At 53.5% G+C, this 55,723-nt stretch carries 55 protein-coding genes, 1 pseudogene and 1 other annotated feature (1 of these 57 cut by a window edge); of the genes and pseudogenes, 19 read left to right on the forward strand and 37 right to left on the reverse strand.

Annotation, left to right across the window (positions count from 1 at the left end):
- Window positions 1–267: the final stretch of an HlyC/CorC family transporter gene (locus DV520_RS01330; protein WP_021919617.1), read on the forward strand. Its footprint begins 993 nt before the window's first position; 267 of the gene's 1,260 nt are visible here — the last part of the coding sequence; the start codon falls outside the window, past its left edge; the stop codon is at window positions 265–267.
- Window positions 268–777: 510 nt separating this feature from the next.
- Here the strand turns inward: DV520_RS01330 and radA are convergent.
- Window positions 778–2,142 (reverse strand): DNA repair protein RadA, encoded by a 1,365-nt coding sequence (radA, locus tag DV520_RS01335; RefSeq protein WP_117141525.1) that lies wholly within the window; start codon window positions 2,140–2,142, stop codon window positions 778–780.
- On the reverse strand, window positions 2,139–2,864 hold the full coding sequence (locus tag DV520_RS01340) for an N-acetylmuramoyl-L-alanine amidase (RefSeq protein WP_021919620.1): 726 nt from the start codon (window positions 2,862–2,864) through the stop codon (window positions 2,139–2,141). The genes radA and DV520_RS01340 overlap by 4 nt, the downstream gene beginning before the upstream one ends.
- Window positions 2,865–3,072: 208 nt before the next feature.
- Between DV520_RS01340 and DV520_RS01345 the strand changes: the two genes are divergently transcribed.
- The 5 genes and pseudogenes from DV520_RS01345 (at window position 3,073) to DV520_RS01365 (ending at window position 6,719) form a co-directional block, all read left to right on the forward strand.
- Complete coding sequence (locus DV520_RS01345; RefSeq protein ID WP_021919621.1) at window positions 3,073–3,546, forward strand: spore coat protein CotJB; 474 nt, start codon at window positions 3,073–3,075, stop codon at window positions 3,544–3,546.
- A 3-nt stretch (window positions 3,547–3,549) separates the two neighbouring features.
- Window positions 3,550–3,648, forward strand: a pseudogene (locus DV520_RS01350) (manganese catalase family protein); the annotation flags it as partial.
- Between the two features lie 287 nt (window positions 3,649–3,935).
- The gene (locus DV520_RS01355; protein WP_165850007.1) at window positions 3,936–5,003 is read left to right on the forward strand and encodes an MGDG synthase family glycosyltransferase; all 1,068 of its coding nucleotides are present in this window, start codon (window positions 3,936–3,938) and stop codon (window positions 5,001–5,003) included.
- The gene (locus DV520_RS01360; RefSeq protein ID WP_117141527.1) at window positions 4,997–5,683 is read left to right on the forward strand and encodes a polysaccharide deacetylase family protein; all 687 of its coding nucleotides are present in this window, start codon (window positions 4,997–4,999) and stop codon (window positions 5,681–5,683) included. Before DV520_RS01355 ends, DV520_RS01360 begins: the two co-directional genes overlap by 7 nt.
- A gap of 34 nt (window positions 5,684–5,717) precedes the next feature.
- Window positions 5,718–6,719 (forward strand): lysylphosphatidylglycerol synthase transmembrane domain-containing protein, encoded by a 1,002-nt coding sequence (locus tag DV520_RS01365; RefSeq protein ID WP_165850008.1) that lies wholly within the window; start codon window positions 5,718–5,720, stop codon window positions 6,717–6,719.
- Window positions 6,720–6,772: 53 nt separating this feature from the next.
- Here DV520_RS01365 and DV520_RS01370 read toward each other — a convergent pair whose 3' ends face one another.
- The 6 genes from DV520_RS01370 to DV520_RS01395 all read right to left on the reverse strand — a co-directional run bounded on the left by DV520_RS01370 (window position 6,773) and on the right by DV520_RS01395 (window position 13,299).
- On the reverse strand, window positions 6,773–7,771 hold the full coding sequence (locus tag DV520_RS01370; protein WP_117141529.1) for a sensor histidine kinase: 999 nt from the start codon (window positions 7,769–7,771) through the stop codon (window positions 6,773–6,775).
- Between the two features lies 1 nt (window position 7,772).
- Complete coding sequence (locus tag DV520_RS01375) at window positions 7,773–8,444, reverse strand: response regulator transcription factor (protein ID WP_021919627.1); 672 nt, start codon at window positions 8,442–8,444, stop codon at window positions 7,773–7,775.
- Between the two features lie 85 nt (window positions 8,445–8,529).
- Window positions 8,530–9,297, reverse strand: a complete 768-nt coding sequence (locus tag DV520_RS01380) for a TraX family protein (RefSeq protein ID WP_117141530.1) — start codon at window positions 9,295–9,297, stop codon at window positions 8,530–8,532.
- A 36-nt stretch (window positions 9,298–9,333) separates the two neighbouring features.
- Window positions 9,334–11,316, reverse strand: a complete 1,983-nt coding sequence (locus DV520_RS01385; RefSeq protein WP_242984615.1) for an FtsX-like permease family protein — start codon at window positions 11,314–11,316, stop codon at window positions 9,334–9,336.
- Complete coding sequence (locus DV520_RS01390; protein WP_117141531.1) at window positions 11,309–12,076, reverse strand: ABC transporter ATP-binding protein; 768 nt, start codon at window positions 12,074–12,076, stop codon at window positions 11,309–11,311. Before DV520_RS01390 ends, DV520_RS01385 begins: the two co-directional genes overlap by 8 nt.
- Before the next feature lie 308 nt (window positions 12,077–12,384).
- Window positions 12,385–13,299, reverse strand: a complete 915-nt coding sequence (locus tag DV520_RS01395; protein WP_165850009.1) for an FAD:protein FMN transferase — start codon at window positions 13,297–13,299, stop codon at window positions 12,385–12,387.
- A gap of 217 nt (window positions 13,300–13,516) precedes the next feature.
- Here DV520_RS01395 and DV520_RS01400 point away from each other — a divergent pair, with 217 nt between their 5' ends.
- Window positions 13,517–14,665: a nucleoside recognition domain-containing protein gene (locus DV520_RS01400; protein ID WP_117141576.1), complete on the forward strand. Its 1,149-nt coding sequence runs from the start codon at window positions 13,517–13,519 to the stop codon at window positions 14,663–14,665.
- A gap of 22 nt (window positions 14,666–14,687) precedes the next feature.
- Window positions 14,688–14,897 (forward strand): hypothetical protein, encoded by a 210-nt coding sequence (locus tag DV520_RS01405; RefSeq protein WP_021919633.1) that lies wholly within the window; start codon window positions 14,688–14,690, stop codon window positions 14,895–14,897.
- A 121-nt stretch (window positions 14,898–15,018) separates the two neighbouring features.
- Here the strand turns inward: DV520_RS01405 and DV520_RS01410 are convergent, their stop codons facing one another.
- The 5 genes from DV520_RS01410 to DV520_RS01430 form a co-directional block, all read right to left on the reverse strand.
- Window positions 15,019–15,510 carry a hypothetical protein gene (locus tag DV520_RS01410; RefSeq protein WP_117141533.1) on the reverse strand — a complete coding sequence of 164 codons (492 nt, stop codon included), beginning with the start codon at window positions 15,508–15,510 and terminating at the stop codon, window positions 15,019–15,021.
- Window positions 15,511–15,783: 273 nt separating this feature from the next.
- Window positions 15,784–16,149: a type II toxin-antitoxin system PemK/MazF family toxin gene (locus tag DV520_RS01415; protein ID WP_117141534.1), complete on the reverse strand. Its 366-nt coding sequence runs from the start codon at window positions 16,147–16,149 to the stop codon at window positions 15,784–15,786.
- A gap of 214 nt (window positions 16,150–16,363) precedes the next feature.
- Entirely contained in the window at window positions 16,364–17,500 is a 1,137-nt protein-coding gene (gene alr / locus DV520_RS01420; protein ID WP_117141535.1) for an alanine racemase, read from the reverse strand.
- A 9-nt stretch (window positions 17,501–17,509) separates the two neighbouring features.
- A complete protein-coding gene (locus DV520_RS01425) occupies window positions 17,510–18,127 on the reverse strand; it encodes a hypothetical protein (protein ID WP_021919637.1) in 618 nt (205 codons plus the stop codon).
- A gap of 21 nt (window positions 18,128–18,148) precedes the next feature.
- Window positions 18,149–19,000 (reverse strand): NAD(P)H-hydrate dehydratase, encoded by an 852-nt coding sequence (locus tag DV520_RS01430; protein ID WP_117141537.1) that lies wholly within the window; start codon window positions 18,998–19,000, stop codon window positions 18,149–18,151.
- A gap of 367 nt (window positions 19,001–19,367) precedes the next feature.
- On the opposite strand from DV520_RS01430, the gene pheS reads away from it, so the two are divergent.
- The 5 genes from pheS to DV520_RS01455 all read left to right on the forward strand — a co-directional run bounded on the left by pheS (window position 19,368) and on the right by DV520_RS01455 (window position 25,066).
- Complete coding sequence (gene pheS / locus DV520_RS01435; protein WP_117141538.1) at window positions 19,368–20,393, forward strand: phenylalanine--tRNA ligase subunit alpha; 1,026 nt, start codon at window positions 19,368–19,370, stop codon at window positions 20,391–20,393.
- Window positions 20,394–20,410: 17 nt separating this feature from the next.
- On the forward strand, window positions 20,411–22,810 hold the full coding sequence (pheT, locus tag DV520_RS01440; RefSeq protein WP_117141539.1) for a phenylalanine--tRNA ligase subunit beta: 2,400 nt from the start codon (window positions 20,411–20,413) through the stop codon (window positions 22,808–22,810).
- A 100-nt stretch (window positions 22,811–22,910) separates the two neighbouring features.
- On the forward strand, window positions 22,911–23,159 hold the full coding sequence (locus DV520_RS01445) for an IreB family regulatory phosphoprotein (protein ID WP_021919641.1): 249 nt from the start codon (window positions 22,911–22,913) through the stop codon (window positions 23,157–23,159).
- A 153-nt stretch (window positions 23,160–23,312) separates the two neighbouring features.
- A complete protein-coding gene (locus tag DV520_RS01450) occupies window positions 23,313–24,152 on the forward strand; it encodes an AraC family ligand binding domain-containing protein (protein ID WP_117141540.1) in 840 nt (279 codons plus the stop codon).
- Complete coding sequence (locus DV520_RS01455; RefSeq protein WP_242984616.1) at window positions 24,149–25,066, forward strand: DMT family transporter; 918 nt, start codon at window positions 24,149–24,151, stop codon at window positions 25,064–25,066. Before DV520_RS01450 ends, DV520_RS01455 begins: the two co-directional genes overlap by 4 nt.
- A gap of 52 nt (window positions 25,067–25,118) precedes the next feature.
- Here DV520_RS01455 and tyrS read toward each other — a convergent pair whose 3' ends face one another.
- The 16 genes from tyrS to yfmF form a co-directional block, all read right to left on the reverse strand.
- Complete coding sequence (gene tyrS, locus DV520_RS01460) at window positions 25,119–26,348, reverse strand: tyrosine--tRNA ligase (RefSeq protein WP_021919644.1); 1,230 nt, start codon at window positions 26,346–26,348, stop codon at window positions 25,119–25,121.
- Window positions 26,349–26,409: 61 nt separating this feature from the next.
- Window positions 26,410–26,670 (reverse strand) — a binding site (T-box leader).
- Window positions 26,671–26,715: 45 nt separating this feature from the next.
- Complete coding sequence (gene recN / locus DV520_RS01465) at window positions 26,716–28,407, reverse strand: DNA repair protein RecN (RefSeq protein WP_117141541.1); 1,692 nt, start codon at window positions 28,405–28,407, stop codon at window positions 26,716–26,718.
- Window positions 28,408–28,430: 23 nt separating this feature from the next.
- Entirely contained in the window at window positions 28,431–28,892 is a 462-nt protein-coding gene (locus DV520_RS01470; protein ID WP_021919646.1) for an arginine repressor, read from the reverse strand.
- The gene (locus DV520_RS01475) at window positions 28,889–29,764 is read right to left on the reverse strand and encodes an NAD(+)/NADH kinase (RefSeq protein ID WP_021919647.1); all 876 of its coding nucleotides are present in this window, start codon (window positions 29,762–29,764) and stop codon (window positions 28,889–28,891) included. The genes DV520_RS01470 and DV520_RS01475 overlap by 4 nt, the downstream gene beginning before the upstream one ends.
- A complete protein-coding gene (locus DV520_RS01480) occupies window positions 29,761–30,576 on the reverse strand; it encodes a TlyA family RNA methyltransferase (protein ID WP_117141542.1) in 816 nt (271 codons plus the stop codon). The genes DV520_RS01475 and DV520_RS01480 overlap by 4 nt, the downstream gene beginning before the upstream one ends.
- Window positions 30,566–32,419, reverse strand: coding sequence for a 1-deoxy-D-xylulose-5-phosphate synthase (gene dxs, locus DV520_RS01485; RefSeq protein WP_117141543.1), 1,854 nt, complete (start codon window positions 32,417–32,419; stop codon window positions 30,566–30,568). The genes DV520_RS01480 and dxs overlap by 11 nt, the downstream gene beginning before the upstream one ends.
- A gap of 35 nt (window positions 32,420–32,454) precedes the next feature.
- On the reverse strand, window positions 32,455–33,327 hold the full coding sequence (locus DV520_RS01490; protein WP_117141544.1) for a polyprenyl synthetase family protein: 873 nt from the start codon (window positions 33,325–33,327) through the stop codon (window positions 32,455–32,457).
- A 5-nt stretch (window positions 33,328–33,332) separates the two neighbouring features.
- A complete protein-coding gene (locus DV520_RS01495; protein WP_021919651.1) occupies window positions 33,333–33,566 on the reverse strand; it encodes an exodeoxyribonuclease VII small subunit in 234 nt (77 codons plus the stop codon).
- Complete coding sequence (gene xseA, locus DV520_RS01500; RefSeq protein WP_242984617.1) at window positions 33,548–34,768, reverse strand: exodeoxyribonuclease VII large subunit; 1,221 nt, start codon at window positions 34,766–34,768, stop codon at window positions 33,548–33,550. The genes DV520_RS01495 and xseA overlap by 19 nt, the downstream gene beginning before the upstream one ends.
- Entirely contained in the window at window positions 34,765–35,703 is a 939-nt protein-coding gene (locus DV520_RS01505) for a tRNA (adenosine(37)-N6)-threonylcarbamoyltransferase complex transferase subunit TsaD (RefSeq protein WP_117141546.1), read from the reverse strand. The genes xseA and DV520_RS01505 overlap by 4 nt, the downstream gene beginning before the upstream one ends.
- Before the next feature lie 2 nt (window positions 35,704–35,705).
- Entirely contained in the window at window positions 35,706–36,194 is a 489-nt protein-coding gene (nusB, locus tag DV520_RS01510; RefSeq protein WP_117141547.1) for a transcription antitermination factor NusB, read from the reverse strand.
- A gap of 184 nt (window positions 36,195–36,378) precedes the next feature.
- Window positions 36,379–36,750: an Asp23/Gls24 family envelope stress response protein gene (locus tag DV520_RS01515; RefSeq protein WP_021919655.1), complete on the reverse strand. Its 372-nt coding sequence runs from the start codon at window positions 36,748–36,750 to the stop codon at window positions 36,379–36,381.
- A 146-nt stretch (window positions 36,751–36,896) separates the two neighbouring features.
- Window positions 36,897–37,736, reverse strand: a complete 840-nt coding sequence (gene folD, locus DV520_RS01520) for a bifunctional methylenetetrahydrofolate dehydrogenase/methenyltetrahydrofolate cyclohydrolase FolD (RefSeq protein WP_117141548.1) — start codon at window positions 37,734–37,736, stop codon at window positions 36,897–36,899.
- A 3-nt stretch (window positions 37,737–37,739) separates the two neighbouring features.
- The gene (gene lgt, locus DV520_RS01525) at window positions 37,740–38,609 is read right to left on the reverse strand and encodes a prolipoprotein diacylglyceryl transferase (RefSeq protein WP_021919657.1); all 870 of its coding nucleotides are present in this window, start codon (window positions 38,607–38,609) and stop codon (window positions 37,740–37,742) included.
- The gene (yfmH, locus tag DV520_RS01530; RefSeq protein ID WP_117141578.1) at window positions 38,606–39,889 is read right to left on the reverse strand and encodes an EF-P 5-aminopentanol modification-associated protein YfmH; all 1,284 of its coding nucleotides are present in this window, start codon (window positions 39,887–39,889) and stop codon (window positions 38,606–38,608) included. The genes lgt and yfmH overlap by 4 nt, the downstream gene beginning before the upstream one ends.
- A 5-nt stretch (window positions 39,890–39,894) precedes the next feature.
- The gene (gene yfmF, locus DV520_RS01535) at window positions 39,895–41,178 is read right to left on the reverse strand and encodes an EF-P 5-aminopentanol modification-associated protein YfmF (RefSeq protein ID WP_117141549.1); all 1,284 of its coding nucleotides are present in this window, start codon (window positions 41,176–41,178) and stop codon (window positions 39,895–39,897) included.
- A 205-nt stretch (window positions 41,179–41,383) separates the two neighbouring features.
- Here yfmF and ylxM point away from each other — a divergent pair, with 205 nt between their 5' ends.
- The 6 genes from ylxM to trmD all read left to right on the forward strand — a co-directional run bounded on the left by ylxM (window position 41,384) and on the right by trmD (window position 44,984).
- Window positions 41,384–41,752: a YlxM family DNA-binding protein gene (gene ylxM, locus DV520_RS01540; RefSeq protein ID WP_117141550.1), complete on the forward strand. Its 369-nt coding sequence runs from the start codon at window positions 41,384–41,386 to the stop codon at window positions 41,750–41,752.
- Between the two features lie 6 nt (window positions 41,753–41,758).
- Window positions 41,759–43,117: a signal recognition particle protein gene (ffh, locus tag DV520_RS01545; RefSeq protein ID WP_117141551.1), complete on the forward strand. Its 1,359-nt coding sequence runs from the start codon at window positions 41,759–41,761 to the stop codon at window positions 43,115–43,117.
- A gap of 69 nt (window positions 43,118–43,186) precedes the next feature.
- The gene (rpsP, locus tag DV520_RS01550) at window positions 43,187–43,426 is read left to right on the forward strand and encodes a 30S ribosomal protein S16 (RefSeq protein WP_021919662.1); all 240 of its coding nucleotides are present in this window, start codon (window positions 43,187–43,189) and stop codon (window positions 43,424–43,426) included.
- Between the two features lie 12 nt (window positions 43,427–43,438).
- A complete protein-coding gene (locus DV520_RS01555) occupies window positions 43,439–43,669 on the forward strand; it encodes a KH domain-containing protein (RefSeq protein WP_021919663.1) in 231 nt (76 codons plus the stop codon).
- A gap of 56 nt (window positions 43,670–43,725) precedes the next feature.
- Window positions 43,726–44,217: a ribosome maturation factor RimM gene (gene rimM / locus DV520_RS01560; protein WP_021919664.1), complete on the forward strand. Its 492-nt coding sequence runs from the start codon at window positions 43,726–43,728 to the stop codon at window positions 44,215–44,217.
- Window positions 44,218–44,222: 5 nt separating this feature from the next.
- Complete coding sequence (trmD, locus tag DV520_RS01565) at window positions 44,223–44,984, forward strand: tRNA (guanosine(37)-N1)-methyltransferase TrmD (protein WP_242984618.1); 762 nt, start codon at window positions 44,223–44,225, stop codon at window positions 44,982–44,984.
- Between the two features lie 59 nt (window positions 44,985–45,043).
- Here the strand turns inward: trmD and DV520_RS01570 are convergent, their stop codons facing one another.
- The 8 genes from DV520_RS01570 to DV520_RS01605 form a co-directional block, all read right to left on the reverse strand.
- A complete protein-coding gene (locus tag DV520_RS01570; RefSeq protein ID WP_117141552.1) occupies window positions 45,044–46,861 on the reverse strand; it encodes an NADH-dependent [FeFe] hydrogenase, group A6 in 1,818 nt (605 codons plus the stop codon).
- 5 nt (window positions 46,862–46,866) lie between these two features.
- The gene (locus DV520_RS01575) at window positions 46,867–49,950 is read right to left on the reverse strand and encodes an FAD-dependent oxidoreductase (protein ID WP_021919667.1); all 3,084 of its coding nucleotides are present in this window, start codon (window positions 49,948–49,950) and stop codon (window positions 46,867–46,869) included.
- A complete protein-coding gene (locus DV520_RS01580) occupies window positions 49,947–50,489 on the reverse strand; it encodes an NADH-quinone oxidoreductase subunit NuoE family protein (RefSeq protein ID WP_021919668.1) in 543 nt (180 codons plus the stop codon). The genes DV520_RS01575 and DV520_RS01580 overlap by 4 nt, the downstream gene beginning before the upstream one ends.
- Before the next feature lie 528 nt (window positions 50,490–51,017).
- Window positions 51,018–51,491: a MarR family winged helix-turn-helix transcriptional regulator gene (locus DV520_RS01585; RefSeq protein WP_117141553.1), complete on the reverse strand. Its 474-nt coding sequence runs from the start codon at window positions 51,489–51,491 to the stop codon at window positions 51,018–51,020.
- Between the two features lie 347 nt (window positions 51,492–51,838).
- Complete coding sequence (locus DV520_RS01590) at window positions 51,839–52,537, reverse strand: ABC transporter ATP-binding protein (protein ID WP_117141580.1); 699 nt, start codon at window positions 52,535–52,537, stop codon at window positions 51,839–51,841.
- Window positions 52,538–52,541: 4 nt separating this feature from the next.
- Complete coding sequence (locus DV520_RS01595) at window positions 52,542–53,462, reverse strand: ABC transporter ATP-binding protein (protein WP_117141554.1); 921 nt, start codon at window positions 53,460–53,462, stop codon at window positions 52,542–52,544.
- Window positions 53,455–54,684, reverse strand: coding sequence for a branched-chain amino acid ABC transporter permease (locus DV520_RS01600; protein WP_242984619.1), 1,230 nt, complete (start codon window positions 54,682–54,684; stop codon window positions 53,455–53,457). Before DV520_RS01600 ends, DV520_RS01595 begins: the two co-directional genes overlap by 8 nt.
- A 10-nt stretch (window positions 54,685–54,694) precedes the next feature.
- Window positions 54,695–55,582: a branched-chain amino acid ABC transporter permease gene (locus tag DV520_RS01605; RefSeq protein WP_021919673.1), complete on the reverse strand. Its 888-nt coding sequence runs from the start codon at window positions 55,580–55,582 to the stop codon at window positions 54,695–54,697.
- Between the last annotated feature and the right edge of the window lie 141 nt (window positions 55,583–55,723).

Raw genomic sequence — 55,723 nt, forward strand, 5'->3', positions numbered from 1 at the left:
GAGGAGTTTAAGCCCCAAGGGGACGGCAGCTATCTCATCTCCTGCTCTGCCAATCTGGATGATCTCTTCGACCGCTTTTCCCTGCGGGCTGTAGACATTGATTCTGCCACAATCAGCGGATGGGTGATGGAACAGTTGGGACGTGTTCCAGTGGAGGGGGACCATTTTGTCTATGAGACGCTGGATGTCACGGTGACGCGAGTAGAGCACCAACGGATTTTAGAGATCCGGGTGTTTGTCCTGCCGAAGTCAGAATCGGAAACGTAATGTGAAATAGACTCAAGAGGAATCATTTCCCCTTGGGTCTGTTTTTTTGTGCAGATGCGTCGATGGTTCCAATTTGTGGGTAGATAAACAGAGAGAGCTTGACCATGGTGAGCAGTATTCTCTGTTTTGGTTTGACGAGAGAATTTCTCTTTATATGGGTGCTGGTTGGAGCTGCGATCCCCTATGGCATTTTGATAATTTCCCTGGTTCTCTTTTCCTTCCGGTATGATAGGCAACATACACAGGACAAATACAGCAACGGCAGGCAGCGTATCACAGCTGCCTGCCGTTGCTGTATTTTTTGTGAAAGATAAAATAACGTCATAATTTCCCATCTGTTGGCGAATACTACAACCACCAAATCAGAAGAAGGTGATGCCCATGAATTTCATCCCCTGTACCGATCCCTGCATCTATCAAAAGGATGGATACTGCACGCTCTCCCGGGCGGGTTCTGGAGGAAACCCTTCCGCGCACAAGGGGTGCGTTCACTTCCTGCCCCATGCTGCCTCACAGGAGAACCGCCAGCGCCTCTCGGATGTTTTTCACCGGGATCAGCTGTAACCCTGTCGGGGGCACAATGGTCTGCCGTCCATGCCGCTGGGGAACCAAACACTTGGTAAAGCCCAGGCGCCGTACTTCTGACAGGCGCTGACTGAGGGCAGAGACAGAACGAAGCTCTCCTGTGAGTCCCACCTCTCCTACGGCGACTAGGTCCGGTGGCACAGGCTTGTCCCGAAAGCTGGAGGCCAGCGCCAGCACGGCTGCCAGATCGGCCCCCGGCTCATCCAGATACAGTCCCCCGATGACATTGAGATAGGCGTCGCAGGTATTGACTCCCAGCCCTCCCCGCTTTTCCAGAACGGCCATGAGCAGCATGGCCCGGTTATAATCAAAACCATTGGTGCTTCGGCGGGGCGTGCCAAAGGACGTGGGGGTCAACAGGGCCTGTACCTCTGCCAATACAGGGCGGGCACCCTCCATAACGCAGGTGACACAGGTGCCGGGCTCTTCGGTTAGCCGTCCTTCCAGTAACATCTGGGAGGGGTTCGGCACCTCCCGCAGCCCTGTGTCATCCATCTCAAATACACCAATCTCATTGGTGGCGCCATAACGGTTTTTGGCGGCCCGGAGAATGCGGTAAGACATATGGCGGTCCCCTTCAAAATAGAGGACACAGTCCACCATGTGTTCCAGAACCTTGGGACCTGCCAGGTTTCCCTCTTTATTGACATGGCCAATGACAAAAACGGTGATTCCACGCCCCTTAGCCAACTGCATCAGGGCCATGGTGCATTCCTTCACCTGGGAAATGCTGCCCGGAGAGGTTGACTGATCTCCGGTATACATCGTCTGAATCGAGTCCACAATCAGAATATCCGGGGCTGTCTCTTCCACGGCGGCGGAGACCTGTTCCAGATCATTCTCGGCAAAGAGATATAACCCCATCTCCCCCACGCCCAGCCGCTCTGCCCGGAGCTTCAGCTGGCGCTCTGATTCCTCTCCGGAGACATAGAGAACTTTGGCAAACTGACAGAGCTGATGGCAGATCTGGAGCATCAGCGTGGATTTTCCAATCCCCGGCGCCCCGCCGATCAGGACAAGAGAACCCTGGACCGCGCCGCCGCCCAAGACGCGGTCCAATTCCGCCAAGCCAGTGGGGAAGCGAATTTCCTGGTCAATGACCATTTCAGAGACCCGTTTTGGCTTTCGTATGGGCCCTGTAGAGAGGGCCGGTTTCCCGCCGCTCTTTCCCTTGGCCGGGGCGGGCTGCTCTACAATCGTGTTCCAGGCACCACAGGCGGAGCACTGCCCCTGCCATTTCGGAGTCTCATTTCCGCACTGGGTGCAGTAAAAAATGGTTTTGGCCTTCATACAAAGGATTCTCCTTCTTGCGAACTTCCGCTGCTGAGGTAACAGGCGGCCATGGTGATGGCCAGTTTCATTTGGTAGGCCGGCTCCTGGAGCAGACGGTCTTCTTCTGCGTTGGACAAAAAGCCACATTCCACCAAAACGGCCCGGCAGGAGATATGGTTCATCAGGTAGACCGAGGAGGCAATATGCTGGGGAGCCCGCTTTTTCTCGGGAGAAAGGACCTCCAGCATCGTCTGCTGTATCGCCTGTGCCAGCGGCAAGGAGAGCGCCTCGTCCCCATAAAACACTTGAATGCCCCGGTGGCTGGGGCTGGGGGAGGAATTCTGGTGGATACTGATGAGGGTGGCGTTCTCCACCTGATTAATCAGAGCCACCCGATTATGAAGGTCGGAGACTTTTTTCTCCCGTAACGTACTGGCTTCCGGATCGTGGATGGAGACATCGGTGCTTCGGGTCATCACAGTAGGGACACCGTAAAAGCCCATCAGCTGGTCCAGCTCCAAGGCGATGGCCAGATTGATTTGGCTCTCGGACTTTCCGGACACAGAGACCGCACCGCCGTCTTCTCCTCCGTGCCCGGGGTCGATGATTAACGTCTGTTGGGTCATTCGGGCAAAAGTAGGGTCAGCTTTCTCCAGCCAGGTCCCCTGGGCCAGCACCACGACGGCCAGAGCCGTGAGCAAGAGGCCACACCATGTGATGCGCTGTTTCAATCGGTTCAAAAGACATCCCTCCCCAGGCACCTTATGCCGGGAAGCTGCGGGACATACTTTCCCTCTTCGGAAGAGATTCCCTAAAATTATAGCAAAGAATCCTCTGTTCCGCAATCCTCTGCCGCATTCGGTTCCCATTTCCCACTTTGGGGCATAGACTGGACTGAACGCGAATCCCTTTGATTTTGCGTCGTTTTTGTAAAAGGAGGTACTTCCATTGTCCTTTCTCAATTCCAACGGAATGCAATCGGGCGGAAACCGCCCATCCTGTCCTTCCGGGCAGGGCTCTCTGCCTGCCTGCGGTCCCTTCGCGGTCCCCTTTGTTGTCAGCCAGGGAACTGCCCCGCAGCGGTACTCCAAGACGAAGGCCTTGGAAAACGGCACGCTCTTTCCTGATTTGGATCTCCCCTTCCACTTGAAGGTCAACGCCCCCCAACTGGCGGATACCAAGCTGAACCAGCTGCGGGCCCTGGACTTTGTGATCCAAGAACTGGGCCTTTATCTGGACACCCATCCCAACGACAGCGAAGCCTTCGCGCTCTTCCAAAACTATGTGGAGCTGGAAAAAGCTGCCCGTGAAAGCTATGTAGAGCAGCACGGTCCTTTGACCCAGAATGACGCTGCACTGAACAGCACCTACACCTGGGGCAATGGCCCCTGGCCCTGGCAGTATAGCGAGGAGGAGGCGTAAGACATGTTTGTATATCAGAAAAAGCTGCAGTATCCTGTCCGGATCAAGAACACCAACCCTAAACTGGCCGCACAAATCATCTCCCAGTACGGCGGGCCTGAGTGCAATAGGCTACGATAACCTATGCTCCGTTTTTGACAAAAAATTTGTCAAAAATAACATGGTGTTTTTTTCTGTGGACAAGTTTGACCGGAACTGTTGTAAAAAGGACAGGTCTGGTTGCGGGTGCCGCAATTTAGGGCTATGGTAAAACCAGACGGAGAAATAATAATTTCTACCCATTCTCTTAAGGAAACCTTCATTTTCTCTTAATTCTGCCAAAAGATTCCCCTGCTATACTAAAGATGCCGGGAAAACCGGGATACAAAACCCCAGAAGGAGGGAAACGCATGCATGTTTTAATCTTCACCGGACAGTTTGGCATGGGGCACATTGCCGCAGCCCAGGCAGTGCAGGAGGAGATCCTCCGCCAGGAGCCCACCGCATCTGTGACTGTGCTGGATATTGTGGAGGACTGCTTTCCCCAGCTGCACAGACTGGTCTACGGCTGTTTTGATTTTACCGTCAACTACTGCTCTGGCGTCTATAATATGCTCAATCGAATGGCGGGCCGTTACCGCTGTACCCCGATGAAGCGAACGATGGTTCAAAAATTGGACCAACTGCTGTATGAAAGCCAGGCGGATCTGGTGATCTCAACCCTGCCGCTCAGCTCCCAATATATCTCCGCCTACAAGCGGACCACCGGGAGCACCCTGCCCCTTTATACTTACATTACGGATCTGGACGCCCACAGTGAGTGGATTGCCCCTGGAACAGACTGCTATTTCGTAGGGGATGAGTCCACCCGGCTTCAACTTCTTCGCAGGGGAATCCCGGCCGAGCGTGTAGTTGTCAGTGGAATTCCTGTGCGGCAGGCATTTCAGTTTCAGTTCCATGCATCCTCCTCTCCCAAGGAAGTGCTGGTGATGGGCGGTGGATTGGGACTGATCCCCCGGGCGGAAGAACTGCTCTCCGCACTGGACGCGGCCTCTGATCTCCACGTCACGGTGATTACAGGGCAGAATGAGAGTCTCCGCCGGGAACTGACGAAGTCTTATCCCTCCTTTGAGGTCATCGGATTTACCCAGAAGGTGGCCCAGTATATGGCGCGGGCCGATCTTCTTCTGACAAAAGCGGGAGGAATCACCACGTTTGAGGCAATCCATACGGGAACCCCTATGTGCTTGCTCCGCCCCTTCCTCATGCAGGAGGAGGCCAATGCCGCTTATATTGAACAGCAGGGATTTGGGAAAGTCCTTTGGGACAAAGGGAAAGAGGCCTCAGAGGTGCTCTCTCTTCTGCGGGACCCGGAGGCATTGGAGGATATGAAGCAGCGAATGGCGGTGGCGCTGCGAAGTCTGGACCAGACGACCCCTTTGGACCGTTTTGCAGAGACAAGGCGGGCTGTATGTTGATTCCGCTTTTTTTGGTGGGGGGACTGACCGTCGGGAGTTATGCCTTTCTCCCCTCCACCTGGCAAAAGACGCGGCACCGGATGGGGCGGAGAAACCGCTGGCGGGAAGGGACACTGTATCTTACGTTTGATGACGGACCACATCCGGAATATACCCCTATTCTGCTGGACCTGCTGGCAAGCTACCATATCCCAGCCACATTTTTCGTGGTGACAGAGTTTGCCCGGAAAAATCCCGCGCTGATCCAGAGAATGCAGGCGGAGGGACATCTCATTGGGTTTCACTCTGCATCTCACCGCAGTGCCTATCTCATGACACCCAAACAGACCCGGTCTGATTTTTCAGACGGATTGGAGGCCCTTGCCCAGTTGGGTATCTCGCCGCAATATTTCCGTCCACCTTGGGGTGTGGTGAACTGGGCCTCCCTCCGTCAAATCCGAGCGCGCCATCTGCGGCTGGTCCTCTGGGATGTGATGGCCCAAGATTGGAAGCGGAGCATGACGCCGGACGAGATTGCCCGGCGTCTGCGGCTTCGCGCCTATCCAGGCGCGGTCATTTGTCTGCATGATGGACGGGGAAATGCCGGCGCGCCGGGTCGGACCATTCAAGCATTGCAAACCCTGTTGCCCCAGTGGCTGGAACAGGGGTTTCGCTTTCAGACATTAGACCTGTATGAATAAATTACATTGGAAAAAAGGCATTGCCTGTGGAGGGATGTTTCTGGCCCTCTTGGGACTTACATTTTATATCCTTCTGTCCGACCAGGACCCGGGCAAGCTATGGACCGCGCTGGGTCAGGCGGAATGGTCCTGGCTGGCTGTGGGCGCGGCCTGCATGATGCTCTTTTTCTGCTGTGAAGCCAAAAACATTCAAACTGGTTTGGGACTGTTTGGCTCTCCGGCGCCGTACGCCTCCTGCCTTCTCTACGCCATTACGGGGTTTTTCTTCAGTTCCGTGACCCCTTCTGCTTCTGGTGGTCAGCCGATGCAGCTCTATGCCATGTATCGGGACGGACACGCACCAGCACCTGGCGCCCTGGCGCTGCTGACCGACTTTTTCTCCTTTCAGTTGGCTGCGGTTTTTTGGGCCAGTGTTGGTTTTTTCCTGCACCATGCGCAGCTGATCCGCCTGGGGAACGGCGTGTGGCTCTGCTTTGCATTTGGCGCAGTGCTCAATCTGCTGGTGGTGGTGGCTCTGTGCGGTGCGGTGTTCTCTCCACGGGCCCTTCCCACTCTTTGGGGATGGCTGATGCGGCCAGCGCGCCGCCTTTTTCCCCAGCGCGCAGAAGGCTGGAGACGCTGGGGAGAAAAGCAGTGGAAGGATTTGCGGCAATGTACCAGGTGTTACCGTACCCATAAACGGCAGCTGGGTAAGATGTTTCTCACCTCTCTTGTACAGTTGGCAGCTTACCACAGTGTTCCGTTCTGGGTTTACTTGGCTTTTGGGCTGCAGGGACAGTCTTTTTGGGCGATGGTTGGGCTGCAGGGCGTTCTGTTTCTCTCGGTGTCCTCCCTGCCCCTGCCTGGCGCGGTTGGTCTCACAGAGGGAGGGTTTCTCTTGCTATATCAAACAATCTTCCCGGGAGCCCTTCTCCCCAGCGCCATGCTGCTGAGCCGGACAGTCAGTTTTTACTTCTTTCTGCTCCTGAGCGGATTGTTTCTCGCGTTTCGTTTTCTGCGGCTCGCCTGGCGGCATCCAGCGGCAAAAACAACCTGATCATAAATCAATGACCCGCTGTCTTTTTCCAGAGAAGACAGCGGGTCATTGGTTTATTCGATATCGAATTGCGGCCGGCCCAGTCCGAGGAGAACCTGGGTCCCTACGCCTGGTTCTGATGCAATGGAAATGGTATGGCCCAGCAGATTGGTGACCCGCCGGCAAAGGTAGAGCCCAATGCCAGTGGCTTTTTTGTCCATACGGCCGTTGTTTCCAGTAAACCCTTTTTCAAACACCCGTGGCAAATCCTCCGGTGCAATTCCTATGCCGGTATCTGCAATCACCAGGTTTGTTTCTCCTTCCAGAAAAATGGATATTTTCCCGCCTTCCGGCGTGTATTTTAAGGCGTTGGACAGCAGCTGTTCCAGCAGGAAGCAGAGCCATTTTTCATCACTTAAAACTTCCCATTTTGTCTCCTGAAACACCAGCTGGATCTTTTTCAAAATGAAGAGCTTGGCATATTTTCTCACTGTCTGCCGCACCACCGCATCCAGCTGACATCGCTGCAGAACCAAATCCTTGTCCGTGCTGTCCAGGCGGAGGTACTGAAGTACCATATCCACATATTGTGCAATTTTCTGTAGTTCAATTTCCATTTCCGTGGCTCTGTCAGGCCCTGCCTGTAACAGCAGGTCCATTGCCGCGATGGGTGTTTTGATCTGGTGGACCCAGAGAGTATAGTAGGAGGTCAAATCTTCCAGCATGCTGTCTGCCGCAGCTTGTCGCTGACGGTTTTCCCGCACCAGCCGTTGGATCAAATGTTGGTAGTCCTCCTCAATCAATGTGGTGGTCTCCGGCAGGTCTTCCGCTGTCACAAAAATTGCTTCCTCCATTTTTCGAAGGATCTTGTGCTTCCTCCAAAACCGCACAAAGCTCAGTACGGCCCAGAAGGAAGTTCCGATACAGCACAGGCAGAGCAGGTAAGCAATGGCCTCTCCCGGCAGTCCATAGAGCCAAAAGATCAGCACCCCCGACAGAGCGCAAAATAGTCCCGCCGCCGCAACCAGCTTTCGAGATGCCAGCCAAGCGCCAAAAAGCGGTGTGTCATTCATGCTACTTCACCATGTATCCAATGCCTTTTTTGGTTTGGATGAATTCCCGCAGCCCAATACGTTCCAGTTTTTTCCGTAATCTTGTGATGTTTACGTACAATGCGTTTTCATCCACATAGGAATCACAAGCCCAGAGGGCTGCCATCAGTGTATCCCGGGACACTACGTTGGGCTTATTTTCCAAGAGCACCTGCATCATACGGGTTTCATTTTTGGTGAGCTCAACCTTCTTTCCCTCATAGGTCACGGAACATTCCAGACTGCTGAACAGCGCACCGTTGTGTTCCAGCAAATGACTCTGCCCTTGATAGTCATATGCCCGGCGAAGGGCCGCCTGGACTTTTGCCAGCAGCACCGAGAGGTCAAAAGGCTTTGCAATAAAGTCGTCTGCCCCCATGTTGATGGCCATAACGATGTTAATGTTTTCCGCCGCCGAGGACAGGAAAAGGATCGGAACTTGGGAAACCCTGCGAATTTCCTGACACCAGTGGTACCCATTGAAAAACGGCAGCGTGATATCCATGAGGACAAGGTGGGGCTGGAATTCCACAAATTCTCCCAGAATGGAGGAGAAGTCCTGGGTGCATTTTACGGTGAAGTTCCAGGCGGTTAATTTATCGGCAATGGTCTTGGCAATCACCCGATCATCCTCTACCAGGTAGATCCGGTACATGGCCTGATGCCCCCTTTCTTTTCTTTATCATACCGCACAGCCGTGGAAAGCGCAATGCTTTCCACGGCTGTGCCAATTTTTAAGTTCAAGTCAACCACAAGGCGAGAATCCCAATCACCCAAAGGTGCAGAGGGTAAAACACATAAAAAAAGTACTTGCTTCCCTTGGTATTAGGCCCTCGTGTGCCATCATAATGAGAAAGGACGGGCAGGACCGTAATAAACAGAAAGTCCGAGTTAAATGCCAACATTTGCAGGGTCTCCTGCGCTGTGGGGTAAGGGACAAAAACCAGAAGAAACAGCACAGCGGACAGCGCAAAATAGAGTACATTGCGCAGGACCATCCGTTCCCGGCACAAATAAGTGATGAGAAGAAAGGGAAGAATCAGGATACCGCCTTCGGAGAAAAGACTGGCTGCCAAGACAAGGATTACGCCGAAAAGACGGAGTGTCCACTCCCCTGCGGACCGGGGACGCACCCCCCACTGGGTCGCCGGATTGCTGCCTACCAAAATGTTAAGCATCAGGACGCCCAGTGCCAACGTGAGAAAGATATTGTTGGACAGGTGAAGCCCCCGGGACGCGCCGATCGTATTATAGAGAGCGTTGCCCAGCGCCATGATCCCGGCCCAAACAAACAAGCGCGCCATATACCGGACCCGGCTTTTGGTATGCAGGAACCCCTCCACTGCCAAGTAGGCAAACCACACGCCCACACAGCGGGTGAGTACATGAAATATGCCTGTTACTGTGGGAGGCACCAACCCAGGAATATAGGGCAGATGGTCCAAAACCATGAGAAACGCCATGAAGCATTTCCATTGAAAGGCGGTGTATTGCTTTTTCGCTGCCATGAAGATCTCTCATTTCTGTGTGATTGGATAGAATGTTTATCGGACGATTTTATAGTATGTCCGGGCTGTCAGGTGATAAATGATGAAATATCCCATGCCGAATACGACAACGGTTCCCAGGCAGCACAGCGCGAACAGAGAGACATTGGTAAGGTTCAGTGCAGACATGAGTTTGGTGATCATTTTGAACGCAGCCAGCAAATGGATCACCGCACCGAGAAGCGGGAGGAAAAAGACAGCACGGACTTGGCTTCGAATGGCGCTTCTGATTTGCTGCTGGCTCATGCCCACCTTCTCCATGATGGCAAAACGCGCTTTGTCCTCGTACCCTTCCGAAATCTGCTTATAGTAAATAATCAAAACTGTGGCCATCAGGAACAGAGCGCCCAGGAACGAACCGAGGAAGAGGAGACCACCATACATGGAATAAAATTCACTTTCCTGCGCCGGCCGGCAGCTTACCATGTAGTTCCCTTCCGTCTCAAAGGTCATCTGACGGATGGCTTTGTACAGCGCTTCCACGGACTCCTTTTCCGCGCCATCAAAGTCCAGCGAGAACTCCCAATAGACATTGCTGGATAAGCTCTCATCCTGCAGTTGCAGCTGGAACACTTCTTCCAACGTGCTGGCATCTGGCACCACAAGAATCATTTCCCGGTCTGAGTAGGCACTGTGTTTCCCAGTGGGCGATTCTGGCAGCCATGCTGCAATGGAAAAGGACTTTCCGAAGAGAGTCACCTCATGCCATGTGCCGTCGTTTTCTGTGGTGTAAATCGCTGCTTCATTCTCCCCTAAGGAGAGAGGCGTTCCTGTGATTTGGGTGTAGCTGTCTGCGGTCATAACTTCGGTATACACCAGGTCCCCCAGGTGGTCATCCCGGGTTGTCGTTGAAAGGTTGGACCCCTCCGCAGTGGTATTCATCATACGCAGGATATCTACTTCCTGCGTTTTTGTCGGCCGCAGACCATGCTGCTGGGCTAAGGTAAGGACGGTTTCTCTGCATTCTTCTTTTGATGGTCCTTCGGACTCCACCCAGGACTGAGAGAGGGTAATATCATGGGGATACATTGCGTTGAGAACGTCTCCTACCCCAAGATACATACACACGCAGGTAGAGAGCATCACCAAGACCATGGTGGAAAGAATACAAATATTGGACAGACCCACGGCATTTTGCTTCATTCGATAGAGCATCCCCGAGACCCCAATAAAATGCTTGGCCTGATAGTAGTAGTTTTTCCGCTTTTTCATGGCCTTTAAGAACGCGATGGAACCTGCGGTAAACAGACAGTAGGTCCCGACGATGACCAGGATAACGGCTAAGAAGAACAGCATCAGCGCATCCAGCGGGGACTCTGTGGTGATGGCGATGTAGTAGCCGGCCCCCAGGGTGATAAGGCCTACTATTGTCAGGAGAACTTTCGTTTTCGGTTCCTTTTCCCCCACGTTCCCTCCCCGCAGGAGCTCTACCGGCTTGGAAAGGCTGACGTGCAGAAGGTTGCGCATTAGGGCCACCAGATAGATCCCCGCAAACAGGGCGGCGGTAACAGCCACAGAGGTAAAGTTCACCGAAAAACCAAACTGCACGGTAAAGAACAAAATTTTGTAAAGCAGCAGGAGCAGCAGCTTGGACAGAAGAATCCCCAGCAGAATGCCGCCAACGATGGTGACCAGGCAGGTATACAGCGTCTCCCATAAGAGAACCACTGCAATATGCCGCTTCGACATGCCCAAAATGTTGTAAAGGCCGATTTCTTTATGCCGCCGTTTGATCAAAAAACTGTTGGTATACAGCAAAAATATGATGGAAAAAATCCCGACCACAATAGTTCCCAAATACATAATGGCAGGGATTGTGTCTCCTCCAGGCATATTCCGAATTTCTTGGTGCCAAGCCAGAAAGGTAATATTATAGAACATAGCCACAGTAATGATCCCTGTCAGCAAGTAGGGAAACACAAAGCGGCGGTTACGGACCAAATTTCCGGCGGCCATCTTGGGGAAAAAGAGTTTACCCACGGTCAGCACCCCCCGTGGCCAGGGCGGTTAAGGTGTCCGCGATCTGTGTGAACATCGCCTCATTGGTGCGTCCACCCCGGTAGAGCTGATGGAACACCTCTCCATCCTTAATGAAAAGGACCCGGCTGGCGCGGCTGGCCGCTTTGGCGGAGTGGGTCACCATGAGGATGGTCTGCCCTTCCCGATTGATCTGCTCAAAAAGGTCCAAGAGCTGATCTGCGGACCGGGAGTCCAGCGCACCTGTGGGTTCATCTGCCAGAAGAAGCCGGGGATCTGTGATGCAGGCACGGGCCACAGCAACCCGCTGCTTTTGCCCGCCGGAGACCTCATAGGGATATTTCTCCAAAATGTCCTCGATGGAAAGCTTTTTTGCCAGAGGGGCCAGCCGGCGGGCCATTTCCTCATGGTGCATGCCAGACAGGACCAAGGGGAGGTAAATGTTGTCCCGCAGAGAAAAGGTGTCCAATAAGTTAAAATCCTGGAAAACGAACCCCAGATTTTTCCGGCGAAACTCTGCCAAGTCACGCTCCCGGATTTTTCCAATATCCTTTCCCTCCAGAAGAACCTGACCTCCAGTGGGCTGATCCAAAGAAGCCACAATGTTCAGCAGTGTGGTCTTTCCAGAGCCCGATTCTCCCATGATGGCTAAGTATTCCCCCTTCTCCACAGAAAAGGTCACATTGGTCAGGGCGGGGACCAGATGGCCGCCCAGTCGGGTAGTATAGGTTTTTTTCAATGCTTTTACTTCAAGTAGTGTCATTGCGATCCCTCCGGATTTATATCAATTCGCCTATATTATACCCTTAATACAATGAGACAGCCATAGTTTCTCCTTACATTTTAGGCTGAAACCTTACAATTTTGAAAGGTACACGCCGCATTCTGTTGGGAAGGGAAAAACTCGGCATCGCCATAATAAATAAGTCTTTTTTCCTTGTCAATTGATTTATAGAAACCTTAATTATCTTTTTATTTTTTGTTCAGAAAGAATATTTTTTCATAAGAATGAGGCAAGGGAGGAAAAGGACCACGGAAGAACTTTTTCTTCCGTGGTCCTTTTCAAGTCTTTTATTGCTGTACCTGATAATTTGAATAGCCGGAAGACGGAATGAGTTCTCCTTCCGTCGTAATGAAAAGTGCTTCCACATCGTCCAACTGCTCTACCAACGCCATTCCTTTCTCTATGCCCAATAGGAAGCACGTTGTGGACAAAGCATCGCCCTGGGCTGAGGTATCTGACAGAATGGTGACAGAGGCCAGGCCGGTATCTGCCGGGAATCCGGTGTAAGGGTCCAAGATATGGTGATATTTTTTCCCTTGGTAGGTGAAATATCGTTCATCGATCCCTGAGGTAACGATGCTCTTTCCTGTCGCAGACACCACATCCGCCAAAACACCTTCCTCCTCATTGGGGTCCTGAATTCCTATTGTGAATGCTGTCCCTTCCTGCTTGTCTCCAATGAGCAGAATGTTTCGTCCCAAGTTCAAAACCGCATGTTCTACCCCCTGTGCAACCAAGAGCTCCTTCACTTGGTCTGCAATATAACCCTTGGCGATGGCCCCTAAGTTGGCCACCATCCCCTTCCGGGCCAAAAAGGCATGTCCCTCCTTCACCAGCAGATCATCGCTGTCAATCAGCGGCAGGACCTGTTCCAACTCCGCCTGGGAGGGATAGTGCCCCTGTTCGTTGTGAATGTTCCAAAGGGAAACCAGTGGCCCTGTGGTCACATCAAAGTATCCCTCTGAAAGGGCTGCGTATTCTTTTGACAGGCGGAGGACCTCTTCTGTTTCGGGGGAAATCTCCACCCATTCTTCCCCAGCTGCCTTGGCCAGGCGGTCCAGATCACTGCCGGTCTGTTCCACACTGAGCAGAGACTCCAGGCGGCGAATTTCATCAAAAGCCAAATCAATGGTGCTGGCATCGGTCCAGTCATAGAGTGTGATCTCAATGTAGGTATCCAGCATAAAATTGCTTTTTGACACATGCGGGGGTTCCTCCGGCTGGCCTGCTGTACAACCTGCCATGGACAAAATCATCAAAAAAGCCAAGAAAAAAGAAAGCTTTTTCTTCATTGGGAATCTCCATTTCCAGTTTATTGGGTCTATTATAGCGGATCTTGTTCCATGACGCAAGGGGGGGGACAGGCAAGAATTGGCGTCCAAATGCATACCCTTTAGAACCACGCGCAGGAGGTGTCCTATGAGAAAGCATGGACGAGCAATGATAGAAGGCGCGGGCCTGCTCCTTGTGGGCCTGCTCCTCTTTCTCTTTCCAGAGGAGAGCGTCGCAGCGGCGCGGGAGGGGATTTCCCTCTGTGTGGATGTGCTGATCCCGTCTCTGTTTCCTTTTTTTGTGCTCTCCTCTCTTTTGATCTCCACCGGCCTGGCTGGGCTCTGTGCTCGTCCGCTGGAATCCTTCATGCGGCCTTTGTTTGGTGTCGGGGGTGCCGGTGCAGCCGCACTCAGCCTTGGCTTGATTGGTGGCTATCCCGTGGGAGCCAGAACCGTTGCACAGCTGGTACAGCGGCGGGAGTGTTCCCAGACGGAGGCCCGGCGGCTCTCCCTTTTTTGCAATAACTGCGGCCCTGCTTTTTTTATTGGTGCCGCTGGAGTGGGCGTTTTTGGGGCGAAGGAGGCGGGATTTCTCCTGTTGGGCGCAAATTTGACAGCGGCCGTATTGCTGGGTATCCTGTTCCATGTTTTCGGCAAGGAGACTGCCCAAGAGGAAACGAGGAAAAGGGAGCGGCCCGCCCACTCTCCTCTGACAACAGAATTTCCCCAGTGTGTCCGCAATGCTTTTTCCTCTACCCTGGGGGTCTGTGCCTATGTGATTCTCTTTTCGGTTCTGACCAGATTGGCAGATTGTTCCGGCCTGTTGCCCTTTCTGGTCAACGTACTTTCCAGTTTGCTTCCTGGAGAAAACGCCCCTGTTTTGTGCCGGAGTTTTTGTGTTGGCCTTATGGAGCTTTCCACAGGTACCGCGGCCATAAGGGATGGGGTATCTTCCCCTTTGTCGCTGCCTCTGGCGGCGTTTATCTTGGGATGGGGTGGTCTGTCAGTACACTGCCAGTCTCTGCCCTTTTGGCGGGAGGCCGGGGTACCATCCGGGCCCTATCTCCGCGCTAAATTTCTGCATGGCCTCCTTTCCGCTGGTATAACGGCTCTGGCGACGCTGCTTTTTCCCCTCTCGCTGCCTGCCATGGCCCCCGTCACGCCTTTGGCGGCCCCCAGCCTGCTTGGACAGGAAGTTCTGGCCCTTTGGGGAATGGCTGGTATCTATTTTTTCTTCTTCGACCAGAAAAGAGTGGAAAAGTCAAAAAGCACCCGCTATAATAAACGCATACCGTAAAAAACAGGGAGGGAAATCCCCGATGTTGTTTGTAAAAAAAATCGAGCCCAGTTGTTCCTACTGCCAACGGGGAAAAGCCGTTACACCTGATACCGTCCTCTGCAAGAAAAAGGGCGTGATCCCTCTGGCAGGAGCCTGTTCTGCGTTTCGATATGACCCGCTGAAACGGGTGCCGCCCCGGCCGGTCACACCGGATTTTTGCCATCTGGATGGGAAGGACTTTACCTTATAAGAGGGCGACGACCTTTTGCTATGAAACAAACCATGACAGCTTGCTGCCAGTACTGTAATGCATAAAAATAAGGCATGGCCTATTGGCATGCCTTATTTTTATGCGAAAAACAGGAAGCACTTTATGCCGGTGGGTTGCAAACGGAACAAGCCGTATAGCCTTGCCCCTTGGCCTGCGAAAGCGTCCGCGCGTGGCAGCTCTCCCGGAGATACCGGCAGCCATATCGATGGTATTTGGACCCAGTATCTGTCACATATACTGTGGCGGTCTGCGTCCCCTGACTGGTGGTTGTGCTGTTCCCGCTGGAAGATGCTGCTGTGCTGGTTTTGGATTGGGGCTTGCTTTCCTCCTTTGCTTTGTCCGCTTTGGCTTTTTGTGCGGCCTCCTTTAGCCCGTCCTCCCGACCTTTTTGATAGCCTGCTTGGTAGCCTTCTTCGTGCCCAGCGTCATATTGTGCGGAAAGTGCCGAGGCAGAATCCCTTTCCGCGCTTTCTTTCCCCTGCTGGTACCCTTCCTCCCGAATGGTCGCCAGTTCCTCTTCGTTTACAATTTGGCAGGCGGACAGGCTGAAGATCAGAACAAGAGTGGCGAGAAAGATTGAGACAATACGCATAGAATCACCTCCTTTTTAGTTATGTTAGCATATATTTGTCGAAAGATAAATATAAAAACAAAAAGAGGTTTTAATATGCGACATATTATATTAACTAATAAGTTGAAAGGGCCCTTGGGAAGACTCCCAAGGGCCCTTTCCTATCATCCCCTAAATATCCTGACACGAAGACATTCAAGGGATGATACAGTAAGTACAAGTTTTTTGTACAAACGGTCTTGCGTGACGGGCGTTCCCGGCAAACATTGTGCCGGGATGCCCGTAACCACTTGTTTAGACGAGAGTATCTGGATGCAGTCCAAAGCTCACAGCGATGGCAGCGTCTACCCGGTGCATCATGGGGCCGTCTACCCGGCCCATGTGTTCCCGCAGGCGTTTTTTGTCCAGGGTCCGAATCTGTTCCAACAGGATCACGGAGTCCTTCGGCAAACCGAACTGCCGGGCCGCCAATTCAATGTGCGTGGGCAGCTTTGCCTTCCCGGTTTGGGAGGTGATGGCTGCCGCGATGACAGTCGGGCTGTGGCGGTTGCCGGTGTCATTCTGCACGATGAGCACCGGACGAACGCCCCCTTGTTCACTGCCCACCACTGGGCTCAGGTCAGCATAAAAGATATCTCCACGCTTTACGCTATTATCCACAAAAGCTCACACTCCGCCGGAAGTAGAATCCTGCGTTACATGGATATCTTATCCTATGTAACGCGGTTACTATGATTCTCCCACGGACAGGCGGCCTTTATACCCCAAGGGGGAAAAAAGTCACCGCCTCTGGCCAGAACGGAGTAGATCCATGCTCCGTCTCCTTCCCTTGCTCTATCCTATGCAGACGGTTCTTTTTCGGGAACCGTGTCGGTTACAGATAGATGCGGGGAATTCGTTTGGTAAGAACGCAAAGCAGCTCATAAGAAATGGTGTTCATGATTTCGGCGCCGGCCTCCACAGGTTGGCTTCCTGTCTGATCACTGCCGTAGAGGATGGCCACGTCTCCTTCTTTGACATCGGGCAGGTCCGTAACATCCACCATACACATATCCATGCAGATTCTGCCCGTCACAGGGACGTTTTTTCCATGGAGAAGTACAGTAATCCGGTTGGAAAAGCCCCGGCAATATCCATCCCCATAGCCGATGGGAATCACTGCCAAGCGGGAGTCCCGCTGGAGTGTGTGGGTGCGCCCATAGCTCACCGGGGTTCCGGCAGGGACTGTCCGAACGGTGGCGACACGGCTTTTCAGTTCCAGTACGGGGACCAGGTCGCAAAGACCGGGGTCCATTGTACGGTCTGGAAAATGGCCATAGAGGACAATGCCCGGGCGGACCATATCCAGATATGTGGCCGGATACAGGAGCGTAGCCGCGCTGTTGGCACAGTGACGGATGGCAAATTCATAGCCCAGTTCCTTCACCTTTTGTATGATATCCAGGAACCGGTTAAACTGCATCATGGTGTATTCCTCACTGCCGTCGGAATCGGAGAAATGGGTAAAGATTCCCTCGGCATGAAGACCAGGAAGTCTGACCGCTTCCGTAATCTCCTGGGCAGACTGTGTCATGTGGGCCTCGTCACACAAAAAGCCCAACCGGGTCATGCCGGTGTCACATTGGATATGGACTGTAATGGTTCCTCCCGCGCTCTGGGCTTCGGCAGAAAGGGCTTTGGCATAGGACAGGTCGTAGCAGGCCTGGGTGATGTTATACTGCATGAGTTCTTTCCCATAGAAGGAAGGGGTACATCCCAGGATCAGGATCGGCGCTTGGATTCCCGCCTCCCGAAGTTCAATCGCCTCGTCCAAGCAGGCGACCCCCAAATAGTCCGCCCCCAACTCTTCCAGCTTCTTTGCCACAGGGACAGCGCCATGGCCATAGGCATCTGCCTTAACCAGCCCCATAAACTTGGTTCCATAAGGAGTCAACTGACGCAGCGCGTGGTAGTTGTGGGCCAATTTTTCCATGGATACCTCAGCCCAAGTCCGTTTCTTTTGTGATTCCATTGTACCACACTATCCTTTCTCTGTTGTGGATTTTGTTACTATAAAGGCAGAAAACTCACATCGAACCACTGTGGTTCCATCGCTGCGGAGTTCTCCCCGTAGAAGGGTTTTCTGTGCTTTATCAAACCATAACACGGTCTCCAGCCCCTCTCCTGCGGGCTTTTCTGGCTCTCGGCAGCAGAGGCGGAGGGTCTCGGTCTCTCCCAACATCTCGCTTCCTGTCTCCGCGATATAACCAGATTGCATGGCGGCGATGAACGCTGGCAAAGCGTCCAAGGGAGATAGTCCATCTGCGTTGAGGGGACCGGTTTCCAGCTGCACGCCGTCAAACTTCAGGAAGGTCTGGCCATTTTCCACCGTTGCTGTGATGCCGGCAACCTCCTCCGGTGCGGTGATGACCAAGGTCATGCCGTCTTTCTGGGTGCTGGAAAACGAGACGGTATATTCATATACTCGCTGGCCATAGTCCGCCGTCACATCCATGGTACCGGAACAGCCGTCCATCGCCAAGAAATCGGACCGCAGCTGAAGGGCCAGATCATTTTCTGACTCAGTTTTGCTGCATCCTCCCAAGAGTGCGGCCAAAAGCAGACAAACAATGGGTGCGCAAAACAATTTCATGCGCAAAGGAAGTTCCTCCTTGTGGTTTTAGTCCACCGGGAACGACATGGCCCCCTGGATAGCGGCCGGGATGTTCTGGAGAAGGTCACTTGGGGTCATTCCATACTCTCCAAAGGAGGCTGCTGCCAGATCCCCTGCCGCGCCATGGAGCCAAACCGCTGACGGGACTGCCTTTTTGGGCGGGATTCCCTGCCCCAGCAGGGAGAGAATCATTCCCGCCAACACATCTCCGCTGCCGCCTTTGGCCATACCGGGGTTTCCTGTGGTATTTTCAAAGGTCTCCCCATCGGGAAAGGCGGTGATGGTTCGGTGCCCCTTCAGCACCAACACGCAGCCGTGCTGACGGGCAAACGCCAAAGCAGCGGCCTCACGATCAGGGCCAATGGCCTTCCCCTGCCTCAGCCGGAGAAATTCCCCATCGTGAGGGGTCAGGACCGTCAGACGGCCACGCCTGGTGTCCAGAACATCTATATGTTCTGCCACCGCGTTTATACCATCGGCATCCAAAACCAGCGGGGTCTGAAGCCGCTCCACCAAATGACAGGTGCGCACATCCGTCTTTCGGCTTCTGCCCAAGCCCGGTCCAATGAGAACCCCGTTGCATTGGTTCATATTTTCCAGAAGAATCTCAAATCGCGCCACAGGAGCCGGCATAGCCTCCTGGCATTTCACTGCCAACACGGGCCAGATCTCTGGAGGAACCGACAGAGATACCAGACCAGAGCCTGTGCGAACTGCGGCGGCGGCGGTGAGCGCAGCCGCGCCGGTCAGCCCCACGCTGCCTGCCAAAATATGCACCTTTCCAAAGGTTCCCTTGTGTCCGTCCCGTTTCCGCACGGGCAGGCAGTGATGGACAAATTCTCGTGTTACCTGGACCATGGCGGTGCCCTCCCCGACCAAAAATCATTTTTTATGCAATTCTGCCCCCTATTATAGGATTTTCCTCCTTGCATTTCAACCTTTTTTATGGTAAACTTGCGTCACTGTGAAAGACAAGGAAGGGGAAAATAGCAGACCCACTGCCATCAGAGAGGAACGGTCATCGGCTGAAAGCCGTTCCGGGAAACGGCTGCTTGGTTCGCCCTGGAGTTTCGGCGGGGAAATACGCCGGCGGTTGGTCCACCGTTATCAGACAATGAAGTGCGTATGGGTTTCTGTACGAATGTTCGGGTGGTACCGCGGAAGAATGTTGCCTTTCGTCCCGTTTTTACGGGAGGAAGGGCTTTTTTATTTGGGAGGAAGCAGAATGAAGGAACAACTGGAAAAGATCAAACAAGAGGCTTTGGCCGCCTTGGCCGTCACCAAGGAATCGGTGGATTTGGAGGCACTTCGGGTCAAATACCTGGGCAAAAAGGGAGAACTCACCGCTGTGCTCAAGCAGATGGGAAAGCTCAGCGCGGAAGAGCGCCCTGTCATTGGTCAGCTGGCCAATGAAGTGCGGGAAAGACTGACCGCGGAGATTGACGCCCAGAAAAAAAAGATTGAGGAAATTAAGCTGGAGGCCCGCCTGGAAGCAGAGGCGGTGGATGTAACCATCCCTGGTCAACGGACCAAGCTGGGACATCAGCACCCCATGTATATTGCCCTGGACGAAATCAAGGACATTTTTGTAGGGATGGGCTTTACCATTCTGGATGGCCCGGAAGTGGAATTGGCATACTACAATTTTGACCGTCTGAACGCAGAGGAGGGCCATCCTTCCCGAGACTGGTCGGATACCTTCTATTTCGATCAGGACAGTCGGGTGATGCTCCGCAGCCAGACCTCTCCCATGCAGGTCCATGCCATGGAGACCAAGCCTCTCCCCATCCGCATCTTGGCCCCTGGCCGGGTATACCGGAAGGATGAGGTAGATGCCACCCATTCCCCTATGTTCCACCAGGTGGAGGGCATGGTGATTGATAAGAACATTACCATGGCGGACCTGAAGGGAACCTTGAACGCTGTGATGGAGCAGCTCTATGGAGCAGGCACCAAAACCCGGTTCCGTCCCCACCACTTCCCCTTTACAGAGCCTTCCTGTGAGATGGATGTCCAGTGCCATAAATGCGGCGGTGTAGGCTGTCCCACCTGCAAGGGAGAGGGCTGGATTGAGGTACTGGGTGCCGGGATGATCCACCCCAAGGTCTTGGAGATGTCCGGCATTGATCCCGAAGTCTATTCAGGCTGGGCATTCGGCATGGGGCTGGAGCGCATGGCAATGCGCCGGTTTAAGATTGCTGACCTGCGCTTGATTTTTGAAAACGACGTCCGCTTCCTGGAGCAGTTTTAAGAAAGGAGAGTGCTACGATGTTACTGTCAAGAAAATGGCTGAATGAGTTTGTCCCCGTGGAGGCCAAAGACCGGGCTTTTGCCGAGGATATGACCCTCTCCGGCTCCAAGGTGGAGGTTACAGAGGTAGAAGGGGAAGAAATTTCCAACGTGGTGGTTGGCCGCGTGGTGGAGATCAAGCGCCATGAAAACTCCGATCACATGTGGATTTGTCAGGTGGATGTGGGAGAAGGCACTCCCCTTCAAATTGTCACAGGGGCACAGAACGTTTCCCAGGGGGACTTGGTCCCGGTGGCCAAAGATAACAGCACCCTGCCCGGGGGAATCCATATAAAAAAGGGAACACTCCGGGGAGTGGAGTCCAATGGCATGCTCTGCTCCTATAAGGAACTGGGCATGACGGACAACGACTGGCCGTACAGTGTGGTAGACGGGATTTTTCTATTGGAATCGGACCCCGACCTAAAGGCCAAGGGATTGAAGCCAGGCGATGATATCCGCACTGCCATTGGGCTGGACGACCACGTGGTGGAGTTTGAAATCACTCCCAACCGGCCGGATTGTCTGTCCGTGATTGGGCTTGCCAGGGAGGCCGCGGTGACCTATGGCAAGGCGCTGACCCTGCACGACCCTGTGGTGAACGGCGGCGGACCGGGCAATCTTTCTGATCTGTTGGATGTGGAAATTCCTGCCACAGATCTCTGTCCCCGGTATACCGCACGAATGGTCCGCAATGTTAAGATTGGGCCTTCCCCTAAGTGGATGCGGGATCGCCTCCGGGCCTCCGGAGTGCGGCCCATCAACAACATTGTAGACATCACCAACTACGTCATGCTGGAGTATGGCCAGCCCATGCATGCCTTTGACTATCGTTATGTCAAAGGAGGAAAAATCATTGTCCGACGGGCGGAAGAGGGCGAGACCCTCACCACCCTGGATGGCAATGTACGCAACCTAAATTCCTCTATGTTGGTCATCGCCGACGAACACCGGGCGGTGGGACTGGCCGGGATCATGGGTGGTGAGAACAGTGAAATTGTAGAGGACACGGTAGACGTGGTCTTTGAATCTGCCAATTTCAATGGAACCTCCATCCGCCGGACCGCGCTGGCCCTGGGCATGCGGACGGAGGCCTCGGCAAAATTTGAGAAGGGATTGGATATCCTCAATACCCTTCCCGCAGTCAACCGGGCCTGTGAGCTTGTGGAACGTCTGGGCGCAGGCGAGGTTTTGGACGGGGTCATTGATCTTCTCAACTATGTTCCCCAGCCTAAGCAGCTGCTTCTTCGTCCAGAAAAAATCAATGCTCTGCTGGGGACAGAGATCGACACGCCGGAAATGATTCGGATTCTCACTGCCTTGGGCTTTGGCGCGGAGGGAGAGACCATCACCGTTCCGTCTTGGCGTGGAGACGTGGAGCATTATTCCGATCTGGCGGAGGAAGTGGCACGGTTTTATGGCTACAATCAGATTCCCACTACCTCTATGCGCGGTGTCACAACCCAGGGCGGATACAGCCCGGAGCAGCTGCTGGAGCGGACGTTGGGCGGCGTCTGCCGGGGAATGGGGTATGATGAAATCATCACCTATTCTTTCATTAGCCCCACTTATTATGATAAGATTCGCCTCCCCGAAAACGATCCCTTACGCAAGTCCATGAAAATTATGAATCCCCTGGGAGAGGACACCTCCATTATGCGGACCACAGTTCTGCCCTCCATGTTGGAAATTCTCACCCGGAACTACAATTACCGCAATAAATCTGCCCATCTTTATGAACTGGGACGCACCTATTTTGAGCGGGAGGATGGGATGGCCGACGAACCCAAAATGCTCTCTCTGGGGATCTATGGCCCGGAAGAAACCTTCTTCACCTTAAAAGGTGCGGTGGAAACCATCCTGGCCAGTATCCGGGCGGAAGAGGTTACCTATGAGGCTGAGCACAGCCACCCGTCCTATCACCCAGGCCGCTGTGCCAAGGTCTATGTAAAGGGACAGGAAGTGGGAATTCTGGGACAGATCCATCCGTTGGTGGCCGCCAACTATGGTGTGGACACAGAACTGTACTATGGGGAATTGAAGTTCGACGCTCTGTTTGCCAGCCGGGGCTCTGACCCGGAGTACACGCCTCTGCCTAAGTTCCCCGCAGTCACGCGAGACATTGCTGTCCTTGTGGATGTGGGAGCCACAGTGGGTGCGCTGGAGGCCTGCATCCGCACCGCAGCGAAGGGTCTTTTGAAAGATGTTACCCTCTTCGATATCTATCAGGGGAGTAACCTGCCGACAGGGAAGAAATCCGTGGCCTTTAATTTGATCCTGCGGGCTGACGACCGAAGCCTGACCGCGCAGGAGGCGGACGATGAGGTAAAACTTGTTCTGGAAAGCCTGGAAAAAGCCTTTGGCGCTACCTTACGGTGAAAAAATTTCCTGTTTTTAACTTTTTTCCCCTTTACTTTCTCCCGTTTGAGGAGTATGATGTATTTGATAAATTATGATTCTCGTGATTGGGGGGATACCAATGGATTCTGAATTTACCCGAAAATTTCAGGTGGTCCAAGACCGCAACGAAGAGATGAGAGCAACGCTCATGGCTGTCTACGACGCTTTGAAGGAGAAGGGATATAATCCGATCAATCAGATTGTCGGATATATTTTGTCGGAGGATCCCACCTATATCACGAACTATAATAACGCCCGCACGTTGATTCGAAAGCTGGATCGGGATGAACTGCTGCAGGAGTTGGTTCGTCAATATTTGACCAGCTAACCCGTGTGATAGGAGAGAACGTCCCCTGTTGTCTTAAGGCAACAGGGGACGTTTTTGTTGGAGATGTCGTAGAAAAAGAAGATATTTTACAAGCCGCCTGCTCAGCCTTTGTGTTACAATAAGGACACAGGCATCTAAGGAGGGGCTTTTTCTATGAAACAAACAGTTCGGACTGCTGTCTATGATGAATCTCTGCAAATAGAGGCATACCGCCTGCAAGGAACCCAGCGGCCCTTTCCCAACCATTTTCACGGGTATTATGTCATCGGACTTGTTGAGTCTGGCACCAGGCGGCTTTCCTGCAGACAGCAGACATATCTTCTCCGGCCGGGTTCCCTTCTTTTGCTCAATCCTGGGGATAGCCACGCCTGTACCCAGTGTGGGCCGGAGATGCTAGACTACAAGGCATGTAACCTTTCCCCTGAGCGGATGGAAATTTTGGCAGAAGACATTTTAGGGGAGAAATCCCGCCCCAGATTTTCTTCTGTTGTCATTCAGGACGAGGATATCACCAGTGCTTTCCGTCTGCTCCACAAAATGATTCTGGAGCAGACGGGAACCTTTGAAAAAGAAGCATACTTTCTCCTGTTGCTCACCCAGCTGATGCGGCGGTATCACCATCCCCTTCCCCCTGCCCTGTCCGATTGCCGTAGGGAGGTGGAAACGGCCTGTACTTTTATGGAGGAAAACTTTGCGCAGCGGCTTTCCCTGAGCCAGATTTGTCACCAAATCGGCTTGAGCAAATCTACTCTCTTACGGGCTTTTACCAAGTCCAAAGGTGTCACGCCTTACCATTACTTGGAGAATATTCGTGTTGAAGCCGCGAAAAAGTTATTGGAGCAGGGAATCTCTCCCGCAGAGGCCGCACTTCAGGCGGGATTTTCTGATCAAAGTCATTTTACGAACTATTTCAGCCGGTTCATTGGTCTTTCTCCCGGTGCCTATCGGGACATATTCCGGGAGCAGGCGCACAAAGGAGGCACAAATCTGTGAAATTTGACCGCACCACCCCTGGGCATCTGGCCGCCTTACTTACAATCTTTATTTGGGGAACGACCTTTATCTCTACAAAAATTTTGCTGAAGGATTTTCAGCCGATCGAAATTCTATTGTTCCGATTCCTTTTGGGGGCGGCGGCGTTGTTCTTGGTCTGCCCCAGGAGAATAAAGGGAACCTCCCCGAAACAGGAGCTGACGTTGGCTGCCGCTGGATTGTGCGGAATCTGCTTGTACTATCTGCTGGAAAACATCGCGCTTACATATACCATGGCGTCCAATGTGGGGGTCATTCTCTCCGTTGCGCCCTTTCTGACGGCTATCCTCACCCACTGGTTTTTGCGGGGAGAAGAAAAACTGCGGCTCCATTTCTTTTTAGGTTTTCTGGTGGCGATCGTGGGAATCTGCCTGATCAGTTTCAATGGAGCCCAGTTGGCCTGGAATCCCAAGGGGGATTGGCTGGCCCTGCTGGCGGCTTTTGTTTGGGCCTGCTATTCTATTTTAACCAGGAAGATCAGCGCCTGGGGATATCCCACCGTTCTGATTACCCGCCGCGTTTTTCTTTATGGCATCCTGTTTATGCTCCCTACCCTATTCTTCTTTGATTTTCGGCTTGGATTGGAGCGGTTGACCATCCCCACCAACCTGGTCAATCTTCTCTTTTTGGGCCTGGGCGCCTCCGCCCTCTGTTTTGTCACTTGGAATTTTGCAGTAAAGATTTTAGGCGCTCTAAAAACCAGCGTCTATATCTATATGGTCCCGGTGATTACCGTTATTACCTCTGTTTTGATTCTCCACGAGACCATTACACCGTTGTCTGGGGTGGGCATCGGCTGTACCTTTGTTGGTCTCCTTTTGTCAGAGTACAAAGGCAAGGCGCTCTCTCAGCCAAAACAAAATATGCAGGTATAAAAATAACGTGTCCCAGAAATGCAGGTCTGGGACACGTTGTTTTCCGACGAGATCAAGAGGCCAGATAAGCCCGGTGGAATACCTTCTTTCCTTTCTTGATGACCAGCCCCTCTCCAGAGAGCTGCTCTGCGGTGAAAGCTGCAGAAATCTCTTTTACCTTTTCTCCGGCAACTTCCACGCCCCCTTGCTGTACCAAGCGACGGGCTTCCCCTTTCGAAGGAACCAGACCGCAGCGAAGCATCAAGTCCAAAATGCCGATGGAACCGTCGGTCAGATCTTCGGCGGACAGGGCGGTAGAGGGCATGTTCGCAGTATCCCCTCCTTTGGCAAAGAGACCACGAGCCACTTCCTGGGCTTTGTTGGCCTCTTCCTCCCCGTGGACCAGCTTGGTCAGCTCATAGGCCAAAATCTCCTTGGCGGTATTCAGCTGTGCGCCCTCCCAAGCGTCCATCTTGTCGATCTCTTCCAGCGGGAGGAAGGTCAGCATTCGAATGCATTTGAGCACATCTGCATCGCCCACATTGCGCCAATACTGGTAAAATTCATAGGGGGAGGTTTTTTGGGGGTCCAGCCAGACCGCACCGGAGGCGGTCTTCCCCATCTTCTTGCCCTCGGAATTCATCAGAAGGGTGATGGTCATTGCATAGGCGTCCTTTCCCAGCTTCCGCCGGATGAGCTCCGTTCCCCCCAGCATATTGGACCACTGGTCATCGCCACCGAACTGCATATTGCATCCATATTCCTGGAAGAGATGGTAGAAGTCATAGGACTGCATAATCATGTAGTTAAATTCCAGGAAGGACAGGCCCTTCTCCATCCGCTGCTTATAGCACTCAGCCCGGAGCATGTTGTTGACAGAGAAACAGGCACCCACGTCACGGAGAAGATCAATGTAATTGAGCTTCAGGAGCCAATCGGCATTGTTGACCATAATGGCCTTTCCCTCTCCGAAATCGATAAACCGCTCCATCTGCTTTTTGAAGCAGTCACAGTTGTGCTGGATGGTTTCCGGGGTCATCATGGAACGCATATCGGTGCGCCCCGAAGGATCTCCGATATATCCGGTGCCGCCGCCCACCAAAACCACGGGACGGTTGCCCGCCATTTGTAGACGCTTCATCAGGCACAGCGCCATAAAGTGCCCCACATGCAGGCTGTCCGCCGTGGGATCGAATCCAATGTAAAACGTGGCCTTTCCTGTGTTGACCAGCTCTCGGATTTCCTCTTCATCCGTCACTTGGGCGATTAAGCCGCGAGCTTTCAGTTCTTCATAGATCTGCATGACAATTCTCCTTTTCTCAATGTAACAGGGGAAGAAAAAACGTCCCCTGTCATGGATCATGACAGAGGACGACAAATATCGTGGTACCACCTCTATTTACCCCTTTCTCACGAAAGAGGCCTCAGCGGGTCTGACGGTTTCCGGTCAAACCTCCTGCGCGATAACGGGCGCTCCCGACATACCCTACTTCTCCCCAGAGGATAGGAGGTTCAGGCAGCTGCTCCAGGAGGTAACTTTACCGGCGGCGCTCTCCCCTTTTCACCAACCAGGGGTTCTCTGTGCAGCAGGCACGCAGGCTACTTCTTCCCTTCATCACAGTGGCAGAGTGTTTCATTGCTATGGATTCTACACCATTTTCTCCTGTTTGTCAACGGCCATTCTTGAAGGCTTCTGCTTCCCGCAGCAGTTCTTCTGCCCCCTCTAAGATGGCGGTAGACAGGTGGGTGCCGCCGGTCAGCCGGGCCAGTTCTTCTTTTCGTCCCTGTCGGTCCAGCGTTTCCACATTGGTAAAGGTTCGACCTTCTTTTTCCTCTTTTCGAACAGCGTAGTGGCTGTCCGCCATCGCCGCGATTTGGGCCAGGTGCGTCACGCAAAGAACCTGACAACGTTGAGAGAGACGGCTCATTTTTTCCGCCACTTTTCCAGCGGCCCGACCACTGACGCCGGTGTCTACCTCGTCAAAGATAAGGGTCATAATCTGATCGTTTTCCGCTAAAACATTTTTCAGCGCCAACATAATCCGGCTCAATTCTCCCCCAGAGGCCACTTTGGCGATCGGCTTGAGGTTCTCCCCCACATTGGCGGACATGAGAAAGCGGACCTCGTCCATACCAGTTTCATCCAGCCCCAGTTTTCCAGGTTTTTGAGAAAACTCCACCTGAAAGCGAACCTTTGGCATGTCCAGCTGGCGAAGCTCCTCCTCAATCCGGGCTTTCAGGCGTTCCGCTGTTTCTCGACGTTGCGCGGAGAGAATCTCTGCCTGCGCACGGGTTTTGGCCAACTGCTCCTTTCTCTTTTTCTTCAACTGGAGCAGGGTATCATCTGCCATTTCAATTTGTTCCAGTTCCTGTCTACTTCGGGAGAGATAGGACAGCATCTCCTGGACAGAGGCACCATACTTCTTTTTCAGGCGGTGGAGCTGATCCAAGCGGCTCTCTACCGCGTCCAGTTCACTGGGGGAAAAATCGAGGCTGCTGCGCAGATCCCGTAGGCGTTCCGCTGCGTCTTCCGCCGTATAACGAAGATCCGCCACGATTCCAGATACTTGCGCGAGTTCACTGGAAAAGTCCATGACAGGTGCGAGACTGCTCTCCGCTTCTGCCAAGAGACTGGCCGCCCCATCTCGATCCTCATCACCAAAGATCGCCCCATAGGCGCCTTCCACTGCGGCCACCAGCTGGTCTGCGCTGCGGAGGATGGTTTTTCGTGCCTCCAGTTCTTCCTCTTCTCCCGGGCGGAGTTCTGCCCGTTCCAGTTCTTCAATTTGAAACTGAAGGATATCCAGCCGACGTGCTTTCTCCGCCTCATCCATTTGCAGAGAGGCAATCTCCCGGCGCAGGGTATCCAGTTTTTCGTATGCCTCTTGGTAACTGGTAAGGGCTGCGTGCAGACCGCCGAAATTGTCCAGATACTGCAAATGACAGGCTTCATCCAACAGCTGCTGACCGTCATGCTGCCCATGGATATCAATCAGTTGGCTGCCCAGAGCCTTTAACTGAACTACGGTACAGGGAATTCCCCCCACCCGGCAGAGATTCTTTCCGTCCGCCTGAATCTTTCGGGAGATAAGCAGTTCTCCATTGGCATCGGGAAAGATGCCATTCTCCTGAAACCAGGGCAGCTCGGGAAGGGACTGAAACAGCGCGGTGACCAGTGCCGCCTTTTCCCCGGTTCGGATGAGATCCCGGCTGGTCCGCTCACCCAGCACGGCACTGATGGCATCAATGATAATAGACTTACCAGCGCCGGTTTCCCCGGTCAAGACATTGAATCCCGGCCCCAAAGAGAGATCGGCTTGGTCAATGAGGGCAATATTTTCAATATGGAGCAAAGAAAGCACGGTCCAGCGCCCCTTTCCAATCCTTATGGATTCTTTTCCAACATTTTTACAATCTCCAGACAAAGCTCTTCCGCATCCTGGGTGGTCCGCATGATGAGGATGGCGGTGTCATCCCCAGCTAAACTGCCTACCATATTGGGCAAGTGCATCCCATCCAATGCAGAGCAAGCCGCCGAGGCCAGACCAGGCATGGTTTTCAGCACCACAATATTTTGGGCGCTGTCAAAGGAGGTAACGCTTTCCCGAAAAATATTGTTCAGGCGTCCAGCCACATTCAGGGAGGTTTTCCGCTCACTGACGGCATACTTATAGGTGCTGCGTCCTGTGAGCTCTTTCACCAGGTGAAGCTCCTTGATATCCCGAGAGATGGTGGCTTGGGTGGATTTCATCCCCTTTTCCCGCAGTTTTTCCAGCAGTTGGTCCTGGGTTTCAATATCATACTCCTGAATGATGGCAAGAATCTCCGCCTGCCTTCTGGCTTTCATGCCCGGCTCCTCCTTTCCAACTTATGGTTGATCATCTCGTAGAAACTTTTGTCGGATAATTTTACCAGGCACAGGCAGCGGCGGGAACGGCTGACCTCCACGGTATCTCCAGAGAAGAGCTTAAAGGCTTTTCCCCCATCCACAGAGAGGTATGCGGTTTTCCGGCTCTGCTTGGGAACCACAATATCAATGAGACGGTTTTTGTCCAAAACCATGGCCTTGGCCTGGAGGGTATGGGCGCTGATGGGAGTCATAATAATATTCTCCGCCGTTGGTTCCACGATGGGTCCTCCGGCAGAGAGGGAGTAAGCGGTGGACCCTGTGGGGGTTGCCAAGATGACGCCGTCGCCAAATACATTGGAAATCAGAATTTTATCTCCATAGACTTGTAAGTCGATTACACGGGCGACAGCTCCTTTCGTGATAACTGCGTCATTGAGTGCGGTGCTTCGAAAGATCACCCGCCCCTCCCGAATGACCCGCACGTCCAGGAGCATCCGATTTTCCAGGCTGTACTCCCCGCTGATCAGACGGGTCAGCTGAAGAAGCTCTCCTTGTTCCAACTCCGCCATAAACCCGACACTGCCCATGTTCACCCCCACGATGGGAACGCCAAAACTGCTGGCATCCTTAGCCGCGTGGAGAATGGTCCCGTCGCCGCCGAAACAGACCAGAAAATCCGCGTCCGGCAGCTCCGTTTTCATCTCTTTGATTTTGATTGCGGGATCAATCTCCCCAATGTTGGACTTTTCCACTGGGAAGGGAAAGCAATATTCTGTGTGAACACCCGCGGCACTGAGCAGACGTTCGGTACTTCTGGCAGCCTTTAATCCTTTGTCACGAAAAGGGTTGGGACACAGGATAATTTTCACGGTTCATTTCCCTCCAATCGTTGGTGAGACGCCTCCACCAAAGCTTTCAAGTCCCCAGAGTAAGGGGGCTGTTCTGTCACCGTCAGGTGACCTAAATATTCAATGTTTCCTTCTGGTCCCCGGATGGGAGAGAAGGTGAGGTCTTTGACATAAAACTGACAAGCCGCGGCATGCTGCAAAAATTGCTCCAAGACCTCCAGGTGGACCTTCTTATCCCGGACCACCCCCTTTTTTCCAACCTTCTCCTTCCCTGCTTCAAACTGGGGCTTGATCAAACAGACCAGCTGACCCGTTTCCTTCAGCAGGGGCCGGAGGGCAGGGAGAATGAGGCGCAGCGAAATAAAGGAAACGTCAACGCTTCCAAAATCCAGGGGGTCTGGAATATCTTCGCTGGTTAAATAACGGACATTGGTGCGTTCCATACAGACAACCCTGGGGTCTTGCCGAAGATTCCAGGCCAGCTGGCCGTATCCTACATCCACCGCGTAGACTTTTGACGCGCCATTTTGGAGCATGCAATCTGTGAATCCTCCGGTAGAGGCTCCCGCGTCGATGGCCACAGCGCCTACCAAAGAGGGTAGATCAAAGGTCTCCATGGCTTTTTCTAATTTTAAGCCACCCCGGCTCACATACCGAAGGGCTTGTCCTCGGATTTCCAGGTTGGCCTCTTCCGGGACCGAAGCACCAGCCTTGTCCATCCGCCGGCCTTCCCAAAATACCTGACCGGCCATGATGATTGCCTGCGCTTTCTGCCGGCTCTCTGCCAATCCTCGTTCCGTGAGTAAAACATCCAAACGCTTCTTACCTGCCATATGTCATGACCTCCCGGGATTTCCGGTATAACGATTCCACGTCCAATCCGCAAAGAGCCCGCAGTTGGGGAATGGTTCCGTGGGGGACAAAGCCCTCTCCGCAGGAACAGACCGTAGCCCCCTTCAGAGAGAGCCCCTGGGCTGCCGCCGCCGCCAAAATCCCCTCGCCTGGCCCACCCAAGGAGACGCATTCTTCTGCCACGAGCAGACGTCCTGTCTTTTGCAGAGAAGCTAAAATTGGGTCTGTGGGCAGAGGAATAATCTGGTTGAGCTTGATGACCTCCGCGGAAACGCCGTCCTTGGCCAGGCGATCTGCAACCGCCAAAACCGTTCCAGTTAGGGTACCAAATGTGACCAAAGTGATGTCGCGGCCGGAGCGAAGACTGCAGGCCTCCCCGTCACTGTGGTTGGCCTGGTATTGGTTTTCCCCGCCCCGGGGATAACGAACCGCCACAGGTCCAGAGATGTGATGGACCGCCCGGTCCAGCATCGCGGTAAGTTCGTCCAGGCTGGCCGGAGAAAGGACTGTCATCCCTGGAATGGTTTTGAGGAATCCCGGATCAAACAGGCCGTGGTGGGTCTCACCATCGTCCCCCACCAGGCCGGCACGGTCCACACAAAAAACCGCATGGAGATGGTCAATGGCGATATCGTGAATTAACATATCGTAACCGCGCTGGAAAAAGGTTGAGTAGACGGCAAAAACCGGAATCAGCCCCTGCTTGGCCATGCCGGCGGTCATCGTGACCGCATGTTCCTCCGCAATGCCCACGTCAAAAAAACGCTGCGGAAACTCTTTGGCAAAATCCGTCAGTCCGGTTCCTGCCGTCATGGCTGCTGTAACGGCACAAATTCTGGGGTCTTTCCGCGCTAACTCCCTCAAATCCCGGCCAAAGCGTGCAGAAAAGCTTTCCCCGCTGCTGCCCTGGGACAGCGCGCCACTCTCTTTTTGGAAGGGACCAATCCCGTGGAAATCATCGGGATTTTTCTCCGCCGGACGAAATCCCTTTCCCTTCACCGTTTTCACATGGAGTAAAACAGGCCCCTCCACGGTGGATGCATAGCGGAGAAGATGGGTCAGCCCCTTTACATCATGTCCATCCACAGGGCCCATATACTGGAATCCCATGTTTTCGAACATACTACAGGGGAGTAAGCTGGCCTTAATTCCCTCCTTGATCCGATGGATGGCACGGTGAAGCGCCCTGCCTGGGGGCGTGGCGTGCATCACTTTCCGGTAGATTTCCTTGGCCCATAGATACTGCGGCTTCAGACGCTGCTTGGCCAGGTGCTGGGCGACCCCCCCCATACTGGCGTTGATGGACATGCCGTTGTCGTTGAGGATCACCACCAGCGGCTCCCCGCTTTGCCCTGCCATGGACAGTCCCTCATAGGCCAGTCCGCCCGTCAGTGAACCATCTCCCAGCAACGCAACGACCCGGTAGTTCTCCCCCAGTTGTGTCCGGGCAATCGCCATCCCCAACGCTGTGGACACCGCGGTGGAAGCGTGCCCGGCAATGCAGGCGTCGTGCTTGGACTCTGATGGCTTGGGGAATCCGGCGATCCCGCCGAATGCCCGCAGCGTCTCCATACGTCCGTTGCGGCCAGTCAGCATTTTATGTACGTAGCACTGGTGCCCCACATCGAAAACCAACCGGTCCTTGCTGGTGTCATAAACCCGGTGGAGGGCTACTGTCAGTTCCACAGCACCTAAATTGGATGCCAGGTGCCCGCCGGTCTGTGACACAACTTGAATGACGCGTTGACGGAGGGCTTGGCACAGTTCTTCCGCCTCTTGATCACTGATCCCAGCCAAGGAACCGTATTCCTTTCCTTGGTTCAAATCAACCCCTCCTTTGGACAGCGTTGCAATTGGGTTCACTTGGTTCGCCTCGCTAAAAAGTGGGCCAATTCGCAGAGAAACTCACGCCCGGAAAAGGGCGCTAAGAAAGCAACGGCTTCTTGGGTGAGTTCCTGGACCCAAGCTTCGCAGGCGGCAATCCCTTTTAATGCCACAAAGGTGGATTTTTGATTGGCTTGGTCCGAGCCAATGGGTTTGCCAAACTCCCCCTCATCCCCCATCACATCCAAAATGTCATCTCGCACCTGGAACGCCAGGCCCAGCTTCCGCGCATACGCAGCCGCCGCAGCTTCCTCCTCCGGCGTGCTCCCTGCGGCAATGGCGCCCAAACGGGCTGCGGCTTCTATCATGCATCCTGTTTTCAGGGATTCAATGGCGAGGATTTCCTCTTCTTGCAGGGAGTTTCCCTCCCCCAGAAGATCCAGGACCTGTCCTCCCACCATTCCATTCGGGCCGGCAGCATTGGCCAGCGCGGCAATGCCCCGCTGGACCCGTTCCGCCGGCAGAGATGCCTCTGCCAAGACGGCAAAGGCAGTGGTCAGCAAGGCGTCTCCGGCCAAGACCGCATTGGCCTGGCCAAAGACCTTATGGTTGGTGGGTTTACCCCGACGGAAATCATCGTCATCCATACAGGGCAGGTCATCATGAATCAGGGAATATGTATGCACCATCTCCAACCCGCAGGCAAAGGGCAATGCATCTTCGGCTGTTCCGCCGAAGAGCTTGCAAATTTCCAGCACCAAAACCGGCCGAATCCGTTTTCCCCCAGACAATAAGCTGTAAGACATGGCGTCCTTCAGAACGCCGTAGGCCGGCCACTTTGCCGCATAGGTGCGCAGAGCGTCCTCAATTTGCACCTGATCCACTTGAAGTTGCGTTGTGATCTCCATATGATTTACTCCTCTGGCACAAAGGGAACCTCCGATAGTTCCCCATTCTCATCGGTGCGCAGCTTTCTCACTTTTTGTTCCGCTCTATCCAGCATGCTCACACATTGCTTCATCCGCTTTACGCCCTCCTCATACAGGGAGAGGGCATCCTCCAATGTGTGCTCACCGTTCTCCAACTGTGATACAATTTCCTCCAAACGAGTCATTGCCTGTTCAAAGGTCATCTTTTTTTCTGCCATCGGTGTTTCTCCTTTCCCGTTGCAGTACAGAAAACCGTGCCATCCGAAACCCGGATGGAGAGGGCGTCTCCAGGGGTCACCTGATCCACCGCAGAGACCACTGTGCCGTCCTGCCCTTGTGCGATGGAATATCCACGATTGAGCACCTGAAAGGGGCTCAATGCGTCCAGAGAGGCCGCCAGACGCCCTATGTTCTGTCTGGCCTGCTGTACCTGCCGTTCCATCCCATGGGCCAAACGCTGCTGATGATAGTCCAACAGCAGCCGTTTTTCCTGAATAGAACGCAGAGGGGAGTGTAAAAATGGACTGCCCTGGACCTGGTGGAGCTGGTCCCGCCGTTGTTGGATTGCCCGGTCCATGGCGCTCTGGAGCCGCGCCTCCAAATGGTCCAAAGTTTCCCGCAGGTCTCTTTGATCTGGAACCGCCAGTTCTGCGCCGTTGGAGGGGGTCGCGGCCCGCAGGTCTGCCACAAAGTCCGCGATGGTCACATCCGGTTCGTGTCCCACGGCGGAAATCACCGGAATTTCTGACCGGTAGATGGCCCGTGCCACGGCTTCCTCATTGAAAGCCCATAGGTCCTCCATTGTGCCGCCGCCCCGGCCTGTAATAATCAGGTCCGCCATGTGACAGAGGTTGATTAGTTCCAGCGCCTGACAAATTTCCATCGGCGCCTCTTCCCCTTGGACTCGTACCGGTACCACCAACACCTCGGCCAGTGGCCAGCGGGTCCCTAAAATCCGAATCATATCCCGCACTGCGGCGCCAGCTGGTGAAGTCACCAGAGCAATGGTATGGGGGAAGGAGGGGATGGGCTGCTTATGGGCAGAATCAAATAAACCTTCCCGGTACAGCCGATTTTTCAGCTGCTCGAAGGCGAACGCCAGTTCCCCTACTCCATCCGGTACCATCCGGCTGCAATAGAGTTGGTAAACTCCGTCCCGAGGAAAGAGGGACACCCGGCCTGTCACCACCACTTTCATTCCGTTTTCCGGGCGAAATCGCAGGGTTCCGGCTTCCCGCCGGAACATTACACAGCGGATACTGCTCTCGGCATCCTTCAGAGAAAAATAATGGTGGCCGGAGGGATACACTTTATAATTTGAAATTTCACTGCGGACCAATACCTGGGACAGCAGTCGATCCCGGTCCAGCAGTCCCTTGATATATTGGTTGAGGGCAGTGACGGAGATAGGTTCGGTCATAATCCTTCCTTACTGTGTATGCGCCAAGTGAGGATGGCTACCCCCATGGCATTGTCTGTGGAAAACCGCGGTTCCGCAAACACCGCTCCGCATGCTTTTGTCATTCTCTGCCGCAACAGCTGATTGGAAGCTACCCCTCCTGCGCAGAGGACGGGAAGCCCCGGATAGCGCACCAGCGCTTGCTGTGTGGCGGTTTCCACCCCTTGAATGATGGAGGACAACACATACCAGCAGACCTCTGCCGGCGGCGTACCGCCCTCCGCCAATGCGTTCATTTTGTTCTCGATTCCGGAGAAAGAAAAGGTGCAGTCCGAAACTTTTACACGGAAGTGCGTCTTGTCCCGGGCCTGAAGAGACAGCTCGTCCACCGCTTTCCCCGCGGGAAATGGAAGTCCCAACTTCTTTCCGGTTCGGTCGATCAGCTGACCGGCGGAAATATCCGAGGTCCCGCCGATGCAGGTCGCCTGCACCATAGCGCCATCTGGCACCACGTACAGTAACTCTGTCGTGCCGCCGGAGAGATGCCAGACCAAATGCGGCTGATCCAGTAAATCCATTCTCCCCGCGGACCACGCCGCGGCGGCAATATGTCCCTGCTGATGGGAGCAGGCGTAAAAAGGGACTTCCAGAACGGATGCCATGGCCTTTCCCTGGGACTCTCCCGCCAAAAAGCAGGGCATATAGGACCCTTCTACCTCCCGGGGCCGGGTACTTGCCCCGATGGCCGTAAGGACGCGAGGCAAATCTGCCGCTTTCAGATCTTCCAAAATGGCGGGCAGACGTTTCACATGCTGGAACAGCGCCTCACTTTGCCGAAGGCCAAGGGCCCCCTGGGGTACTTCCAACAGCTTTCCGGTGTTGTCCCCCCCGGTTCCATCAAACCAAGCAGCGGATGTGGTATAGTTGCTGGTATCCAATCCCAGTACACCGGCCATATTCAGGCCTCCTTTGGATCAGAAGTGGCCTTGGGCCGACCCTGTTCAGGGAATTCCGCCCGTACAAAAGCCCCCAAGATCCCGTTGATGAATGAGACTACTTTTTCGTCCTCATATTTTTTGGCGATCTCCACCGCGTCGTTGATGGCGGCGGCGGCGGGAATCTCTGGCATATAGAGAATTTCGTACATTGCCACCCGCATAATGGCGGCAGCGGTCAGGGGAATCCGGGCAAAGTTCCAATTTTTTGAATACTGTGCAATATATTGGTCCAATTCAGGCCCGTGCTCGGCCACCCCTCGGACCACTTCCCGGATGTATTGCATCTGTTTATCATTGGGATAATCCTGATACAAAGGGGACTCCTCTCCCCAACGTTGAAAATGAACCCGGTCCATCCGTTCTTCCAAAAATTCCTCTGGAGATTGGTTAGAAAATCCCAAGGAATAAGAGCAGTGAATGGCAATTTCACGTGCGGCTGATCTGGTCATGTTTCGTTCCTCCATGGTGGGCAGTTCCCACCGGTTTTAATACCTCGGTCTCTGTTTCTCATTATATCCATGAATATGCAAAAAGGAAAGCCCTCTGGTTCCGATTTTGTGAAAACTTTTTATCCCATCGGCACAAAGAGACCCACGGCAGAATCTGCCGTGGGTCTCGAAGGGGACGGAATCATCAAGCTTCCGGTTTTTCGAAGGTCACGCCGCCCACACGGACATTGACAGCAGCCACCTTGAGCCCGCTGGTGTCTTCCACGCTGGTGACAATGGCCTCCTGTACCTTTCTGGCCACCTCCGGAATGGTTCCACCATAGCGGATTTGAATGGATACATTGATGGTAATATTATCAGACTCCCAAAGAATCGTAATTCCTTTGGAGAGCTTTTTCCGGCCAAGGAGCTGTTCACTCATCGTCCCGCCGGCAAGACCTGTCACCCCTTCCACCTCCAGGGCGGCGGCGCCAGCAATCATTTCCAGGACCTCTTCGGAGATATAGACGTCCCCGTACGGCTCACTGCGGGAGTAGTATTCTCTGCTTTCACTCATTATTGTTCTCCTCCGTTGTGGAAAAGGATTGGATCGGAAGACCCTATTTTGCGGTGCCAAGAATGGCAGGATAGCATCTACTGTAAGGTACAGTATATCATATCCCTGGACGGGGAGCAAGTCCCTCTTTCCGATCCATGGAAAAATCAGGCCTGATGCTTCTGGGCGGCCAGCAGGGTATTTTTCATCAGCATCGCCCGGGTCATGGGGCCCACGCCGCCGGGGACAGGGGTAATGGCGGACACAATTTCTTTCACGGCAGGATAGTCCACATCCCCGCAGAGTTTTCCTGCCTGGTTGCGGTTCATTGCCACATCAATGACCACTGCGCCGGGCTTAACCATATCCGCAGTGACCACGTTGACCTTGCCCACTGCAGCCACCAGAATATCAGCGGTGCGGCAGATCTCCGCCAGATTCTGGGTACGGGAGTGGCAAATGGTCACTGTGCCATGTTTTTGCAGCAGCAGCAGTGCCATGGGTTTTCCTACAATGTTGGACCGGCCGATGACCACACACTGTTTCCCCTTTGGATCAATATGGTATGCCTTTAGAATCTCCATAATGCCATAGGGGGTACAGGGCAAAAATCCTTCCTTCCCCACCAGCAAAGCACCCATATTCATCGGATGAAAGCCATCCACGTCTTTCTCTGGAGAGATGGCCATGAGAACTGCCTCTTCGTCAATTCCCTGGGGCAGCGGAAGCTGGCAGAGGATACCGTCGATTTCCTGCCGCTGGTTCAGCTGCTCAATGAGTGCAATGAGCTCCCCTTGCGTTGTCTCCTCAGGCAGTGCGTATTCCTCGCTGAAAAAGCCGCATTCCTCGCAGTCTTTTCGTTTGCTGTTTACATATACACGGCTGGCGGGGTTGTTGCCCACAATAATCACCGCCAGGCCAGGTCTTCTGGCCAGGGTTTCCGCTGCTTTTTTGACTTCCTGCTTGCACTGCTCCGCCAGTGCCTTTCCATCCAGAATCGTTGCCATTCGTCAGTTCTCCTCTCCAGTGTGTTCCATACGTTTTTTTCGGTTGACATAAAGTGCTTCCGGACTTGGGTGGGTCCGCATTTTACAGAGCAGCAGGACAACAGCAACCACACAGCTCAAGAGGGCCACCATTTGAGAGGTTCGTATTCCGGTTGAGAAAAAATACAAACTGTCGGTACGAAGCCCCTCAATCCATCCGCGTCCCAGGCCGTACCAGGCTACATAGAGCAAAAAGTACATGCCGTCGAAGGTCCGAATCCCTTTCCGCAGCAGCCAAACCAACAGGCAGAAGCCCACCAGGTTCCACAGGGACTCATATAGAAATGTGGGATGGACCTCCATATATTCTCCTCCCACCTCAATTCCCATGCGCCAAGGCAGGTCCGTTGGGCCGCCATAAGCCTCTACGTTCATAAAGTTTCCCCAGCGTCCGGCAATTTGCCCGATCAAAAGGCCAAAGGCACAGACGTCTGCCAAGGCCGGAAAGGGAATCTTTTTATACCGTGCCACCAACCAGGCAATGAAGACCCCGGCAATAATCCCCCCATAGATCGCCAAACCACCGTTACGGGTGGACAGACAAGCCGCAAGGCTCCAACTGCCATCGGGGTTGCGATAGAGGTCCGGATTGAAAAAGATGTAATAGAGCCGCGCCCCGATGATTCCACCGGGAGCGGCAAAGATAATCATGTCCAGAATGTCATCGGGTTTAAGACCAAACTTTTTAGCCTGGGCACAGCAAAAGGCGACCCCGAAGAAAAAACCCAGCGCAATGATAATGCCGTACCAATAGACGTGAAAGGTTCCAATGGAGAAGGCGACCCGGTTGAGATGAAGGGTTAAACCCAGTCCCGGAAAGGTCACGGTACTCATTTTCCTGCCTCCTCAGGCCAGATAACAATCAGGGACGTTTGCTCTGGTTTGATCCAAACCCGGAGAAATTCCTCTACATCCTGGCGTGTCAAAGCATCATAGATCTCTGGAAATGTCCAGGGGTTCTGTTCAGCAAAATACCCCTGCGCCTGCTCTACGCAGAGCGTTTCAAAGGAATTCAGCCCCCGGACGTAGGCGCCATAGGCAGCCTTTTTCAGCCGTTGGAAAAAGGCCTCTTCCATCCCCTCCTCTGCGATCCGCTTTCCTTCCTGCAGGATGGCATCCCGTACGCCTTCCGGGTCTTTGGTCTCACCTCCCGCCACCAAAAAGGCACAGCCTGGATAGTCCATATAGCCCAAGTAAAAACTGCTGTTGATAAGGCCTTTTTCATACAGTCGGTTGTACAAGGGACTGGAATTTCCCGCCAATGCTTCACAGGCCAGTTCTCCCAAGAGGCGCTGCCGGAGTTGGGCCGCACCTCCTTCCGCAGGCTGCCCTTTGATTCCCAGCTGGAGCAAGGGAGCGGACACCGCCATGGTCCGGCTGTTCTCACGGGCAAAAACCTGACGGGGTTCCTTCTCCCCACAGTCTCTGGGAATGGGAGGCTTGGCCTGGCTGGGTAAGATCTCTCGGGCCATGTCACAGACTTTTTGCGGCTCTACATTCCCTGCCACACAAAGGACCATGTTGGAGGGGGTATAAAATGCCTCATGGCACTGATATAAGGTCTCTGCGGTAATCTCAGCGATGGATTCCACGGAACCAGCCACAGAATTTCGCACCGGGTGATACTGGTACAGAGCTTCCAGCAGCAAATGATAGGCCTGCCACCCAGGCTGATCCTCAATCATGCGGATTTCCTGCCCAATGATCCCTTGCTCTTTGTCCACACTTTCCTTGGTAAAATAGGGAACCGAAACAAACTCCAACAAGGTCCGCAGATTGTCCCAAAACTGATCCGCGCACTCAAAGTGATATCCGGTGATCGCCGTACTGGTAAAAGCATTGGGAGAGGCTCCCGTGGAGGAGAGTGTTTGCAGTGCGTTCCCTCCATCCGGCGTGTCAAACATCTTGTGCTCCAGATAATGTGCAATTCCCATTGGCGTGTCCAGCCATTGCCCATTTTTCTGAAACCGGGTATCCATCCCGCCGTACCGGGTGGCAAAGAACGCATAGTACTTTCCAAACTCCGGCTTAGGAAACACAAAAACCCGCAGCCCATTTTCCAGCGTCTCCTCGAAAACGGTCTCTCCGATTCGCGCATAGTCTCGTTTGACCATCACAATCAGCCCTCCTTTCCCCGCAGGGTATAGACGCTGTCCAACTGGACGCGCTGTGCCACCTGCACCACGTCTTCCCGTGAAACGGCCTTGACTGCCTCTGCCAGCTCTTCTGGCGCGAACCGCGTGCCGGAGACCGCGCGGTTCAGCCAATATTCCTCCAAGCGCCCCTGGGCATCCAAGGTAGTGCGCAGACTTCCCACCACAGACCGGCGGGCGGCCTCCAGCTCATCCGGAGAGATTTCTCCCTTCTGGCATGCTGACAGCTGCGCTAAAATTTCCTCCGCCGCTTTTTGGAAATTGGAAAATTCCACCCCAGAATATACCTGGAGCAGTCCCTTGTTCTGTGCCAAGGAACTATTGGCAAAATAACACAGGGAGAGCTTCTCACGGACATGGAGGAAAAGCTTGGAGTTCGTCGTCCCCCCGAAAATGGCGTTGAACAGCAATCCTTTGGCAACTGTGGAGACGTCCTGAAACCCTCCGCCTGTCCGAAATCCCAGGATCAGCTTTCCTTGGTTGACATCCAGGTTATCGTGGAAGCGGCGGACGGGGCCCTCCGGTTCCATTTGGACTTTTGTCTTGGGGACAGCATGACGCTGTGTGTTGGGAAGGCCGGCAAACGCCTTCCGAAAGGCCCGTTCCACACGGTCAGCGTCTGCCGAACCGCAGTAATAGAAACAAACGGGAGCGGTTTCCAGTATCTCACGATACCGGTCATAGAGGGCTTCCCCTGTAATGGCCTGGACTTGTGCCTCTGTTCCCAGCTTGTCTAAACCATACGCTTCCCCTTGGCACATTTGCGTGCGCAGGCGCGAGAGCGCATATTGAAGTTTATCATTGACCTGGCTGCGGATCTTTTGGAGCAAATTTTCCTTCTCACTCTCCACATAAGCCGGCAGGAATCCCTCCTTCCCTCCGGCGGGCGCCAAAACCAGTTCTCCAAGCAGCGCGGTGGCCTCCTCCAAGATGTGGGTCTTTTGAGGGACAAAGGCATCGTCTAAAAAACTCCCCCAAAAGCCGATGCACTGCACTTCTCCCTTTTTGCGGAGAATGGGCTCGATTCCCCCGCCGTAGAGATCATCCAGGGCAGCGGACAGCGATTCCATGTCCGGGTGACGCTGGGTTCCCCGGCGCAGGACTTTCGGTAGCAGGGCATTGAGGGAGGCGTGGTCTGCAGTCAATGGTTCCAGAAAGGTAACCGACAGCATAGATGTTTTGAACTTTTTAGTCTGCACCGCCCGGAGAATCACCCCGGGGGCCAAGACAGATTCCGTCATTGGGAGCATCATCTTGCCCTCCTTTGTGCTGGTAGTTAAAGATATTCTACCATAATTTATGAGAAAGTAAAGGACTGCCAAAGCTTCTAAGAAAATCCTGTCCAGATAAACCGGATTTCATACAAATTTCTCTTGACAAAACCTGTCATCTGCGGTAGGATAATTCCTGTTGTAAAGGAAATCAGCTTTACATGTTCTGGAAGGGAGGAGCCCCATGAAAAATCAAGCCTATCGGATGGCCATGCTCTATGACTTTTATGGGGATCTTCTCACGCCGCGGCAAAAAGAGTTCTATGATCTGTACTATAACGATGATCTTTCCCTGGCGGAAATCGCGGAGAACTATGACATCACCCGGCAAGGGGTGCGGGATATTATTGTTCGGGCGGAGAAAACCCTGGAAGACATCGAGGAAAAAACCGGCCTGATCCAGCGTTACCACCGGACACGGGCCACCACTGCCGCGCTCCGCAGCCTGTGCAGTCAGCTTCAAGCCCTGAATCAGGCCAGATTTATGGACCGGGAGCTGGATGACTTGGGCAGACAGCTCAGCGACGCCATTGACGATTTGGAGAGGGAGTGAGGTTCCATGGCATTTGAAGGTTTGACTGAAAAACTCTCCTCCGCATTTAAAAAACTGCGGAACAAAGGCCGTCTGACAGAATCAGACGTCAAGGAAGCCATGCGGGAAATCCGTCTGGCTCTGTTAGAAGCCGATGTAAGCTACAAGGTTGTCAAAGATTTTATCAAAGCAGTGACGGAAAAAGCGGTGGGCACAGAGGTGCTGGAAAGCCTAACCCCTGCGCAAGCCATTGTGAAAATTGTCAATCAGGAGTTGGTTTCCCTTATGGGAGGCGGCAGTGCAAAAATTACCATTGCCTCCCAGCCACCAACTGTGGTGATGATGGTGGGTCTGCAGGGCGCTGGTAAGACCACCAACGCCGCAAAGCTGGCCGGCCTGATGCGGAAGCAGAATGGGAAACGCCCTCTTTTAGCTGCCTGTGATATCTATCGTCCCGCCGCGATCCAGCAGCTGGAGGTGGTAGGAAAGCAACTGGACATTCCAGTATTTCAAATGGGGCAGGAAAATCCCGTTACCATTGCGGAGGCTGCCATTGCCCATGCGAAAAAGCACGGAAACGATATGGTGTTTCTGGATACTGCCGGTCGGCTGCATGTGGACGAAGCCCTGATGGAGGAACTGCAAGCGATCAAGCAGGCCGTGCAGCCCAGTGAGATCCTGCTGGTGGTTGACGCGATGATCGGTCAGGATGCCGTCAATGCGGCTAAGGCCTTTGACGACGCATTGGACATTGATGGTGTGGTTCTCACCAAATTAGACGGCGATGCCCGTGGCGGCGCCGCCCTGTCCATTAAGGCGGTGACCGGCAAGCCCATTAAGTTTGTGGGCATGGGGGAAAAGCTGGATAATATCGAGGTGTTCCACCCAGACCGGATGGCCTCTCGAATCCTGGGTATGGGCGATGTGCTGACGCTGATTGAAAAAGCAGAGCAGCAGTTTGACATGCAGAAGGCCCAGGAACTGGCAGAGAAGCTGAAGAAAAACCGCTTTACCCTGCAGGACTATTACGATCAGTTGGTCCAGGTTAAGGGAATGGGTTCGATGGATGAACTGCTGGGCATGATGCCTGGCCTCAATGCCAAGGCTCTGGAGGGAGCCACCATCAACGAAAAGGCGCTTTCCCGGACAGAGGCTATTATTCTCTCTATGACACCACAGGAGCGGGAAAATCCCGCCATTTTGAACAGCAGCCGGAAAAAGCGGATTGCCGCCGGCTGTGGTTTGCAGGTGGTGGATGTGAACCGTCTGCTGAAAGAATTTGGCATGATGCAGCAGATGACCAAACAAATGACCAAGCTCTCCGGCAAGCGCCGGAAAGGAAAATTTGGGAAATTTCCTGGCGGGCTTCCCGGTCTCCCCTTTTAGGTAACTTGGTTGGTATCCGCATACGCGGTTCCATAGATAAGAACGCAATTTATTTGGAGGTGAAAGAATATGGTTAAGATTAGACTTCGCAGAATGGGCTCCAAGAAGAACCCCTTCTATCGTATTGTGGTGGCAGATTCCCGGTATCCCCGCAACGGCCGCTTTATCGAGGAGATTGGCACCTACGATCCTCTGCAGGAGCCCTCTGCCGTTAAGGTGGATGCCGAGCGTGCGCAGGCTTGGATCAAAACCGGCGCTCAGCCCACTGAGACCGTGAAGGCGCTGCTGAAAAAGGCCAACGCCATCTGATTTGGAGGGCACATGAAGGACTTGCTCACTTATATCGCCCAAAATCTGGTGGAACACCCCCAGGCCGTGGACGTACAGGAGACGGAAACGGACGGTAATGTTGTGCTTGAGCTCCGGGTCGATCCCAGCGACATGGGAAAGGTAATTGGCCGGCAGGGCCGGATTGCCAAGGAAATCCGCACGCTGATGCGCTCTGTGGCCCAGCGCCAGGGCAAAAAGGTTTCCGTCGAAATTATGGACTAAAGAATGGCGGCGCTTTTTGCGTCCGCCATTTTTTCATGGAAAAGGAGGGCGTTGCCTTGAAACACCGATATTTGGAAGCCGGTAAAATTGTCAATACCCATGGGATTGCAGGTGAAGTAAAAATTCTGCCCTGGGCAGATGACCCTGCGTTCCTGTTGGATTTCGATACCCTTTACATTGACGGCCAGCCTGTGTCTCTGCTGGGGGCCAGGGTCCATAAAAACTGTGTGCTGGCCAAGCTGGCTGGGATCCATGACATCAATGAAGCCATGAAACTGAAGAATAAGGTGGTTTTCATCGACCGTGAGGATGCAGAATTGGAAGAGGGCGCGTTTTTTCTGGCCGACCTAATGGGGCTGGAGGTCAGAGATGCCGACAGCGGAGAGGTGTTGGGGCAGATTGCGGATATCCTCACCCCTCCTGCCAGCAATGTCTATGTGGTAACAGGGGGGAAGCAGGATCACATGATTCCCGCTGTCCCGGAGTTTATTGTCGAGACCAATATTGACGAGGGATATCTCAGGGTTCGCCTCATTGAAGGGATGTGAACGGGATGGATTTTCTCTATCACATTCATATTATGACGTTATTCCCCGATGTGGTTGGTGACATGCTCTGTGAATCCATCCTGGGGCGTGCCCAAGAGCGGGGCATCATTCGTGTCGATTGCCACCAAATTCGGGACTATACCCTCAACAAGCAAAAGCAAGTGGACAACTATCCCTACGGCGGCGGCCATGGGGCAGTGATGCAGGCCGATCCTCTCTACCAGTGTTGGAATCATATCTGTCAGGAGGCAGGAGAACGGCTTCACACCATCTACCTCTCCCCTGCCGGCACGGTGTTTCAACAGGCGGATGCCAAGCGCCTTCAGCGGGATTACCAAAGCCTGATTCTCGTCTGCGGCCACTACGAAGGCATTGACGAACGGTTTATTGAGGAATGTGTGGACGAAGAAATTTCTTTGGGTGATTTTGTTTTGACCGGCGGCGAAATCCCCGCCATGGCTGTGGCTGATGCGGTCTGCCGTCTGGTGCCTGGGGTTTTATCGGATGCCGCGTGCTTTACCGATGAGAGTCATTGGGACGGCCTATTGGAATATCCTCAGTATTCCCGCCCAGAGGTCTGGCATGACAGACGAGTTCCGCCCATCCTTCTCTCCGGTCACCATGCCAACATTGCTAAATGGCGTCGAAAACAGGCCCTGATCCGAACCCGAGACCGTCGTCCGGATCTCTATCAAAAACTGGACCTCACTTCCAAGGCAGATCAAAAGCTGCTGAAGGAAATTGCGTTGGAAGAACAAAACAGTTAAAAATCACGGCTGCGTTTGATCGCAGCCGTGATTTTTTCGTGTCTGAAACGCCTCAGATCTTATTTATTTACAACGAAGGTTTCCTCTGTCAACTCATTGTACTTGCCGCGCTTGACATAGTGCGTGTGCAGATACTCATGAGAGGCATGACATCCGGGCTCACCCCACTCTTTATAGAAGTCCATCAAGGACTTGTTCTCGTGGGACTTACGAACAACTTTGCGCTCATCCTCGCCATAAATCGCTTCCATTCTCTTCTGGCGGACAATGTTGATGTCCTCCTGGGGCCTGGGCTGCCCGCCGCCGGTGATACAGCCGCCGGGACATCCCATTACCTCAATGAAGTGGTATGGAGAGGTCCCCTCCTTGATCTGTTCCATCAGCTTGCGAGCTCCGGCAAAACCACTGGTAACAGCAATTTTTACCTCAAATCCCTCTGCGGCACGCCATTCTGGCTTCACATTTTCCAGCTTGATGGTCGCCTCCCGAATCTCCTCCAAGCCCACAATGGGAGAGACATGGAGGTTGGGGAACGGAAGCTCCCGTCCCGTGATAATCTCATACACGGTACGCAGAGCCGCCTCCATCACACCGCCGGTGACACCGAAGATGTCGGCCGCGCCAGTGGAGAACCCGAGAGGATCATCGAACTTTTCTTCTGGCAGCCCCAGGAAGTTGATGCCCATGGCCTTAATCATGTCTCCCAGTTCTCGGGTGGTGAGCACCGCATCCACGTTGGGGACACCGTCATTCTGCATTTCAGGACGGGCACACTCCGTCTTCTTGGCCGTGCAGGGCATAATGGAGACCACATACATATCCTCCGGTTTTTTGCCCAGCTTCTTGGCGTAGTAGCTTTTCACCACTGCCCCAAACATCTGGTGAGGAGACTTGCAGGTGGAGAGGTTCTCCAAATGTTCCGGATAGTTGTGCTCAATAAACTGAATCCAGCCGGGGGAACAAGAGGTCATCATGGGCAGCGTAGCCACACCGCCGGAGAGAACCGCCCGGAACCGCTCCAGGAATTCGGTCCCCTCCTCCAGAATGGTCAGGTCTGCTCCCCAGTTGGTGTCAAAGACATCGTCAAATCCCATCCGATGGAGTGCCGCAGCCAGTTTCCCGGTCTCACAGGTTCCAGCGGGGAGACCAAAACATTCCCCAATGCCCACACGCACCGCAGGCGCAGGCTGTACCACCACGTGCTTATTGGGGTCATTGATCGCCCGAAGGACACGATCCTTATGGCTGGTCTCCTTCAGAGCGCCTACCGGGCAAACCACGACGCACTGACCGCAATAGGTACAGGCTGTGTTGCCAATGGGAAGCCCAAAGGCAGGCGTAATCACCGTCTGGAAACCGCGGTTTTCCGCAGTCAGGATGGAGGTGGTTTGAATCTTGTTGCAGACACTGACGCAGCGGCGGCACAAGATACACTTATTGGGGTCCCGGGTGAGGGATTCACTGACATCAATGGGACGCAGATCGCGCTCCCCCTCATAGGGAGACTCCTCTACCCCCAGTTCCCGGCCCAGCGCCTGAAATTCACAGTCCTGGTTTCTGGCACAGGTCAAGCACTTTTTGTCGTGATTGGAGAGGAGCAGCTCATACATGGTTTTCCGGGCTTCCTGTACCTTGGCGTTGTTGGTCTCAATAACCATACCGTTCCGGGCCTCCACCATGCAGGAGGCCTGCAAATTCTTTGCAGGAGGGTTGATCTGTTCCACCACACAGATCCGGCAGGCGCCATATTGGTGGATGCCCTCCAGATAACACAGTTTCGGGATATGAATGCCGTTGCGCTCCGCCGCCTGCAGGATGGTGCTGCCGGCGGGTGCGGTACATTCTTTCCCGTTGATCGTGAGTTTAATCTCTGCCATGACTCTTACCTCCTGTCGCAACGCAGGCAGCGGCTGGCTTCGGCACGGGCATCCAGCTCATGCATGCCAAGGTTTCGTTCACAGAAGCTGCCAACTGCTTTTTCCGCCTCGATCTGTCTTGTCAGGAAGCGGTTATGGGGAACAATATCACCTTCAATGTGATAATCTGTAATCTCTTGATCAAAGCCCTTTGCCAGGACACCTGTCCCGCCCAAATACTTGTCAATTCCGGAGGCCGCCACTTTTGCCTCGTGGACCGCATTGACAATATCCTTGGGACCGCGGTGGGCGTCTCCGCCGACAAAAACACCGGGCATTGAGGTTGCCTGGGTATAGCGGTCCGCCACAACCCGGTCTCCATTGAGCTGAATGGTCCCTTTGATGAACTTGGTGTCAGGGGTCTGGGAGATGGCGGGAATGGCAATATCGAATTCCTCCACATAAGTCTCTCCGCTGGGGACCGCTTTACGGCGGCCGGAGCTGTCAAACTGCCCCAGCTTCTGCTTCATAATGCAAATGCTGTTGAGTTTGCCGCCGATTCCCACAAAGTCAGTGGGGTTGACCAGAGTGCGAATTTTTACGCCCTCTTCCAGTGCGTCTTTAATCTCCACTTTGTCTGCGGGCATATCTTCCTCTGTCCGACGATAGAGCATCACCACTTCTCTGGCCCCCAGGCGAACCGCTGTTCGGGCGGAGTCGATGGCGGTGTTGCCGCCGCCGATGACTGCAACCTTCTTTCCCGTGAAGTCCAGGTCCCGCTGGAGGATAACCCGTTTCAGGAAGTCCAACCCGTGATAGACCCCTTCCAGATCCTCTCCGGGGATTCCCAGCTGCAGTGTTTTCTGTGCGCCGATGGCAATGAAAATCGCATCATAGTTCTTTTGCAGGGAACGGAACGACACATCTACGCCAATCTTGGTGTTCAAAATGATGTTGACGCCTGTCTTCTTGATATTTTCAATCTCCCGCTCAATGATATTCAGGGGCAGGCGGTAATCCGGAATGCCATAGGTCATAATACCGCCCGGCCGGTTCTCTGCCTCATACACGTCCACATGGTAGCCCAGCCGTGCCAAATAATATGCACAGGTCAAACCAGACGGTCCGGCACCAATGATTGCCACATTCTTGTTCAGCTGTGCCACAGGCTTAAACTCCTCATCGGAGGGGAAGCCCTGGGCATAGGCCCAGTCGGTGGCAAACCGTTTCAGCTCACAGATGTTCATGGCTTCATCCACACTGCCGCGGCGGCAGCGGCTCTCGCAGGGATGGGTGCAGACACGGCCGCAGATGCCGGAGAACGGGTTATCCCGAAGCATAATCCGGGCGGCTCCCATGTAATCTCCGGTGGCAATTAGGCTCATATAACCGGGGATGTTGATGCCCGCAGGGCAGGTGTTTTCACAGGGGCTGGAGACAAGCTCTCCGCAGACCCCTGCGGAACATCGCTTCTCCACAATGTGCTCCTCGTACTCCTTTCGGAAATACTTGATGGTGGACAGGACTGGATTGGGTGCGGTCTGACCTAAGCCGCACATGGCGGTGTCTTTGATGATAGCCCCCAAATGTTCCAAGGTTTCGATGTCCCCCGGCTTTCCTTCTCCAGCAGTAATCCGGTTGAGGATCTCCAGCATCCGTTTGGTGCCAATTCGGCAGGCGGTGCATTTTCCGCAGGATTCCTCCTGAATAAAGTCCAGATAGAACCGGGCGGTATCCACCATGCAGGTGTCCTCGTCCATGACAATCAAACCGCCGGACCCCACAATCGAACCCAGCGCGGCCAAGGATTCATAGTCCAGAGGCGTATTGATATTTTCCGCAGTGATACAGCCGCCGGAAGGACCGCCCGTCTGCGCGGATTTGAACTTCTTTCCGTTGGGAATCCCCCCACCGATGGAATAAATCACCTCAGACAGCGGGGTCCCCATGGGCACTTCTACCAGACCGGTGTTGACAATGTTGCCGGAAAGAGCAAATACCTTTGTGCCAGGGCTCTTCTCCGTCCCGAACTGACGGAACCAGTCTGCCCCCTGCAGCATAATGGCGGGCACGGTGGCCAAGGTTTCCACGTTGTTAATGATGGTGGGCTTGCCAAACAAACCGCTCTGGAAGGGGAACGGCGGTTTCTGTCGGGGTTCCCCTCTCTGCCCTTCCACAGACGCCATCAGCGCAGTTTCCTCACCACAGACGAAAGCACCTGCGCCAATCCGAATTTCGATGTCAAAGTCAAAACCAGAGCCGAAGATATCTTTCCCCAGCAGGCCTTCCTCCCGAGCCATCTCCAGTGCCGCCTGGAGACGCTCCACGGCAATGGGATACTCCGCCCGGATATATACAACGCCGTGGGCCGCGCCAATGGCATAGCCGCCGATGAGCATTCCCTCAATGACACTGTGGGGGTCTCCCTCAAAGACAGAGCGGTCCATAAACGCGCCGGGGTCCCCTTCGTCAGCGTTACAAATGATGTACTTTTCTTCCCCAGGCTCATGGTAAGCAGCTTCCCATTTGACGCCAGCGGGGAATCCTGCGCCGCCACGGCCCCGGAGGCCGGACCGCTTCAGCTCTTCAATGACCGCCATCCGGTCACCTTTTTCCAGAATCCGGGCCAGAGCCAAATAACCATCTTTGGAGACATAGCTATTGATGCAGTTGACATCAATCAATCCGCAATTCCGCAGCGCAATGCGGACCTGGTCCCGGAAAAAGGCCACATCATGGATATTGGAGACCCGTTTCTTCTGAATGCTGTCATAGAAAGTATATTCTGTGACCGGTTCTCCCCCAATAAAGTGCTTCTGCACAACATCTTTGACCCGCTCCGGGGTCATCTCCGTGTAATAAGTCTCATCGGGCAAGACGTAGACCACAGGGCCCACCGCACAGGTCCCCATGCAGCCTCTTTCGATCACGGCTACTTTGTCAGAAAGTCCTGCTTTTTCCAGCTCTTCCACCATGGCGTCTCGGACATTTTTACAGCCGGAAGACATACATCCTGTACCGTAGCACACCATGCACAGGTGTGTATATTGCCCCATCTTTTCCAGATAGGCCTCCTTCATCTGCTGAAGGTCTGCAATGCTTCGAATCATCCCTGTGCACCTCCCTCGGCCAGTTCTTCCACAGGCTCCTCATACTGAGCCAAAATTCCTCTGAGCTTTGCAGGTGTAACCTGCTTGTAAACCTCATCATCCACCATCATGGCAGGGGCCAAGCCGCAGGCACCAATACATCGGGCAATCTCAAACGTAAACTGGCCGTCCTCGGTGGTTCCACCAACCTCTACATCCAATTCACGCTTGATGGCATCCACAACTTTTTTGCCGCCTCTGACATAGCAGGCAGTTCCCTGGCACATCCGAATCGTGTGCTTTCCTCTCTTTTGCGTGGAGAAGAAAGAGTAGAAACTTACCACGCCGCTGACCTCGGACACAGGCAGGTCCATGCCGTCGGCGATGAACTCCTGCAGCTCCATGGGGAGATAGCCAAAAATCTCCTGGGCTGCGTGGAGCACCATGATCAGAGATCCTTCCTTTTCTTTGTACTGCTCAATCACCTTGGCAACCGCGTCATACAACGCTTTTTCATCGGTGCCGCAGGTGGCGCAGACAATCTCTGGTCTTTCGTTCATAGTTTTCCTCCTTTTTGCCACGGACACGATATGGGCAGTCCGGGGGCAGTTTGACAAGCCATTTGCGGCTAAAAAAAAGAAACGGTAGGCGTATGGAACTTTGACGCGGTGCTCCTTCCCGGCTACCACGCCGCCCGACAAAAAAGAATTCTTTCTGGAACTGATGAAAGAAGCCTCAAAGCCGAAAACGGATCTCTCTGCACAAACCCGGGCAAGCATGTCAGAATTGAACTCTTCCTATCTATATTGAAATCCGTTGTATCAAATTCAATTATATGGTTCCTATTTATTTTTGTCAATTATAAAATGTTCCTAAAATGCCATTCGCCCTTCCGAAAAATTCATTATGACCCTATATTTTGTGCCAAAACCACACAATTCTTCAAAAAACCTTCCAAAATAGAAGGATATAATGCAGACAGGAAGCGGCCATCTTGCAAAGATGGCCGCTTCCTGTTCTGGCAAGGAAATAGAGACACAAATCGAGTTAATTTATGGAGATAATAAAACAAACTGTCAAAATAGACTTCACGCAGTCGCTGTACTCTGCTGTACAAATGCAGCTGCCTGAGACATCACGGCTGCAAAGCTCTGTACATCAAAGCCTGGAATTTCCTGAAATACATTGCCCAGGCGCTGATGCAGGCACTGCCGAAATTCTTCGGCCAGGGCACGCCCCTTCTGTTCCAAGTGAATGATCCAGGAGCGGCGGTCATTCTCATCCAGGCAGGTCGATAAATACCCTTTTCTCCGCAGAGAATCCACCATGCGGCAAATGGATGAGACTGAGAGCGGAAGATTGGTTGCCTGAAGCTTCTTTTGGGTGCGAGCATCGGGATACAGCGCCAGGTGGACCAAGACAAGCATCTCATTCTCTGTTAAATGATGTTCCTTTCCCAGGTCAGATAGAATGCAGCGATATTGGTCTGTTAAAACATAACAGGCGTTGATCACAGCAAATGAGGCATCCCCGTTACAGAGGGACGTGCTGTCGGCTCTCATTTTAGTTCCCCCTTCAAATATGACAAAATCGCCGGAAACGGCTGTTTATTACAGAGGAAACTATAACACTGGAAACCACTTTTTGCAAGCAAAAAATTTATTCTTTCATATTTTTTGTAAATTTTCACGATTATTTTAGGGTTGTCACGGGATAAGATGCAAAATAATGCTCTAAAAATGAATCAATTTATGCAAGAAGGAAATGTTTCTGTCATTTTTTTCCTGTTCTTGCATCAATGGCAACATCCTGAGCTTTTGAAAATTCCCCCGTTTTGTTCTGTTCTGAATTGATCTGTGGTATAAAAATAGGATCTGCTATTACAAGCAGATCCTATTTTTGCATTGTGTTAGGTTCCCAGATAAGCTGCTTTTACCGATTCGTTGGCCAGCAGTTCCTGCCCCGGCCCAGACATTGTGACGCGTCCTGTCTCCATAACATAACCCATATCCGCTGTCTTCAGTGCCATGTTTGCGTTCTGTTCAATGAGAAGGATGGTAACGCCTTTTTTGTTGACCTCTTCAATGATCCGGAAAATTTCCCGGACCACCAACGGAGCCAAGCCCAGAGAGGGCTCATCCATCATCATGACCTTGGGACGGCTCATCAGCGCCCGGCCAACGGCCAGCATCTGCTGCTCACCGCCGGACAGAGTGCCGCCGGCCTGCCATTCCCGTTCCCGAAGGCGGGGAAAGAGACTGAACACCCACTCCATATCTTCACTGATGTCATCCTTCCGAAGATACGCGCCGACGCGGAGATTTTCCTTGACCGTCAGATCCGCAAAAATCCGCCGCCCTTCCGGAACCAGCGTAATACCCCGGGAGACGATCTCAGTAGGGTTTTTTCCCGTGATGTCTTCTCCTCGAAACAGGATTTTTCCGCCCTTGGGCTTCACCAAACCGGAAATGGCCCGCAGCGTGGAGCTCTTGCCTGCGCCATTGGCGCCGATCAACGTCACGATCTCCCCTTCCGGTACATCAAAGGAAATCCCCTTAACTGCCTCGATTCCCCCGTAATTGACTTGTAAGTTCTGAATGCTGAGAATTGGTTCACTCATCTTCTACCACCCCCAAATAGGCGTCAATCACGTGTTGATTTTTCTGAATCTCACTGGGCAGTCCCTGTGCAATCAGGCTGCCAAAATCCAGCACGTAGATCCGGTCGGAAATGTTCATGACCAAGTCCATGTGGTGCTCGATGAGCAGGATGGTCAAATGGTGTTTGTCCCGAATTTCATGGATAAAGTCCGCCAGTTCCAGGGTCTCCTGCGGATTCATCCCGGCAGCCGGTTCATCCAGCAGCAGGAGTTTGGGTTCCGTAGCCAGGGCCCGGGCAATTTCCAGACGCCGCTGGAGGCCGTAAGGCAGGCCTGTGGCCAAAGCGTCTCGGTGCTGCCACAATCCCTGCTCCCGCAGCAAAGCCTCGGTTTCCTCCCGCATGCGGGCCTCTTCCTTGCGGCTGATCCGGAAGGTGGAAGAAAATACATTGTGCTTGGCCCGCATGTGCTTGGCGATAATCACATTGTCAAAGACAGTCATACTCTTCCACAGACGGATATTCTGGAACGTACGGGCAATGCCCATTTTCGTGATATGGTCGGGCGTTGGGGCCAGAACATGGTTTGAAAACACGTAATGATCCCGCTGCTTCTCCTCTTCTTTTGTCTTTTGGCCTTCCAGCTTGTACTCGCTGGTATATAGCAGTCCATTTTCTCCCTTGTATCCCTTCTTCATCTTCCCTTGGGGATGATTGCGGAGATAGACCTTATCATGGAACAGTGCCTGGCCATTGGTGGGCTGGTAGACGCCAGTAATCACATTGAATGCCGTCGTTTTTCCAGCACCGTTCGGGCCGATGAGGGCGACGATCTCTCCCTTGTTCACCTCCAGGGAGAGGTTATTTACCGCCACCACGCCGCCAAACTGCATGGTGATATTTTCTAACTGCAAGACGTGTTCCCGCTCACGCATCGGTGTCGTCCCCCTTCCCTTCGGTCTTTTCGGGCAGCTTTGCTTCTTTGGATGCCTTCCGTTTTCTCGCCTTTCGAATCATTCCCGAGAAGGAGAGCTCCTTGTCTCCCATAATGCCCCGGGAGAAGAAAAGAACAATGATCATAATAACAACGGAGAAAACCACTTTTCGGAAACCATCTCGGAAGAAGGGCACCGACATCCCCATAAAGGAACCGCTGTCCAGGAAGCGCAGCCACCACTCCGAGCAGGCGATGTACAGGAAGGAGGCCAGACAGCTTCCGGTGATGGAACCGATGCCACCGATTACCACGATCAGCAGAAGCTCGTAGGTCATCGTGGAGGCAAAGGGATCCGCCTGCACGGTTGTCTGGAACATAGCCAGCAGCGCCCCTCCCACGCCGGCAAAGAAGCTGGAAATAATAAAGGAGAGCATCTTGTGCTTGAACAAGTTAATGCCCATGGCTTCCGCGGCCACTTCATCATCTCGAATGGACTTAAATGCCCGGCCATAGGAGGAGTTGACCAACAGGACGATAATCACAATGCTCAGCGTCGCAATCAAAAACGGGAAGATGGTATCCAGTTGGAAAATGGTGCCGCCTATCTGAATTTTAATGTCATGGAAGTTGGTGTATTTCCGCAGCAGGTTGGAGCCATTGGTGATCTTTCCCAAGCCATTCCACTGGAAAATCGCCCGGATAATCTCTGCAAAGCCCAGTGTGGCAATGGCCAAATAATCGCTCTTCAGCCGCAGGACGGGGATGCCGATCAGCGCGGCAAATACAGCGGCCACCAATCCGGCGATCACAATGCAGATGATCGCACCCAAAAAGTTTCCAGCATTGGCGCCAAAGACATTCCCCAGCATTTCCGGAATGGAAAACTGAATCGCGCCTCCATCAAAATACTGATACACCGAGGCGTGCTGCTCCGCCGGGATGGAGAAAATGGAAAAGGCGTAGGCGCCAATGAGCATGAAGCCCGCCTGTCCCAAAGAGAACAGGCCGGTGAATCCATTGAGCAGGTTCATGGACACGCAGACCAGCGCGTAAATTGCCCCCTTCTTCAGCACCGTAATCAGCATAACGGTGGTGGAATTGCTCGGCAACGCGTTATCCAGCATGAAAAGGAAGACATACAGGGCCACCAGTAAAACGATGGCGATCAGGCTCCCGATCTTCTTATCGGAGGTCATTGCAGGTCGTAATCTTTTTCCCATCATTACCACCTCACACCTTGTCCGTGGACTTCTCACCGAAGATGCCGGTGGGCTTGACCAACAAAATGACGATCAAAAGGACAAAGGTAAACGCATCAGAGAATTCCGTCAGCCCCAGTCCCTTGATGATATTCTCACAAATTCCGATGATAAACGCGCCGATGACCGCACCGGGAACCGAACCGATTCCGCCGAACACCGCTGCCACGAAAGCCTTCAGACCGGGCATGGCACCGGAGGTGGGAATGACCGAGTTATAGTTGGTGAAGTAGAGCAGAGAGCCGATAGCAGCCAGGAAGCAGCCGATCACAAAGGTCATACTGATCACGTTGTTGATCTTAATGCCCATGAGCTCACTGGTCTCAAAGTCCCTGGAGACCGCCCGCATGGCCATTCCCGTCTTGGTCCGCTTGATCATCAGCACCAGCAGCAGCACCAGAACAATGGTCAGAATTGGTGTGATGATAGTAACCATCTTGGTGGTGGCGGAACCGATCTGAACCTGTTCCGACAGGAAAGGAATGGTGGGATAAATCTGCGGCAGGCCGCCTGTGAAATACAAGGCGCAGTTCTGCAACAAATAGGATACGCCGATGGCGGAGATCATTACCGACATTCGGGGCGCTGAACGGAGAGGCTTATAGGCCACCTTTTCAATGATAACACCAATGGCTACCGTGACCACCACCACCAGGACAATGGAAACATAGATCGGCAGGGAGGCGGTTGCGTAAACCATAACCAAGCCCGCCACCATAAACACATCGCCGTGGGCAAAGTTGATCAGACGGAGGATGCCGTAGACCATGGTGTAGCCAATGGCAATCAGCGCATACTGTCCGCCGACGGAGATGCCGGAGAGCAAGTAGGGCAGATTGGCAGATAAAAATTCAGACATCGCAGTCTCTTCTCCTTCTCTCTTGATTTTGGGGAGCGCATCGATCCGTTTCTCAGAAACGGAAGGTCCTGTGGAACGCATAGATACGTTCCCAACGGGAAGCTTTCACACAAGATAGAAAATCCTGTCGAAGGGAATCCT

This window comes from Evtepia gabavorous (assembly GCF_003425665.1).
GTDB lineage: Bacteria > Bacillota > Clostridia > Oscillospirales > Oscillospiraceae > Evtepia > Evtepia gabavorous.

Bases quoted from the DNA above. Each gene is read 5' to 3' on its own strand.
- radA (WP_117141525.1), bottom strand. From the start codon at position 2,142: ATGAAGGCCAAAACCATTTTTTACTGCACCCAGTGCGGAAATGAGACT.
- DV520_RS01355 (WP_165850007.1), top strand. From the start codon at position 3,936: ATGCATGTTTTAATCTTCACCGGACAGTTTGGCATGGGGCACATTGCC.
- DV520_RS01360 (WP_117141527.1), top strand. From the start codon at position 4,997: ATGTTGATTCCGCTTTTTTTGGTGGGGGGACTGACCGTCGGGAGTTAT.
- DV520_RS01365 (WP_165850008.1), top strand. From the start codon at position 5,718: ATGTTTCTGGCCCTCTTGGGACTTACATTTTATATCCTTCTGTCCGAC.
- DV520_RS01370 (WP_117141529.1), bottom strand. From the start codon at position 7,771: ATGAATGACACACCGCTTTTTGGCGCTTGGCTGGCATCTCGAAAGCTG.
- DV520_RS01375 (WP_021919627.1), bottom strand. From the start codon at position 8,444: ATGTACCGGATCTACCTGGTAGAGGATGATCGGGTGATTGCCAAGACC.
- DV520_RS01380 (WP_117141530.1), bottom strand. From the start codon at position 9,297: ATGGCAGCGAAAAAGCAATACACCGCCTTTCAATGGAAATGCTTCATG.
- DV520_RS01390 (WP_117141531.1), bottom strand. From the start codon at position 12,076: ATGACACTACTTGAAGTAAAAGCATTGAAAAAAACCTATACTACCCGA.
- DV520_RS01400 (WP_117141576.1), top strand. From the start codon at position 13,517: ATGAGAAAGCATGGACGAGCAATGATAGAAGGCGCGGGCCTGCTCCTT.
- DV520_RS01405 (WP_021919633.1), top strand. From the start codon at position 14,688: ATGTTGTTTGTAAAAAAAATCGAGCCCAGTTGTTCCTACTGCCAACGG.
- DV520_RS01410 (WP_117141533.1), bottom strand. From the start codon at position 15,510: ATGCGTATTGTCTCAATCTTTCTCGCCACTCTTGTTCTGATCTTCAGC.
- alr (WP_117141535.1), bottom strand. From the start codon at position 17,500: ATGGAATCACAAAAGAAACGGACTTGGGCTGAGGTATCCATGGAAAAA.
- DV520_RS01430 (WP_117141537.1), bottom strand. From the start codon at position 19,000: ATGGTCCAGGTAACACGAGAATTTGTCCATCACTGCCTGCCCGTGCGG.
- pheS (WP_117141538.1), top strand. From the start codon at position 19,368: ATGAAGGAACAACTGGAAAAGATCAAACAAGAGGCTTTGGCCGCCTTG.
- pheT (WP_117141539.1), top strand. From the start codon at position 20,411: ATGTTACTGTCAAGAAAATGGCTGAATGAGTTTGTCCCCGTGGAGGCC.
- DV520_RS01445 (WP_021919641.1), top strand. From the start codon at position 22,911: ATGGATTCTGAATTTACCCGAAAATTTCAGGTGGTCCAAGACCGCAAC.
- DV520_RS01450 (WP_117141540.1), top strand. From the start codon at position 23,313: ATGAAACAAACAGTTCGGACTGCTGTCTATGATGAATCTCTGCAAATA.
- tyrS (WP_021919644.1), bottom strand. From the start codon at position 26,348: ATGCAGATCTATGAAGAACTGAAAGCTCGCGGCTTAATCGCCCAAGTG.
- DV520_RS01470 (WP_021919646.1), bottom strand. From the start codon at position 28,892: ATGAAAGCCAGAAGGCAGGCGGAGATTCTTGCCATCATTCAGGAGTAT.
- DV520_RS01480 (WP_117141542.1), bottom strand. From the start codon at position 30,576: ATGGCAGGTAAGAAGCGTTTGGATGTTTTACTCACGGAACGAGGATTG.
- DV520_RS01490 (WP_117141544.1), bottom strand. From the start codon at position 33,327: ATGGAGATCACAACGCAACTTCAAGTGGATCAGGTGCAAATTGAGGAC.
- DV520_RS01495 (WP_021919651.1), bottom strand. From the start codon at position 33,566: ATGGCAGAAAAAAAGATGACCTTTGAACAGGCAATGACTCGTTTGGAG.
- xseA (WP_242984617.1), bottom strand. From the start codon at position 34,768: ATGACCGAACCTATCTCCGTCACTGCCCTCAACCAATATATCAAGGGA.
- DV520_RS01505 (WP_117141546.1), bottom strand. From the start codon at position 35,703: ATGGCCGGTGTACTGGGATTGGATACCAGCAACTATACCACATCCGCT.
- nusB (WP_117141547.1), bottom strand. From the start codon at position 36,194: ATGACCAGATCAGCCGCACGTGAAATTGCCATTCACTGCTCTTATTCC.
- DV520_RS01515 (WP_021919655.1), bottom strand. From the start codon at position 36,750: ATGAGTGAAAGCAGAGAATACTACTCCCGCAGTGAGCCGTACGGGGAC.
- folD (WP_117141548.1), bottom strand. From the start codon at position 37,736: ATGGCAACGATTCTGGATGGAAAGGCACTGGCGGAGCAGTGCAAGCAG.
- lgt (WP_021919657.1), bottom strand. From the start codon at position 38,609: ATGAGTACCGTGACCTTTCCGGGACTGGGTTTAACCCTTCATCTCAAC.
- yfmH (WP_117141578.1), bottom strand. From the start codon at position 39,889: ATGGTCAAACGAGACTATGCGCGAATCGGAGAGACCGTTTTCGAGGAG.
- yfmF (WP_117141549.1), bottom strand. From the start codon at position 41,178: ATGCTCCCAATGACGGAATCTGTCTTGGCCCCCGGGGTGATTCTCCGG.
- ylxM (WP_117141550.1), top strand. From the start codon at position 41,384: ATGAAAAATCAAGCCTATCGGATGGCCATGCTCTATGACTTTTATGGG.
- ffh (WP_117141551.1), top strand. From the start codon at position 41,759: ATGGCATTTGAAGGTTTGACTGAAAAACTCTCCTCCGCATTTAAAAAA.
- rpsP (WP_021919662.1), top strand. From the start codon at position 43,187: ATGGTTAAGATTAGACTTCGCAGAATGGGCTCCAAGAAGAACCCCTTC.
- DV520_RS01555 (WP_021919663.1), top strand. From the start codon at position 43,439: ATGAAGGACTTGCTCACTTATATCGCCCAAAATCTGGTGGAACACCCC.
- trmD (WP_242984618.1), top strand. From the start codon at position 44,223: ATGGATTTTCTCTATCACATTCATATTATGACGTTATTCCCCGATGTG.
- DV520_RS01570 (WP_117141552.1), bottom strand. From the start codon at position 46,861: ATGGCAGAGATTAAACTCACGATCAACGGGAAAGAATGTACCGCACCC.
- DV520_RS01575 (WP_021919667.1), bottom strand. From the start codon at position 49,950: ATGATTCGAAGCATTGCAGACCTTCAGCAGATGAAGGAGGCCTATCTG.
- DV520_RS01580 (WP_021919668.1), bottom strand. From the start codon at position 50,489: ATGAACGAAAGACCAGAGATTGTCTGCGCCACCTGCGGCACCGATGAA.
- DV520_RS01585 (WP_117141553.1), bottom strand. From the start codon at position 51,491: ATGAGAGCCGACAGCACGTCCCTCTGTAACGGGGATGCCTCATTTGCT.
- DV520_RS01595 (WP_117141554.1), bottom strand. From the start codon at position 53,462: ATGCGTGAGCGGGAACACGTCTTGCAGTTAGAAAATATCACCATGCAG.
- DV520_RS01600 (WP_242984619.1), bottom strand. From the start codon at position 54,684: ATGGGAAAAAGATTACGACCTGCAATGACCTCCGATAAGAAGATCGGG.
- DV520_RS01605 (WP_021919673.1), bottom strand. From the start codon at position 55,582: ATGTCTGAATTTTTATCTGCCAATCTGCCCTACTTGCTCTCCGGCATC.